The 54,035-nt window shown below is 57.0% G+C and carries 50 protein-coding genes; 30 read left to right on the top strand and 20 right to left on the bottom strand.

Annotated features, from left to right (window positions below; all coding sequences use genetic code 11):
- Positions 1–1,333: gluconate:H+ symporter (locus NNN71_RS05770; RefSeq protein WP_271458056.1), on the bottom strand; the 1,333-nt coding region annotated here is incomplete at its 3' end.
- Positions 1,334–1,625: 292 nt separating this feature from the next.
- Here NNN71_RS05770 and queE point away from each other — a divergent pair.
- On the top strand, positions 1,626–2,297 hold the full coding sequence (queE, locus tag NNN71_RS05765) for a 7-carboxy-7-deazaguanine synthase QueE (protein ID WP_163446354.1): 672 nt from the start codon (positions 1,626–1,628) through the stop codon (positions 2,295–2,297).
- 84 nt (positions 2,298–2,381) lie between these two features.
- On the opposite strand, the gene agp is transcribed toward queE, so the two are convergent.
- Positions 2,382–3,623, bottom strand: a complete 1,242-nt coding sequence (gene agp, locus NNN71_RS05760) for a bifunctional glucose-1-phosphatase/inositol phosphatase (RefSeq protein ID WP_163446302.1) — start codon at positions 3,621–3,623, stop codon at positions 2,382–2,384.
- A 165-nt stretch (positions 3,624–3,788) separates the two neighbouring features.
- Positions 3,789–4,154 (bottom strand): 6-carboxytetrahydropterin synthase QueD, encoded by a 366-nt coding sequence (gene queD / locus NNN71_RS05755; protein WP_163446301.1) that lies wholly within the window; start codon positions 4,152–4,154, stop codon positions 3,789–3,791.
- A 304-nt stretch (positions 4,155–4,458) separates the two neighbouring features.
- On the opposite strand from queD, the gene cysJ reads away from it, so the two are divergent.
- The 3 genes from cysJ (at position 4,459) to cysH (ending at position 8,825) form a co-directional block, all read left to right on the top strand.
- Positions 4,459–6,261: an NADPH-dependent assimilatory sulfite reductase flavoprotein subunit gene (gene cysJ, locus NNN71_RS05750; protein ID WP_271458055.1), complete on the top strand. Its 1,803-nt coding sequence runs from the start codon at positions 4,459–4,461 to the stop codon at positions 6,259–6,261.
- A complete protein-coding gene (gene cysI / locus NNN71_RS05745; RefSeq protein WP_042310692.1) occupies positions 6,261–7,973 on the top strand; it encodes an assimilatory sulfite reductase (NADPH) hemoprotein subunit in 1,713 nt (570 codons plus the stop codon). The genes cysJ and cysI overlap by 1 nt, the downstream gene beginning before the upstream one ends.
- Before the next feature lie 117 nt (positions 7,974–8,090).
- Positions 8,091–8,825 carry a phosphoadenosine phosphosulfate reductase gene (cysH, locus tag NNN71_RS05740; RefSeq protein ID WP_106926053.1) on the top strand — a complete coding sequence of 245 codons (735 nt, stop codon included), beginning with the start codon at positions 8,091–8,093 and terminating at the stop codon, positions 8,823–8,825.
- 37 nt (positions 8,826–8,862) lie between these two features.
- On the opposite strand, the gene NNN71_RS05735 is transcribed toward cysH, so the two are convergent.
- The gene (locus NNN71_RS05735) at positions 8,863–9,765 is read right to left on the bottom strand and encodes a LysR family transcriptional regulator (RefSeq protein ID WP_271458054.1); all 903 of its coding nucleotides are present in this window, start codon (positions 9,763–9,765) and stop codon (positions 8,863–8,865) included.
- Between the two features lie 102 nt (positions 9,766–9,867).
- On the opposite strand from NNN71_RS05735, the gene NNN71_RS05730 reads away from it, so the two are divergent.
- Positions 9,868–10,200 carry a nuclear transport factor 2 family protein gene (locus NNN71_RS05730; protein WP_163446297.1) on the top strand — a complete coding sequence of 111 codons (333 nt, stop codon included), beginning with the start codon at positions 9,868–9,870 and terminating at the stop codon, positions 10,198–10,200.
- Entirely contained in the window at positions 10,178–10,957 is a 780-nt protein-coding gene (locus tag NNN71_RS05725) for an SDR family oxidoreductase (RefSeq protein WP_163446296.1), read from the top strand. Before NNN71_RS05730 ends, NNN71_RS05725 begins: the two co-directional genes overlap by 23 nt.
- A 39-nt stretch (positions 10,958–10,996) precedes the next feature.
- Here NNN71_RS05725 and NNN71_RS05720 read toward each other — a convergent pair whose 3' ends face one another.
- Positions 10,997–12,043, bottom strand: coding sequence for an aminopeptidase (locus NNN71_RS05720; protein WP_271458053.1), 1,047 nt, complete (start codon positions 12,041–12,043; stop codon positions 10,997–10,999).
- Positions 12,044–12,369: 326 nt separating this feature from the next.
- Here NNN71_RS05720 and cysD point away from each other — a divergent pair, with 326 nt between their 5' ends.
- The 12 genes from cysD to rpoS all read left to right on the top strand — a co-directional run bounded on the left by cysD (position 12,370) and on the right by rpoS (position 22,157).
- A complete protein-coding gene (gene cysD, locus NNN71_RS05715) occupies positions 12,370–13,278 on the top strand; it encodes a sulfate adenylyltransferase subunit CysD (RefSeq protein WP_064543103.1) in 909 nt (302 codons plus the stop codon).
- A 9-nt stretch (positions 13,279–13,287) separates the two neighbouring features.
- Entirely contained in the window at positions 13,288–14,715 is a 1,428-nt protein-coding gene (gene cysN, locus NNN71_RS05710; protein WP_223803937.1) for a sulfate adenylyltransferase subunit CysN, read from the top strand.
- Positions 14,715–15,320, top strand: a complete 606-nt coding sequence (cysC, locus tag NNN71_RS05705) for an adenylyl-sulfate kinase (protein ID WP_271458052.1) — start codon at positions 14,715–14,717, stop codon at positions 15,318–15,320. The genes cysN and cysC overlap by 1 nt, the downstream gene beginning before the upstream one ends.
- A gap of 43 nt (positions 15,321–15,363) precedes the next feature.
- Positions 15,364–15,690 carry a DUF3561 family protein gene (locus NNN71_RS05700; RefSeq protein ID WP_163446292.1) on the top strand — a complete coding sequence of 109 codons (327 nt, stop codon included), beginning with the start codon at positions 15,364–15,366 and terminating at the stop codon, positions 15,688–15,690.
- A 151-nt stretch (positions 15,691–15,841) separates the two neighbouring features.
- The gene (gene ftsB / locus NNN71_RS05695) at positions 15,842–16,159 is read left to right on the top strand and encodes a cell division protein FtsB (protein WP_163446291.1); all 318 of its coding nucleotides are present in this window, start codon (positions 15,842–15,844) and stop codon (positions 16,157–16,159) included.
- A gap of 19 nt (positions 16,160–16,178) precedes the next feature.
- Positions 16,179–16,889 (top strand): 2-C-methyl-D-erythritol 4-phosphate cytidylyltransferase, encoded by a 711-nt coding sequence (gene ispD, locus NNN71_RS05690; protein WP_167575142.1) that lies wholly within the window; start codon positions 16,179–16,181, stop codon positions 16,887–16,889.
- Positions 16,889–17,368, top strand: a complete 480-nt coding sequence (gene ispF / locus NNN71_RS05685; RefSeq protein ID WP_064543116.1) for a 2-C-methyl-D-erythritol 2,4-cyclodiphosphate synthase — start codon at positions 16,889–16,891, stop codon at positions 17,366–17,368. Before ispD ends, ispF begins: the two co-directional genes overlap by 1 nt.
- Positions 17,365–18,414 (top strand): tRNA pseudouridine(13) synthase TruD, encoded by a 1,050-nt coding sequence (gene truD / locus NNN71_RS05680; protein ID WP_271458051.1) that lies wholly within the window; start codon positions 17,365–17,367, stop codon positions 18,412–18,414. The genes ispF and truD overlap by 4 nt, the downstream gene beginning before the upstream one ends.
- Positions 18,395–19,156, top strand: a complete 762-nt coding sequence (gene surE / locus NNN71_RS05675; protein WP_223803938.1) for a 5'/3'-nucleotidase SurE — start codon at positions 18,395–18,397, stop codon at positions 19,154–19,156. The genes truD and surE overlap by 20 nt, the downstream gene beginning before the upstream one ends.
- The gene (locus tag NNN71_RS05670) at positions 19,150–19,779 is read left to right on the top strand and encodes a protein-L-isoaspartate(D-aspartate) O-methyltransferase (RefSeq protein ID WP_065357922.1); all 630 of its coding nucleotides are present in this window, start codon (positions 19,150–19,152) and stop codon (positions 19,777–19,779) included. Before surE ends, NNN71_RS05670 begins: the two co-directional genes overlap by 7 nt.
- Before the next feature lie 122 nt (positions 19,780–19,901).
- A complete protein-coding gene (gene nlpD, locus NNN71_RS05665) occupies positions 19,902–21,047 on the top strand; it encodes a murein hydrolase activator NlpD (RefSeq protein ID WP_163446287.1) in 1,146 nt (381 codons plus the stop codon).
- A 117-nt stretch (positions 21,048–21,164) separates the two neighbouring features.
- Entirely contained in the window at positions 21,165–22,157 is a 993-nt protein-coding gene (rpoS, locus tag NNN71_RS05660; protein ID WP_106926080.1) for an RNA polymerase sigma factor RpoS, read from the top strand.
- A 61-nt stretch (positions 22,158–22,218) separates the two neighbouring features.
- Here the strand turns inward: rpoS and NNN71_RS05655 are convergent, their stop codons facing one another.
- Complete coding sequence (locus NNN71_RS05655) at positions 22,219–22,623, bottom strand: MarR family winged helix-turn-helix transcriptional regulator (protein ID WP_064543127.1); 405 nt, start codon at positions 22,621–22,623, stop codon at positions 22,219–22,221.
- Positions 22,624–22,774: 151 nt separating this feature from the next.
- On the opposite strand from NNN71_RS05655, the gene NNN71_RS05650 reads away from it, so the two are divergent.
- From NNN71_RS05650 to NNN71_RS05635, 4 genes are all read left to right on the top strand, one after another.
- Complete coding sequence (locus tag NNN71_RS05650) at positions 22,775–23,368, top strand: non-oxidative hydroxyarylic acid decarboxylases subunit B (protein WP_163446285.1); 594 nt, start codon at positions 22,775–22,777, stop codon at positions 23,366–23,368.
- Complete coding sequence (locus NNN71_RS05645; protein ID WP_064543132.1) at positions 23,368–24,795, top strand: non-oxidative hydroxyarylic acid decarboxylases subunit C; 1,428 nt, start codon at positions 23,368–23,370, stop codon at positions 24,793–24,795. The genes NNN71_RS05650 and NNN71_RS05645 overlap by 1 nt, the downstream gene beginning before the upstream one ends.
- Positions 24,796–24,805: 10 nt before the next feature.
- Positions 24,806–25,042 carry a non-oxidative hydroxyarylic acid decarboxylases subunit D gene (locus NNN71_RS05640; RefSeq protein ID WP_065357919.1) on the top strand — a complete coding sequence of 79 codons (237 nt, stop codon included), beginning with the start codon at positions 24,806–24,808 and terminating at the stop codon, positions 25,040–25,042.
- Positions 25,043–25,298: 256 nt separating this feature from the next.
- Positions 25,299–25,451 (top strand): Hok/Gef family protein, encoded by a 153-nt coding sequence (locus NNN71_RS05635; protein ID WP_167575144.1) that lies wholly within the window; start codon positions 25,299–25,301, stop codon positions 25,449–25,451.
- A gap of 111 nt (positions 25,452–25,562) precedes the next feature.
- Here the strand turns inward: NNN71_RS05635 and mutS are convergent, their stop codons facing one another.
- The 9 genes from mutS to NNN71_RS05595 all read right to left on the bottom strand — a co-directional run bounded on the left by mutS (position 25,563) and on the right by NNN71_RS05595 (position 37,650).
- On the bottom strand, positions 25,563–28,124 hold the full coding sequence (gene mutS, locus NNN71_RS05630; protein ID WP_271458050.1) for a DNA mismatch repair protein MutS: 2,562 nt from the start codon (positions 28,122–28,124) through the stop codon (positions 25,563–25,565).
- A gap of 200 nt (positions 28,125–28,324) precedes the next feature.
- Positions 28,325–29,572 (bottom strand): low affinity tryptophan permease TnaB, encoded by a 1,248-nt coding sequence (tnaB, locus tag NNN71_RS05625; RefSeq protein WP_167575146.1) that lies wholly within the window; start codon positions 29,570–29,572, stop codon positions 28,325–28,327.
- 114 nt (positions 29,573–29,686) lie between these two features.
- Positions 29,687–31,102 (bottom strand): tryptophanase, encoded by a 1,416-nt coding sequence (tnaA, locus tag NNN71_RS05620; protein WP_064543156.1) that lies wholly within the window; start codon positions 31,100–31,102, stop codon positions 29,687–29,689.
- A 254-nt stretch (positions 31,103–31,356) separates the two neighbouring features.
- Entirely contained in the window at positions 31,357–31,434 is a 78-nt protein-coding gene (gene tnaC, locus NNN71_RS25235; protein ID WP_074398737.1) for a tryptophanase leader peptide, read from the bottom strand.
- Between the two features lie 189 nt (positions 31,435–31,623).
- A complete protein-coding gene (locus NNN71_RS05615) occupies positions 31,624–32,403 on the bottom strand; it encodes a heme ABC transporter ATP-binding protein (RefSeq protein WP_271458049.1) in 780 nt (259 codons plus the stop codon).
- The gene (locus tag NNN71_RS05610) at positions 32,396–33,391 is read right to left on the bottom strand and encodes a FecCD family ABC transporter permease (protein ID WP_271458048.1); all 996 of its coding nucleotides are present in this window, start codon (positions 33,389–33,391) and stop codon (positions 32,396–32,398) included. Before NNN71_RS05610 ends, NNN71_RS05615 begins: the two co-directional genes overlap by 8 nt.
- The gene (locus tag NNN71_RS05605; protein WP_271458047.1) at positions 33,391–34,206 is read right to left on the bottom strand and encodes a heme/hemin ABC transporter substrate-binding protein; all 816 of its coding nucleotides are present in this window, start codon (positions 34,204–34,206) and stop codon (positions 33,391–33,393) included. Before NNN71_RS05605 ends, NNN71_RS05610 begins: the two co-directional genes overlap by 1 nt.
- On the bottom strand, positions 34,203–35,234 hold the full coding sequence (locus NNN71_RS05600; RefSeq protein ID WP_271458046.1) for a hemin-degrading factor: 1,032 nt from the start codon (positions 35,232–35,234) through the stop codon (positions 34,203–34,205). The genes NNN71_RS05605 and NNN71_RS05600 overlap by 4 nt, the downstream gene beginning before the upstream one ends.
- 61 nt (positions 35,235–35,295) lie before the next feature.
- Complete coding sequence (locus NNN71_RS05595; protein WP_271458045.1) at positions 35,296–37,650, bottom strand: TonB-dependent receptor domain-containing protein; 2,355 nt, start codon at positions 37,648–37,650, stop codon at positions 35,296–35,298.
- Between the two features lie 204 nt (positions 37,651–37,854).
- Between NNN71_RS05595 and NNN71_RS05590 the strand changes: the two genes are divergently transcribed.
- A complete protein-coding gene (locus NNN71_RS05590) occupies positions 37,855–38,142 on the top strand; it encodes a SelT/SelW/SelH family protein (protein WP_163446353.1) in 288 nt (95 codons plus the stop codon).
- 64 nt (positions 38,143–38,206) lie between these two features.
- On the top strand, positions 38,207–38,551 hold the full coding sequence (locus NNN71_RS05585; RefSeq protein ID WP_163446278.1) for a nitrous oxide-stimulated promoter family protein: 345 nt from the start codon (positions 38,207–38,209) through the stop codon (positions 38,549–38,551).
- 2 nt (positions 38,552–38,553) lie between these two features.
- On the opposite strand, the gene NNN71_RS05580 is transcribed toward NNN71_RS05585, so the two are convergent.
- Complete coding sequence (locus NNN71_RS05580; RefSeq protein ID WP_163446277.1) at positions 38,554–39,375, bottom strand: helix-turn-helix transcriptional regulator; 822 nt, start codon at positions 39,373–39,375, stop codon at positions 38,554–38,556.
- A gap of 159 nt (positions 39,376–39,534) precedes the next feature.
- Here NNN71_RS05580 and NNN71_RS05575 point away from each other — a divergent pair, with 159 nt between their 5' ends.
- The gene (locus NNN71_RS05575) at positions 39,535–40,302 is read left to right on the top strand and encodes a phytanoyl-CoA dioxygenase family protein (RefSeq protein WP_223803228.1); all 768 of its coding nucleotides are present in this window, start codon (positions 39,535–39,537) and stop codon (positions 40,300–40,302) included.
- Between the two features lie 660 nt (positions 40,303–40,962).
- Here the strand turns inward: NNN71_RS05575 and NNN71_RS05570 are convergent.
- Positions 40,963–42,387: a 6-phospho-beta-glucosidase gene (locus tag NNN71_RS05570; protein WP_271458044.1), complete on the bottom strand. Its 1,425-nt coding sequence runs from the start codon at positions 42,385–42,387 to the stop codon at positions 40,963–40,965.
- Between the two features lie 20 nt (positions 42,388–42,407).
- A complete protein-coding gene (gene ascF, locus NNN71_RS05565) occupies positions 42,408–43,865 on the bottom strand; it encodes a PTS cellobiose/arbutin/salicin transporter subunit IIBC (RefSeq protein ID WP_271458043.1) in 1,458 nt (485 codons plus the stop codon).
- Between the two features lie 262 nt (positions 43,866–44,127).
- Between ascF and NNN71_RS05560 the strand changes: the two genes are divergently transcribed.
- From NNN71_RS05560 to NNN71_RS05540, 5 genes are all read left to right on the top strand, one after another.
- A complete protein-coding gene (locus NNN71_RS05560) occupies positions 44,128–45,141 on the top strand; it encodes a LacI family DNA-binding transcriptional regulator (protein ID WP_163446273.1) in 1,014 nt (337 codons plus the stop codon).
- A 144-nt stretch (positions 45,142–45,285) separates the two neighbouring features.
- Complete coding sequence (hydN, locus tag NNN71_RS05555; RefSeq protein ID WP_064543184.1) at positions 45,286–45,831, top strand: electron transport protein HydN; 546 nt, start codon at positions 45,286–45,288, stop codon at positions 45,829–45,831.
- Between the two features lie 36 nt (positions 45,832–45,867).
- Positions 45,868–48,018 carry a formate dehydrogenase subunit alpha gene (gene fdhF, locus NNN71_RS05550; RefSeq protein WP_167575159.1) on the top strand — a complete coding sequence of 717 codons (2,151 nt, stop codon included), beginning with the start codon at positions 45,868–45,870 and terminating at the stop codon, positions 48,016–48,018.
- Between the two features lie 4 nt (positions 48,019–48,022).
- Positions 48,023–50,248: a carbamoyltransferase HypF gene (gene hypF, locus NNN71_RS05545; RefSeq protein ID WP_271458042.1), complete on the top strand. Its 2,226-nt coding sequence runs from the start codon at positions 48,023–48,025 to the stop codon at positions 50,246–50,248.
- An 11-nt stretch (positions 50,249–50,259) separates the two neighbouring features.
- Complete coding sequence (locus NNN71_RS05540; protein ID WP_163446269.1) at positions 50,260–51,276, top strand: HoxN/HupN/NixA family nickel/cobalt transporter; 1,017 nt, start codon at positions 50,260–50,262, stop codon at positions 51,274–51,276.
- Between the two features lie 118 nt (positions 51,277–51,394).
- Here NNN71_RS05540 and norW read toward each other — a convergent pair whose 3' ends face one another.
- Both norW and norV read right to left on the bottom strand, forming a co-directional pair.
- Positions 51,395–52,528 carry an NADH:flavorubredoxin reductase NorW gene (gene norW / locus NNN71_RS05535; RefSeq protein ID WP_271458041.1) on the bottom strand — a complete coding sequence of 378 codons (1,134 nt, stop codon included), beginning with the start codon at positions 52,526–52,528 and terminating at the stop codon, positions 51,395–51,397.
- Positions 52,525–53,973, bottom strand: a complete 1,449-nt coding sequence (gene norV / locus NNN71_RS05530) for an anaerobic nitric oxide reductase flavorubredoxin (RefSeq protein ID WP_163446267.1) — start codon at positions 53,971–53,973, stop codon at positions 52,525–52,527. The genes norW and norV overlap by 4 nt, the downstream gene beginning before the upstream one ends.
- Between the last annotated feature and the right edge of the window lie 62 nt (positions 53,974–54,035).

The raw sequence follows: 54,035 nt of genomic DNA, 5'->3' as shown, positions 1-54,035 counted from the left end.
TAATCAAATCGAGCAATAATACAATTAACAGACCGACAACGGAGTTAGTTAATTCTAAAAGTCCCCAGGTTTTGAAGGTGTCTTTAATCGACAGGCCAAAATACTCTTTGAATAACCAGAATGCGGCATCATTGACGTGGGTTAGCGTGTTGCTTCCCGAGGCGGTCGCCAGCACCATCAACGCCGGATCAACATTAAAAGTCGTAATCATTGGCCCCACAATACCCGCCGCGGTAATCGCTGAGACGGTACCTGCACCGGTAGCCAGACGCAGCAGCACGGTGATAAACCACGCCATAATCAACGGCGAGACGGAAGAGGTACGCATCATATCGGCGATGTAATCCCCCACGCCGGTATCCATAATGATCTGCTTAAAGGCGCCACCTGCACCTATGATAAAGACGACCAGCGCCACTTTCTCAATGGCGGTGGAGTAAGAGCTCATCACCTCGGTCATCGATTTACCGCGCGCGGTACCGAATGCATACAGCGCGACCAGTACGGCAATCAGCATGCTGACCTGCGCGCTACCGATAAAGTTAAGGAACGAGATAACGCTGGCTCCTGCCGGGATAAACAGCTTAATCACGGTCACGCCGGTGATGATGATTGCCGGAATGAGCGGCACCAGCAGGCTGGTGGCGAACGACGGCATTTCGTCATCGCGAAAAACCTTCTGTGATTCCAGCAGCTGTGGAATTGGGCGCTCCAGATTGCCCAGCAGTTTTGGCAGCAGAATGCCCGAGCAGATGACCGTTGGAATAGCGACGATAACGCCGTAGATGTAGACCATCCCCATATCGGCGTGGAAAGCGGCAACCAGCGCCGTTGGGCCTGGCTGCGGCGGAAACAGGCTATGCGCGGTTGTCGCGGCGGCGACCATCGTGATGCCGAGTTTCAGGAACGGAATTTTGGCTTCGCGAGCAATACTGATCACCAGCGGCGCGAGGATCAGGAAAGCAACCTCGTAAAACATCGCCAGGCCGAATATCAGGCCAATGACCATGATTGCCCACTGCACCTTTTTTGGCCCGAAGCTTTGCAGCAAAGTCGAGGAGACACGCTGGGCCGCACCGGAATCGACCATCAGCTTGCCGAGGATCGCACCGAACAGAATGATTAACGCCAGATGCCCCAGCGTGCTGCCCACGCCCGCTTCAATCGATTTCCCGATAGCCTCCAGCGGCAATCCTTCACAGACGCCAACAAAAATCGCCGCCAGCAGCAGCGCCAGCATCCCGTTGATCTTAAATTTCATATTGAGAATAAGTAGCAGTACAACGCCCAGGGCGACCCAGATCACCGGCAGGGCTTCAGCAAACGCGTTCATCCTTTTTCCTTGTCAAAATTTATAATTGGTATGATATGTAGCCGGTTTTGGATATTACTCACGAAAATGTGTCATACCAATTTGAATCACGCAGCAACATGTTAAACAGTGAAAGAGGGCGAATAACGATGTAATGAAAATGTTAATTTTCATCAAAAGGATTGGATACATCACAGAAAAGCCCCGTTAAGTGCGTCGGCAAAAAAGCAACGTGCGGTTGCGCAAGAAGTGCGAGGGATCGCTGGCGCGAAATATGCAATAATGACGGTTTACCACTACTGAAGAGCCGATGATGCAGTACCCGATTAACGAGATGTTTCAGACCCTGCAGGGTGAAGGTTATTTTACTGGCGTCCCCGCCATCTTTATTCGTTTACAGGGATGCCCGGTAGGCTGTGCCTGGTGTGACACCAAACATACCTGGGATAAGCTCGAGGATCGGGAAGTGTCTCTGTTCAGTATCCTGGCGAAAACCAAAGAGAGCGATAAATGGGGGGCGGCAAGCAGCGACGATCTGCTGGCGATTATTGGCCGTCAGGGCTGGACCGCACGTCACGTGGTGATTACCGGCGGTGAGCCGTGCATTCACGACTTAACTCCGCTTACCGCGCTGCTTGAGCAGAATGGCTTTAGCTGCCAGATTGAAACCAGCGGTACCCATGAAGTGCGCTGCACGCCGAACACCTGGGTGACCGTGTCGCCGAAGGTGAACATGCGCGGCGGCTACGATGTGCTGTCGCAGGCGCTGGAACGGGCCGATGAAATCAAGCATCCGGTAGGCCGCGTGCGCGATATTGAAGCGCTGGACGAACTGCTGGAGACGCTCTCTGACGAGAAGCCGCGGATTATTGCCTTGCAGCCGATTAGCCAGAAAGACGATGCTACCCGTCTGTGCATTGAAACCTGTATCGCGCGCAACTGGCGTCTGTCGATGCAGACGCACAAGTATCTGAATATTGCCTGATGATATTTGCCGCCCGGAGGAGGCGCATCGCGTCTCCTCCGGAAACATCCCGGCCTCGCTTCGCTCAGCCGGGGGCGTTAAGCTTTATTTCGCCGCGTCGTTCATAACTTTCGAGAAGGTGTCCATCGGGCAGAAACCGTTCGCATCAACCGGGCAACCTTTTAGCGACAGCGTGACGCGCTGCGGCGGTGTTTTCAGGGTTAATGCATCCGCGTTACGCAACTGCTCGGCGCTCTGATAAACATACTCAATCTTCATCAAATCCCGATTTGCTTGCGTATCATGCCAGCGCTGGAACACAATTTTCCCGCCGATTGGCGTGCGTTCGTACTGACCCGGCAACGTGTAGGCGTTGAAATCCAGCGCTGTCAGCAGCGAAGCAATGTTCGAGTCATGACCCACCAGAACAGTGATTTTCGGCGTTTTCGCCGCTTCGGTTACCAGCGCATTATCGATATATTTCACCAGCGGTTTTGCTACGTTGCGCGCGACTTCTGGCGAGGTGAACAGGCTGTCCTGATAGCCGTTTTTAAGTTTTGACAGCAGACGCCACTGCTGATCGGTTTTAATTTCCCCCCAGGCCACCTGGTCAAGCGGGAACCCTTCGTAATATTGCAGCGTGAACGCATCGACCAGCGAGTTACCGATTGCCAGCGGCCCTTTAACGCCCGGCTCCTTCTGGTAGTTGGCGCTAAAGCTGTCTTTGGCATCGCTCAGCGAACACTGTTGCTTCTCTTTGCAGGAAGGAGAATCCTGATAACGGGCAATCTGCGCCAGCAGCTTATAGCTCTCGTCGAGCTGTTGAGCCTGCCGCGCTTTCTCCATCGCCTGTACTGCCTTCTCACGGAATGAGGCAGAGTCGTCGGTGATCACCGGGTTAAAGGTTGGGTCCATGGTGCCCATTTTTTCCTGGTGGTGGACGACAACGTCGCAGCCGGGGAAGGCGCCGTTAATAAAGAACTGGGCGGTGGCAACGGTGCGTTGCAGGCTGTTGGCATAGGCGTATACCGTGTCCGGCGCCGGGCATTCGCCGCTGGTGACCATTCCCTGCTGCGCCAGCCATTCACGCATATAGTGGCCCATATAGACTTCGAGCACACCGCCTTTGGTGGTGAGCTGTCCGCCGGGAACGTCCCATTCCGGCCAGGCGTTTGGCGTCGACTGTTCGAGCACGCTACCGTTAGTCGCCAGCGGCGCGCGCAGGTTGTGACGGCTCATCACCAGCACCTGCTGAAGCTGATAGCCTTCGGGTGGCGTTTGCGCCTGGCTTAATCCTGAGAACAATAACAGTGCCGGCATTGCAGCGGCGAGAAGCGTTTTTTTCATCCCTTGTTCCTCACAATGTATTAACCAACCCAAAGAGTGTGACAGAACTTCGTCATATTTCCTGGGCGGATGCCGCATTCTGAAAGATTAGGGAAATGAATGTGATAGGAAACAACGGAAGGGGAACGGGGGAGGCGCGAACCGACTCCCCGCTTGCCGCCTGACTTACTCGCCGCGGTAGACGCAGCCAGCGGTACAGGTTTCTTTCACCATTACCGCGCTCAGCAGCGGCACAACCGGTTTAACCTGTTCCCAGATCCAGCGGGAAAGCACTTCGCTGGTCGGGTTTTCCAGACCCGGAATATCGTTCAGATAGTAGTGATCCAGACGATCGTAGGTCGGTTTGAACGCCGCTTTCAGTTCGGCAAAATCCATGATCCAACCGGTATGGGGATCAACTTCACCGGTAATCTCAAGACGCACCATAAACGAGTGGCCGTGCAGGCGACCGCACTTATGCCCTTCCGGCACATGTGGCAGATGATGGGCGGCTTCGAAGGTGAAATCTTTAAACAGTGTGGTGGACATCATGAACTCTCAGTCTTGCGGAAAAAAACGCCGCATAGTACCCGAATGCACATTTTTCTGCATTAACTAAAACCGCCAAATGGGCAAAGAGGACAATAATTGTGCACGATGATAATTATTATCCATTTATATCAATAGGTTATTTAACCTGTTTTATTGCTATTAACTACCAGGAAAAGAGGTTAGTCCATTTGGTTATTTGATATTTCTATCCCTTCTTTAATTGTTATTATCCACGTCGTTAACCTTACATTCAGTTTTGTTTTTTCTGATTAGAAACAGCTTTGCTACTGGAACATAACAACGCATGACAACACAGTCTCCCCCTTCAGCTTTGCTCCCGCTTAATCCGGAGCAGTTAGCGCGCCTTCAGGCGGCCACTACTGATTTATCACCCACCCAGCTTGCCTGGGTTTCCGGCTATTTTTGGGGCGTGCTTAATCAGCAGCCTGGCGCTGCGACCGTTTCTGCCGCACCGGCTGCCGTCGAAGTCCCGGCCATTACGCTGATTTCCGCCTCGCAGACCGGCAATGCCCGCCGCGTTGCGGAAGCGCTGCGTGACGATCTGCTGGCCGCCAAACTGAACGTGAACCTGGTGAACGCCGGGGATTATAAATTCAAACAAATCGCGTCGGAAAAGCTGCTGGTTGTTGTGACCTCTACGCAGGGTGAAGGGGAAACGCCGGAAGAAGCGGTAGCGCTGCATAAATTCTTGTTCTCGAAAAAAGCGCCGAAACTGACCGATACCGCCTTTGCGGTGCTGGGTCTTGGCGATACCTCTTACGAATTCTTCTGCCAGGCCGGTAAAGACTTCGACAGCAAGCTGGCCGAGCTTGGCGGTGAGCGCCTGCTCGACCGCGTCGATGCCGACGTAGAATACCAGGCCGCTGCCGCCGAATGGCGCGCGCGTCTGGTCGATGTGCTGAAAGCGCGTGCGCCTGCTGCCCCGTCTGTACAAGTTGCAGCGAGCGGTGCGGTAAATGAAGTACATACCAGCCCCTACACCAAAGAGGCGCCGCTGTCGGCGTCCTTGTCGGTGAACCAGAAAATCACCGGCCGCGATTCTGAAAAAGATGTCCGCCATATTGAAATTGACCTCGGCGATTCTGGCCTGCGCTATCAGCCAGGCGACGCGCTGGGCGTGTGGTATCAGAATGATCCCGCGCTGGTGCAAGAGCTGGTGGAGCTGCTGTGGCTGAAAGGTGACGAGCCCGTTACCGTCAACGGCAAAACCCTGCCGCTGGCCGAAGCGCTGCAGTGGCACTTCGAACTGACGGTCAACACCGCAAATATCGTGGAGAACTACGCTACGCTGACGCGCAGCGAGTCTCTGCTGCCGCTGGTGGGCGATAAAACGCAGTTGCAGCAATATGCAGCCACCACGCCAATCGTCGATATGGTGCGTTTCTCCCCGGCTCAGCTCGACGCTGAAGCATTAATCGGCCTGCTGCGTCCGCTGACGCCGCGTTTGTACTCCATTGCCTCCGCGCAGGCGGAAGTTGAAAGCGAAGTCCACGTGACCGTCGGCGTTGTGCGTTACGAGATCGAAGGCCGTGCCCGCGCTGGCGGAGCTTCCAGCTTCCTCGCCGACCGCGTGGAAGAGGAAGGGGAAGTGCGCGTGTTCATCGAGCACAATGACAACTTCCGCCTGCCGGCTAACCCGCAGACCCCGGTGATTATGATTGGTCCGGGCACCGGTATCGCGCCGTTCCGCGCCTTTATGCAGCAGCGCGCCGCCGACGGTGCGGAAGGCAAGAACTGGCTGTTCTTCGGTAACCCGCACTTCACCGAAGATTTCCTTTATCAGGTCGAGTGGCAGCGCTACGTAAAAGAAGGCGTGCTGAGCCGTATCGATCTGGCCTGGTCTCGCGATCAAAAAGAAAAAATCTACGTACAAGACAAACTGCGCGAACAGGGCGCAGAGCTGTGGCGCTGGATCAATGACGGTGCCCACATTTATGTCTGCGGCGACGCCAATCGCATGGCGAAAGACGTTGAGCAGGCGTTGCTGGAAGTGATTGCTGAGTTCGGTGCAATGGACATCGAAGCGGCGGATGAATTTTTAAGTGAGCTGCGCGTCGAGCGCCGTTATCAGCGAGATGTCTACTAATGAGCGAAAAACACCCAGGGCCTTTAGTGGTCGAAGGCAAACTGACTGACGCCGAGCGCATGAAGCGTGAAAGTAATTTCCTGCGCGGCACCATCGCGGAAGACCTGAATGACGGCCTGACCGGCGGCTTCCACGGCGATAACTTCCTGCTGATCCGTTTCCACGGTATGTACCAGCAGGATGACCGTGACATTCGCGCCGAGCGCGCCGAGCAGAAGCTGGAGCCGCGTCACGCGATGCTGCTGCGCTGCCGTCTGCCGGGCGGAGTGATCACCACCACCCAGTGGAAGGCGATCGACAAATTCGCCGCTGACAACACGATTTACGGCAGCATCCGTCTGACCAACCGTCAGACCTTCCAGTTCCACGGTATTCTGAAGAAGAATGTCAAACCGGTGCATCAGATGCTGCATTCGGTGGGGCTGGATGCGCTGGCGACCGCCAACGACATGAACCGTAACGTGCTGTGCACCTCCAACCCGTATGAGTCGCAGCTGCACGCGGAAGCCTACGAGTGGGCGAAAAAGATCTCTGAACATCTGCTGCCGCGTACCCGCGCTTATGCGGAGATCTGGCTCGATCAGGAGAAGGTCGCGACCACTGACGAAGAACCGATCCTCGGCGCAACCTATCTGCCGCGTAAATTTAAAACCACGGTGGTGATCCCGCCGCAGAACGATATCGATCTGCACGCCAACGACATGAACTTCGTGGCGATTGCCGAAAACGGCAAGCTGGTGGGCTTTAACCTGCTGGTTGGCGGCGGTCTGTCTATTGAGCACGGTAATAAGAAAACTTACGCGCGTACGGCCAGCGAGTTCGGCTTTCTGCCGCTTGAGCATACCCTGGCGGTAGCGGAAGCGGTGGTGACGACCCAGCGTGACTGGGGTAACCGTACCGACCGTAAAAATGCGAAAACCAAATACACGCTTGAGCGCGTCGGTGTCGACACGTTCAAAGAAGAAGTTGAGCGTCGCGCGGGGATCAAATTCGAGCCGATCCGCCCGTATGAGTTCACCGGTCGCGGCGATCGCATTGGTTGGGTGAAAGGGATCGACAACAACTGGCACCTGACGCTGTTTATCGAAAATGGTCGTATCCTGGATTACCCGGGACGTCCGCTGAAAACCGGCCTGCTGGAGATCGCGAAGATCCACAAAGGCGATTTCCGCATCACCGCTAACCAGAACCTGATCATCGCCAGCGTGCCGGAAAGCCAGAAAGCGAAGATCGAGAAGCTGGCGCGCGACCACGGGTTGATGAATGCGGTGAAACCGCAGCGCGAAAACTCGATGGCCTGCGTGTCGTTCCCGACCTGCCCGCTGGCGATGGCCGAGGCCGAGCGTTTCCTGCCGTCGTTCACGGACAAAGTGGAAGCGATTCTGGAAAAACACGGTATCCCGGACGAGCACATCGTGATGCGCGTGACCGGCTGCCCGAACGGCTGCGGCCGCGCGATGCTGGCGGAGCTGGGGCTGGTGGGCAAAGCGCCGGGTCGCTACAACGTGCATCTGGGCGGCAACCGCATGGGGACGCGTATTCCGCGTATGTATCGCGAAAATATTACGGAATCAGAAATTCTCGATTCCGTTGACGAACTGGTTGGGCGCTGGGCGAAAGAGCGTGAAGCGGGTGAAGGCTTCGGCGACTTTACGGTGCGTGCGGGCATCATTCGCCCGGTGCTCGATCCAGCGCGTGATTTCTGGGAATAACACCGTCCCCCCTCACCCTAACCCTCTCCCCGCAGGGGAGAGGGGACCGCTCGGTTTTCTCCCTCGCCCCTTTGGGGAGAGGGCCGGGGTGAGGGGAAACACATAAACGAGGTCCATATGTCCAAACTCGATCTAAACGCCCTAAACGACCTGCCAAAAGTCGATCGCGTACTGGCGCTGGCCGAAACCAACGCCGAACTGGAAAAACTGAGCGCTGAGGAGCGCGTGGCCTGGGCGCTGGAAAACCTGCCCGGCGAATACGTGCTCTCCTCAAGCTTTGGTATCCAGGCGGCGGTGAGTCTGCATTTGGTGAATCAGATTCGCCCGGATATCCCGGTGATCCTCACCGATACCGGCTACCTGTTCCCGGAAACCTACCAGTTTATTGATGAGTTAACGGACAAACTCAAACTTAATCTCCAGGTCTATCGCGCCAAAGAGAGCGCTGCCTGGCAGGAAGCGCGCTACGGCAAGCTGTGGGAGCAGGGCGTTGAAGGCATTGAGAAATACAATGACATCAACAAGGTCGAGCCGATGAACCGGGCGCTCAAGGAGTTAAACGCGCAGACCTGGTTTGCCGGCCTGCGCCGCGAACAGTCTGGTAGCCGTGCTACGCTGCCGGTGCTGGCGATTCAGCGCGGCGTGTTTAAAGTGCTGCCGATTATCGACTGGGATAACCGTACCGTTTACCAGTATCTGCAAAAGCACGGACTGAAGTACCATCCGCTGTGGGATCAGGGCTATCTGTCGGTTGGCGATACGCACACCACCCGCAAATGGGAGCCGGGCATGGCGGAAGAAGAGACACGGTTCTTCGGGCTGAAGCGCGAGTGCGGGCTGCACGAAGGGTAATAAATTTATCGCGCAGCGGGCCCTCTGTTGCGCGATATTAAGCCTGCTGGCGACCTAATTCCCTCGCCATTTCCAGAAAGGCGGTAAGCCCGGCGGACGGGTTGCGACGCCCGGGGTAGTAAATACACAGGCCGGGGAAGGGCGGTGTCCAGTCGCTGAGCAGGCGAACCAAACGGCCTACGGCAATATCCTCCACCACATCCTGCTCCAGAAAACAGCCAATCCCGGCGCCTTCCAGCACGGCAATCCGCGCTAAAGAGGCCTCATCAAGCGTAAGTCGCCCTTGAACATCCACCTGCACAACCTCTCCGGCGTTTTCCAGGTGCCAGCGGTAAATCGTACCGTCGGGCAGTCTGACGCGAATGCAGGCGTGATGGAGAAGATCGAGCGGCGTTTCAGGGCTGCCCTGTTCTTTAAGATACTGAGGCGAAGCGACGATCGCATGACGCTGCGGCTGGCCTAATGAAATAGCAATCATGTCATTGGGGATAAGCTTTGCTACGCGGACGCCCATATCAAAGCCTTCCGCCACGATATCAATCAGGCGACCATCGGTGACAATATCGACCTGCATTTCGGGATAACGCTGCAGAAACTTCAGCACCAGCGAAGAGAGAATGGTGCGCGCGGCAAAGGGCGGAGTATTAATTCGCAGCAGCCCCGATGGCGTTTCGCGGCGGGCGCGAACGACCTCCAGGGCATCATAAACCCCCTGAAGCGAAGGGCCGACGTTATCAATAAACAGGCGACCGGCATCGGTCAGGCTGACGCTACGGGTGGTGCGGTTAAACAGCCGGACGCCAAGCCCGGACTCAAATTTGGCAATCGTGTGGCTCAGCGCCGTGGTGGAAACACCCAAATCGACCGCCGCCGCGCGGAAAGTTCCACGACGGGCAATCGCCATGACGGCTTCTAAATCGGTGAGCGCAACGCGCGACATTATCCCGTTTCCTTCATCACTTCATCAACATTTGTCCTGATTGTTTAAACTATAGCGGATCCTTACAGTAAACCCGTAACGTTTATTGAAAGGAGCGGCAGCATGAATATGCCAACGGCAATACAGCATTTCTTTAATGAAGAAAGTCTCGACACGGCGATGAGTGCCTTTGCGGAATATGCGGTGGTCAAAGATGAGGGGAATACCTATACCGGCCGCACGGCTATTCGCGCATGGCGGGTCGCTTCCAGAGAACAGTATGATTTTGTCTCTGAACCGTTCGACATGTTTGCACGGGGCGACATCGTGACGATTCGTGCCAATGTTAGCGGCAACTTCCCGGGTAGCCCTGTTGTGCTGGACTACGATTTCCGTCTGCTAAAAGACCGTATTGTTGAACTGGAGATTGGTTATGCCGAGCTTTCTGGGTCTTGAAGGAAAACGTGTGCTGGTCACGTCGGGGACCAAAGGCGCAGGCGCGGCGACGGTGGCGCTATTTTTAGCGCAGGGCGCGCGGGTGATGACCTGTGCCAGACATCAACCGGAAGCCCATAGCGATGCGCTTTTTGTCGCCGTTGACCTCACAACCGCGGAGGGCTGTGTGGCGTTGGCCGATGCTGTACAGACGAAGCTTGGCGGCGTTGATATTGTCGTCCATATGCTTGGCGGCTCGTCGTCACCGGCCGGAGGCTACGCCGTGCTCAGCGATGATATCTGGCAACAGGAGCTGGCGTTGAATCTCTATCCTGCCGTCCGTCTGGATCGCCTGCTGCTGCCTGCGATGGTGGCTAACGGGCAGGGTGTGGTCGTTCACGTCTCGTCTATCCAGCGTACCTTGCCTTTACCGGAGTCCACTACGGCCTACGCAGCAGCGAAAGCTGCGCTATCCACCTACAGCAAAAGCCTCTCCAAAGAAGTGTCGCCAAAAGGCGTTCGTGTCTTGACGGTAGCGCCTGGATGGATTGAAACCGAGGCCGCCGTACGCTTTGCCGAGCGGCTGGCTGCTGAGAAAGGAATCGATTACGAGGGCAGTAAAAAGATCATTATGGATTCGCTGGGCGGTATTGCGCTCGGTCGTCCGTCAGCGCCGGAAGAGGTGGCGAACCTGATTGCTTTCCTGGCGTCTGAGCGAGCCGGTTCGATTACCGGCAGTGAGTACGTTATTGATGGCGGAACGATCCCCACGGTGTAATGCGGTAAAGGTCAGGCGGGCTGCCTGACCTTGAGGGTATCAGCCGTGCGTTTTCGCCTTCGCCAGCTCTCGCATCAGCGGCATCATCACTCTGACCACTTCACGGCTACGGCGCTCAATACGCCCCGGCAGCGCTTTATCAATATATTGCTGGTTGTCGAGTTGCGCGTTATGCCAGCTGGTGCCGTCCGGGAAGCTGGCGCTTTTCGCGCGCTGCTGGTAGCCGTCCTTTTTGCCAAGCGACCAGTTGGTGGCTTCGACAGAGAGTACCGGGATACCCGCCTGGTCGAAGACTTCGGCATCGTTGCAGCAACCAGTACCCTGCGGATATTGCGGATTGAGGCCTGGGTTGGTGGCGGCAGCAATGCCGCGGCTGTGGGCCAGGGTCAGCGCCCGGTCGCGGGTTAACTTGCGCACCGAGGCCGGGGTTTTGACGCCGCTGTTAAAATAGAGTTTGTCGCCGACGACCAGGTTATCGAGGTTAATGACCAGCAGCGTATTTTTCTTTTCCGCGCTGCTCATGCGCTTAAGTAAATTCTCAGCGCCGAGTTTTCCCTCTTCTTCACCGCTGGTAGCGATAAAACGGATGCCATACTCTGAGGGAATATTTTTAAAACGCTCCGCCAGCTCCAGCATCACGCCGAGGCCCAGTGCGTTATCGTCGATGCCCTGAAGCGTCAGACCGCCGAGATTCTGTTCGACGTCGCTGTCGCTGTGCGGCGCGTAGGTGTCGAGATGCGCCATGATAATAATCTGCTGGCTGGATTTCCCTTCATGCGCCGCGATAACCGTACTGCCGACCACGTTATGCCAGTTTTTTCGGTTATCTTTGCTGGTGTAGATATAGCGGCTGTTAAAGGTACGGATATCGCTCTGGTAACCCATTTGCGCAAACTGCTGACGAATATAGTCGGCGGAGAGCATTTCAGCGGGCGTGCCGGTAATGCGTCCGGGGAAATAGGTGGCAATATAGCGAGCCTGCGTATTGGCGATGGTGCCCAGTGACGAAGCGGCGGCCTGTGCCGGGAGGGAGAAGCATACGCCGAGCGCCAGGGCTGCCATGCAGTGGCGCAATGCGGAGAACATAGGGAGTCCTTACAACAGAGCAAAAAAATAGACGCGCTTAGTATGAAACTGTGGTTTTCATTACACAATTTCAAAAGCTCTTAAATGCCCGAAAAATAGCATGTTAAGCACTTTTTGATATTTGCTTTTCCAGCGCGTTATTCCTTTGAGTAACTACTCATTCCTTTTCGTAATTTCATTTGGTCTAAACCTACCCCTATAGTCCCTCTATTGCTGATTGTTAGCGAGTTGTAGCACGACCCCGCAGCAACAACCCAATAAGCGCCAACGACAAGATCGGCCCTCAACACAACAGACGTGCAATGAATCAGGCTTAAGGAACGGTTATGGACCAAAAACGACTTACTCACCTGCGGCAACTGGAGGCGGAAAGCATCCATATCATCCGTGAGGTGGCCGCCGAATTCTCTAATCCGGTGATGATGTACTCCATCGGCAAAGATTCCAGCGTAATGCTGCATCTGGCGCGCAAGGCGTTTTATCCGGGTACGCTGCCGTTCCCGCTGCTGCACGTTGACACTGGCTGGAAGTTCCGCGAAATGTACGAGTTCCGCGACCGTACCGCGAAAGCCTATGGCTGCGAACTGCTGGTGCATAAAAACCCGGAAGGGGTGGCGATGGGGATCAACCCGTTTGTCCACGGTAGCGCCAAGCACACCGACATTATGAAAACTGAAGGGCTGAAGCAGGCGCTGAACAAATACGGTTTTGATGCCGCGTTCGGCGGCGCGCGCCGCGATGAAGAGAAATCCCGCGCCAAAGAGCGTATTTACTCCTTCCGCGACCGCTTCCACCGCTGGGATCCGAAAAACCAGCGTCCGGAGCTGTGGCACAACTACAACGGGCAGATCAACAAGGGTGAAAGCATCCGCGTCTTCCCGCTCTCTAACTGGACCGAGCTGGATATCTGGCAGTATATCTACCTGGAAAACATCGAAATTGTTCCGCTGTACCTGGCCGCTGAGCGCCCGGTGCTGGAACGTGACGGCATGCTGATGATGATCGATGACGATCGCATTGATTTGCAGCCGGGTGAAGTGATCAAAAAACGCATGGTGCGTTTCCGTACCCTGGGATGCTGGCCGCTGACCGGCGCGGTAGAGTCCGACGCGCAAACGCTGCCGGAAATTATCGAAGAGATGCTGGTCTCGACCACCAGTGAACGCCAGGGCCGCGTGATTGACCGCGACCAGGCTGGCTCCATGGAGCTTAAAAAACGTCAGGGTTATTTCTAAGGAGCCGCCATGAACACCACTATTGCACAACAAATTGCCGATGAAGGCGGCGTTGAAGCGTATCTGCACGCTCAGCAGCACAAAAGCCTGCTGCGTTTTCTGACCTGCGGCAGCGTGGATGACGGCAAAAGTACGTTGATTGGCCGCCTGCTGCACGATACTCGTCAGATTTACGAGGACCAGCTGTCGTCGCTGCACAATGACAGCAAGCGTCACGGCACCCAGGGCGAGAAGCTCGATCTGGCGTTACTGGTGGACGGCCTGCAGGCCGAGCGCGAGCAGGGCATCACCATCGACGTGGCGTACCGCTATTTCTCCACCGAGAAGCGTAAATTTATTATTGCCGACACCCCGGGGCACGAGCAGTACACCCGTAACATGGCCACCGGCGCGTCGACCTGCGACCTGGCGATTTTGCTGATCGACGCGCGTAAAGGCGTACTGGATCAGACCCGTCGTCACAGCTTTATTTCCACACTGCTGGGCATCAAGCATCTGGTGGTGGCTGTCAATAAAATGGATCTCGTCGGCTACAGCGAAGAGACCTTTAACCGCATTCGCGAAGAGTATCTGACCTTTGCCGAGCAGCTGCCGGGCAACCTCGATATTCGCTTCGTCCCGCTGTCCGCGCTGGAAGGCGATAACGTTGCCAGCAACAGCGAAAAGCTGCCGTGGTACAGCGGCCCGACGCTGCTGGAAGTGCTGGAGACGGTGGAAATCCGTCGTACGGTGGATACCCAACCGATGCGTTTCCCGGTTCAGTACGTGAACCGCCCGAACCTCGATTTCCGCGGTTTCTCCGGCACGCTGGCTTCCGGCACCGTGAAGGTCGGCCAGCGCATTAAGGTGCTGCCGTCAGGCGTAGAGTCTACCGTGGCGCGCATCGTGACCTTTGACGGCGATCTGCAGGAAGCGGCGGCAGGCGAAGCCATCACGCTGGTGCTGAAAGATGAAATCGACATCAGCCGTGGCGACCTGCTGCTTGACGCACAGGACGCGCTGCCGACGGTGCAACGCGCTGCCGTTGACGTGGTGTGGATGGCCGAGCAGCCGCTGGCGGCAGGGCAAAGCTATGATATTAAAGTCGCCGGCAAGAAAACCCGCGCCCGCGTCGATGGCATTCAGTATCAGGTTGATATCAATAACCTCACCCAGCGCGAAGTGGACGCGCTGCCGTTGAACGGTATCGGCCTGGTGGACCTGACCTTTGATGAGCCGCTGGTGCTCGATAAATATCAGGAAAACCCGGTCACCGGCGGTCTGATCTTCATTGACCGCTTAAGCAACGTGACCGTCGGTGCGGGCATGGTGCGTGAACCGAATACCGAGGATGCGGTGGTGAATTCAGAGTTCAGCGCTTTTGAACTTGAGCTGAATGCGTTGGTGCGCAAACACTTCCCGCATTGGGGCGCGCGCGATTTGCTGGGAGGCAAGTAATGGCGGCACATGACGAAAACGTCGTCTGGCATGTCCATCCCGTCACCGCGCAGCAGCGTGAACAACTCCACGGTCACCGTGGGGTTGTGCTGTGGTTTACCGGGCTTTCGGGCTCGGGTAAATCCACCGTGGCCGGGGCGCTGGAAGAGGCGCTGCATGAGCTTGGTGTAAGCACCTATTTGCTTGATGGCGATAATGTGCGCCACGGGCTGTGCAGCGATCTCGGCTTCACCGATGCAGACCGTAAAGAAAATATTCGCCGCGTCGGCGAAGTGGCGAAACTGATGGTGGATGCCGGGCTGGTGGTATTGACCGCATTTATCTCGCCTCATCGCGCCGAACGGCAGATGGTGCGTGAACGCGTAGGGGACGATCGCTTCTTTGAAGTCTTTGTCGATACGCCGCTGGCAACTTGCGAAGCCCGCGATCCGAAAGGGCTGTATAAAAAAGCGCGCGCCGGAGAGTTGCGTAATTTCACCGGAATTGATTCATCGTATGAATCACCCGAGCAGCCTGCGATCCACCTGGACGGTGAACAATTAGTAACAAATTTGGTTGCGCAATTATTAGATCTACTGAGGCAGAGCGATATTATCAGATCCTGAAAACGTGTCGGAGTTTGCCTGCTCCGACCTAACAGGATTATTTATGCGTAACACTCAGAACATCAACGTGGCCCAGCCCGAGTCACTAGCCTCTGCTTATGATGAAACCACCTGGTCTTTGTCAGGGGCTTTTGTCGGCTTTGTGGCGTGGTTGATGGCGCTGGGTATCCCCTATCTGCATTACGGCAATAACACGCTGTTCTTTTTCCTCTACACCTGGCCTTTTTTCCTTGCCCTGATGCCCGTCGCGGTGGTGGTTGGCGTTGCGTTTCACTCGCTGGTGAAAGGCAAGTTAGGTTACACCATTGTTGCAACGCTACTGACTGTCGCCCTCCTGTGTGGTTTGCTATTCATGTGGATTATGAGTTAATTCCTTCGTATGAGGATTCAGCGGCGGCGGATTGCACGCCAACAGGCAAAGGAAATGTGGTACATTTCCGGCGATATGCGGTATCGCCTGCGGCCGGAGTGGAGTATGACGGCAAGTTATGGGATGATAGAGCCGTTTTTCAGGGGGCAGGATGGGTAAATTAACGCTGCTATTACTGGCTTTGCTGGTCTGGCTACAATATTCGCTGTGGTTCGGAAAGAACGGTCTGCATGACTTCAGCCGAGTCCGTGATGATGTATCCGTACAACAAACAACCAACGCAAAATTAAAAGCGCGCAACGATCAGCTTTTCGCCGAAATTGATGACCTTAATGGCGGCCAGGAAGCGATTGAGGAACGCGCACGTAATGAACTCAGCATGACCCGTCCGGGCGAAACGTTCTATCGTCTGGTTCCGGATGCGTCTAAACGCACGCAGGGCGCGGGGCAAACGCAAACTAATCGATAATCAGTCCCAGGATGACGACATGGCCGTGACTTTTCCGGGCGTATGCGCCGTGGTGCCGGCAGCCGGATTTGGCCGCCGCATGCAAACGGACTGCCCAAAACAATATCTCTCAATCGGTAACAAAACGATTCTTGAACACTCGGTGGATGCGCTGCTGGCTAACGCCCGCGTCCAGCGGGTGATTATCGCCGTCTCTGCCGGAGACGAACGCTTCGCGCAGCTGCCTCTTGCGCAACATCCCCAGATTACCGTCGTTGAAGGCGGCGCCGAGCGCGCGGATTCCGTGCTGGCGGGCCTGCGTGCGATTGATGATGCGCAATGGGTGCTGGTACACGACGCGGCCCGTCCGTGTCTGCATCAGGACGATCTGGCGCGTCTGCTCAGCTTAAGCGAAACCAGCCGGGTCGGCGGTATTCTGGCCGCGCCGGTGCGCGATACCATGAAGCGCGCCGAGCCGGGGAAAGCTGCGATTGCGCACACTGTCGATCGTAACGATCTGTGGCATGCGCTGACGCCGCAGTTTTTCCCGCGCGAACTGTTACTGGATTGCTTGACCCGCGCGCTGAACGAAGGCGCGTCGATTACCGACGAAGCGTCGGCATTAGAATATTGCGGCTTTCATCCCGAGTTGATTGCCGGACGTGCTGATAATATTAAGGTGACCCGCCCGGAAGATCTGGCGCTCGCTGAATTTTACCTCACCCGCTCGGGTAACCCGGAGAATGCATAATGCGAATTGGACACGGTTTTGACGTACACGCCTTTGGCGGCGAAGGCCCGATTATCATTGGCGGCGTGCGCATCCCGTACGAAAAAGGGCTGCTGGCGCACTCCGATGGCGACGTTGCGCTGCACGCGTTGACCGACGCCCTGCTGGGCGCGGCGGCGCTGGGCGATATCGGCAAACTGTTCCCGGACACCGATCCCGCCTTTAAAGGCGCGGACAGCCGCGCCCTGCTGCGCGAAGCGTGGAAACGCGTGCAGGCCAAAGGCTACACGCTTGGCAATGTTGATGTCACGATCATTGCCCAGGCGCCAAAAATGCTGCCGCACATCCCACAAATGCGCGTGTTTATTGCCGAAGACCTCGGCTGCCATATGGATGACGTTAACGTAAAAGCGACCACCACCGAGAAGCTGGGTTTTACCGGGCGCGGTGAAGGCATTGCCTGTGAAGCGGTCGCACTGCTGCAAAAGGCGACGTCATGATTCCGTTTGATGCACTGACCTACCTGCACGGCAAGCCGCAGGGAACGGGGCAGCTAAAAGCCAGCCCGGAAGATTTCCTGGTGGTTGAAGATTTAGGTTTTGAGCCGGACGGCGAAGGCGAGCACATTCTCGTGCGCATCCTGAAAAACGGCTGCAATACCCGCTTTGTTGCCGACGCGCTGGCTAAATTCCTTAAAATTCATGCTCGCGAAGTGAGCTTTGCCGGACAGAAAGATAAGCATGCGGTCACCGAACAGTGGCTGTGCGCGCGCGTGCCGGGCAACACGATGCCGGATTTAAGCCAGTTTCAGCTGGAAGGCTGTCAGGTGCTGGAATACGCGCGTCATAAGCGTAAGCTGCGTTTAGGCGCGCTAAAAGGCAACCAGTTTACACTGGTGCTGCGTGAGGTGAGCGGCCGTGATGACGTCGAGACGCGATTACAGGCGATTGCCGAACGCGGCGTGCCGAACTACTTCGGCGCTCAGCGTTTTGGCATTGGCGGCAGCAACCTGCTGGGCGCACTGCGCTGGGCAGAAAGCGGCGCGCCGGTGCGGGATCGTAATAAACGCAGTTTTTGGTTGTCGGCGGCCCGCAGCGCGTTGTTTAATCAGATAGTGAGCGAACGCCTAAAAAAACCGGACTTTAATCAAGTTGTTGACGGCGATGCGCTACAATTAGCGGGACGCGGCAGTTGGTTTGTTGCCACCGATGAAGAGCAGGCCGTACTGCAGGCTCGCGTCGACGCGCGTGAATTAATGATTACCGCAGCGCTGCCTGGGAGTGGCGACTGGGGAACACAGCGTACCGCCCTGGAATTTGAACAGACCGTGCTGGCTGAAGAGACGGCGCTGCAGTCGCTGCTGCAGCGTGAAAAAGTCGAAGCCGCGCGCCGCGCCATGCTGCTCTATCCGCAGCAGCTGAGCTGGAACTGGTGGGACGACGTCACCGTCGAACTGCGCTTTTGGCTGCCGGCGGGCAGTTTCGCGACCAGCGTGGTAAGGGAACTTATCAATACAACAGGTGATTATGCGAATATTGCTGAGTAACGATGACGGGATCCATGCGCCAGGCATTCAGACGCTGGCCAGAGCCTTGCGGGAATTTGCCGAGGTTCAGGTAGTTGCACCCGATCGTAACCGCAGCGGCGCGTCGAACTCGTTGACGCTGGAATCCTCGCTTCGTACCTTCACTTTCGATAACGGCGACATTGCCGTGCAGATGGGCACGCCAACCGACTGCGTCTATCTGGGCGTCAATGCGCTGATGCGTCCGCGTCCGGATATCGTGGTTTCAGGCATTAATGCCGGCCCCAATCTGGGCGATGACGTGATCTACTCTGGCACGGTTGCCGCCGCCATGGAGGGCCGCCATTTAGGCTTTCCCGCCCTCGCGGTGTCGCTAAACGGTCATCAGCACTATGAGACCGCTGCGGCGGTGACCTGCTCGCTGCTGCGTGCGCTCGCCCGTGAACCGCTGCGCACCGGGCGCATCCTCAACGTCAACGTGCCCGACCTGCCGCTCGACCAAATCAAAGGCATTCGCGTGACCCGCTGCGGCAGCCGCCATCCGGCGGATAAAGTGATTCCACAGCAGGATCCGCGCGGTAATACTCTCTACTGGATTGGGCCGCCGGGCGATAAATGCGACGCCGGGCCGGACACCGATTTTGCCGCGGTGGATGCGGGTTACGTATCGGTGACGCCGCTGCATGTGGATCTCACCGCGCACAGCGCGCATGAGGTGGTCACCGGCTGGTTGGAGCAGGCGAGGGTTGATGTGCAATGGTAGTCAGTAAACGTATCCAGAGTCTGCTCAACCAACTTCGTCAACTGGGCATCCGCGATGAGCGGGTGCTTGATGCGATGGCGCAGGTTCCGCGCGATAAATTTATTGATGAAGCGTTTGAACATAGCGCGTGGGAAAACGTGGCGTTACCGATAGGCCAGGGCCAGACGATTTCGCAGCCCTATATGGTGGCGCGCATGACCGAGCTGCTGGAGCTGACGCCGGAGTCCCGGGTGCTGGAGATTGGCACCGGGTCGGGTTATCAGACGGCGATTCTGGCGCATCTGGTGCATCATGTCTGCTCCGTTGAGCGGATAAAAAGTCTGCAATGGCACGCCCGGCGTCGCCTGAAGCAGCTTGATTTACATAATGTATCGACCCGCCACGGCGATGGCTGGCAGGGGTGGCAGGCACGCGCCCCGTTTGACGCTATCATCGTTACGGCGGCACCGCTGGAGATTCCGGTTGCGTTAATGTCGCAGCTGGACGAAGGCGGTATCCTTGTTTTACCCGTGGGCGACGATCGCCAGTACCTCAAGCGCGTTCATCGGCGGGGAGACGAATTTATTATTGATACCGTTGAGGCTGTTCGCTTCGTTCCCCTGGTAAAAGGGGAGCTGGCCTGAGTCCCGGATTTTTCTGAGGGTATTCAGCGAAATTCAGCGTATGGTGAACACGTTTTCCAGTGTTCATTGCCTGCGTTGCACGGTATTAAGTCACTGGCAGTTAACCTATTCCTGGGGGATAAATGAGCGCGGGAAGCCCTAAATTTACCGTCAATCGTGTTGTGGCATTATCACTGGTTTCACTTTGGTTGGCCGGTTGTACTTCTTCGAATAATACACCAGCGCCAGTCAGCTCCGTGAACAGCGGAGGCTCCAGCAGCACGAACTCCGGCATGCTGATTACGCCGCCGCCAAAAATGGGCAGCACGGCGCAGTCAACGCCTCAGATTCAACCGGTACAGCCGGTTCAGACCCAGCCGGTGCAGGCGCAGCCGCAAGTCGCGCAGCCTGTTGCTGAACAACCGGTGCAGATGCAGAACGGTCATATCGTCTATAACCGTAAATATGGCGACATTCCTAAAGGTAGCTATACCGGCGGCAGCACCTACACGGTGAAGCACGGCGATACCCTGTTCTACATCGCGTGGGTGACCGGGAATGATTTCCGTGACCTGGCCCAGCGCAACAACGTCGCGGCGCCGTACGCCCTGAATGTCGGCCAGGTTCTGCAGGTGGGTAACGCTTCAGGCCAACCGATTACCGGCAATAACCCTGTCGCCATGGCCAGCGCACAGGCCAGCAGCGGAAATTCCGGATTAGTCTCAAAACCTGCACAAAATTCAACCGCGGTTGTTGCGTCGACTCCGACAATTACGTATTCTGAGGATTCAGGTGAACAAAGTGCTAACAAAATGTTGCCTAACAACAAGCCTGCGACGACAGTCACAGCGCCTGTAACGGCACCAACTGCGAGCACAACCGTACCGACTGCCAGCAGTACTTCAACCAGTTCGCCGATCTCTTCATGGCGCTGGCCAACTGACGGCAAGGTAATCGAGAACTTTAGCGGCACCGATGGTGGCAACAAAGGTATCGATATTGCAGGCAGTAAAGGACAGGCAATCGTCGCAACCGCCGATGGGCGCGTCGTCTATGCCGGTAACGCACTGCGCGGTTACGGTAATCTTATTATCATCAAACACAACGATGATTACCTGAGTGCCTACGCTCATAACGATACAATGCTGGTCCGGGAACAACAGGACGTCAAGGCGGGGCAGAAAATCGCTACCATGGGTAGCACCGGAACCAGTTCAACACGTTTGCATTTTGAAATTCGTTACAAGGGGAAATCCGTCAACCCGCTGCAGTATTTACCGCAGCGATAAGTCGGCAAAGTACTTCACATGAACGCTTTCAGGTGACGTCGGCGACCGCAGAGGTCGCCTGAAAAGTGACATGATAAGGTGCATTGCCTGGGGATCACGGGTAGGAGCCACCTTAAAATGAGTCAGAATACGCTGAAAGTTCATGATTTAAATGAAGACGCGGAATTTGATGAGAATGGAGTAGAGGCTTTCGATGAGAAGGCCTTAAATGAAGAGGAACCCAGTGACAACGAACTCGCGGAAGAAGAGCTCTTATCGCAAGGTGCCACTCAACGTGTACTCGATGCGACTCAGCTTTACTTAGGCGAGATCGGCTATTCTCCGTTATTGACCGCTGAAGAAGAAGTTTATTTTGCACGTCGTGCCCTGCGTGGCGACGTTGCCTCACGCCGTCGGATGATTGAAAGCAACCTTCGTCTGGTGGTGAAAATTGCCCGCCGTTACGGCAATCGTGGTCTGGCACTGCTGGATCTGATTGAAGAGGGCAACCTGGGGCTGATTCGTGCCGTAGAGAAGTTCGACCCGGAGCGTGGGTTCCGTTTTTCAACCTATGCCACCTGGTGGATCCGTCAGACCATTGAACGGGCGATCATGAACCAAACCCGTACCATTCGTCTGCCGATCCATATTGTTAAAGAACTGAACGTCTATCTACGTACCGCGCGTGAACTGTCCCATAAGCTGGACCATGAACCGAGCGCGGAAGAGATAGCTGAACAGCTGGATAAGCCGGTTGATGACGTAAGCCGTATGCTGCGTCTCAATGAACGCATCACTTCAGTTGATACGCCGCTGGGCGGAGATTCTGAGAAAGCGCTGCTGGATATCCTGGCCGATGAAAATGAAAACGGCCCGGAAGACACCACGCAAGACGATGACATGAAGCAAAGCATCGTGAAATGGCTGTTCGAACTGAACGCCAAACAACGAGAAGTGCTGGCACGTCGTTTTGGCCTGTTGGGGTATGAAGCAGCTACGCTGGAAGATGTCGGCCGCGAGATTGGCCTGACCCGCGAGCGCGTGCGTCAGATTCAGGTTGAAGGTCTGCGTCGTCTGCGTGAAATTCTGCAGACACAGGGGCTGAATATCGAAGCGCTGTTCCGCGAATAAGCCTGTTTTATTCAAAGAGGTCAGTCGTCAGACTGGCCTTTTTCTTTGCTTTTTTTCCGCGTTATTCCATCATCTTACGAATTAAATGTGTAAATTGCTCCCGCTCCTGCGGCGTCAAACGCTGCAAAAACTCATCATCCACGCGATTTCCCACCGGCTGGCTCGCCGCCAGTAGCGCTTCCCCGTCCGGGGTTAAAAAAACAAAACGCCGACGCTTATCATCCGGGTCATGCTCGCGTTTGACCCACCCACGAGCCTCCATTCGGCTCAGCATTTCAGCGAGGGTCGCCTTGGTGCTAACCGCCACGCTGGTCAACGCCACTTGTTCAATGCCTGGGCATTCGGCGATGGAGCGCATGACCGCATACTGCGGCTTGGTGAGTTCCGGCAACTCGTGCTGCCAGCGTGACGTATGCTGTTGAAAAAGATGGCGGAGCAGGTGAAACGCTTCGTTTTTGATCTCCATGATCGCTCTCCGGCAATGTATCTGCGCTTATGATAGCCGCTCCCGACCCATTGAACAAAAAATGCGAGCTTCGCTGAACACCCTTGCCAGACTCGTCCAACAGGAGTAGCTTAACCATATTGTTCGTACACGAACGAAAATGAGGTGAGAGATGAGACTGATTATTGGCATGACGGGAGCAACCGGCGCGCCGTTGGGGGTTGCGCTGCTGCAAGCGCTGCAAGGCATGCCGGAGGTGGAAACGCACCTGGTGATGTCGAAATGGGCCAAAACCACCATCGAACTGGAAACTCCGTGGAGCGCACGCGAAGTTGCCGCCATGGCCGACTTCAGCCACAGCCCGGCCGATCAGGCTGCGACCATCTCTTCCGGCTCTTTTCAGACCGACGGCATGATTGTTATCCCGTGCAGTATGAAGACGCTGGCCGGTATTCGCGCTGGTTATGCGGATGGTTTGGTGGGGCGTGCTGCTGACGTGGTGCTGAAAGAGGGACGCAAGCTGGTGTTGGTACCCCGCGAAATGCCGCTGAGCACTATCCATCTGGAAAACATGCTGGCGCTCTCCCGCATGGGCGTTGCCATGGTGCCGCCCATGCCCGCGTTTTATAACCATCCGGAAACGGTGGACGACATCGTGCAGCACGTGGTGACCCGCGTGCTCGATCAGTTTGGCCTCAAACATGACAAGGCCCGTCGCTGGCAGGGTTTACCGGCGGCGAACCAATATTCACAGGAGAATGCATAATGGCTTTTGATGATTTACGTGGATTCTTGCAGGCGCTGGAAGACCAGGGACAACTACTGAAAATCAGTGAAGAGGTCAATGCCGAGCCCGATCTGGCCGCCGCGGCCAATGCCACAGGCCGCATTGGCGACGGCGCGCCCGCGTTGTGGTTTGATAATATTCGCGGTTTTACCGATGCTCGCGTGGTGATGAACACCATTGGTTCCTGGCAGAACCACGCTATCTCCATGGGCCTGCCAATCAACACGCCGGTGAAAAAACAGATTGATGAGTTTATTCGCCGCTGGGATAAATTCCCGATTGCGCCGGAGCGCCGCGCTAACCCGGCGTGGGCAGAAAACACCGTCGACGGCGAAGACATTAACCTGTTCGATATCCTGCCTCTGTTCCGCCTGAACGACGGCGACGGCGGTTTTTATCTCGATAAAGCGTGCGTCGTCTCACGCGACCCGCTGGATCCGGATAACTTCGGTAAACAGAACGTCGGCATTTACCGTATGGAAGTGAAGGGTAAGCGTAAGCTTGGCCTGCAGCCGGTACCGATGCACGACATCGCGCTACATCTGCATAAAGCGGAAGAGCGTGGCGAAGATCTGCCGATTGCGATTACCCTGGGCAACGACCCGATTATTACCCTGATGGGCGCTACGCCGCTGAAGTACGATCAGTCGGAATATGAAATGGCTGGCGCGCTGCGTGAAAGCCCGTATCCGATTGCCACCGCGCCGCTGACCGGTTTCGACGTGCCGTGGGGTTCTGAAGTGATCCTCGAAGGGGTGATTGAAGGCCGTAAGCGTGAAATTGAAGGTCCGTTCGGCGAGTTCACCGGACACTACTCCGGCGGTCGTAACATGACCGTGGTGCGCATCGATAAGGTTTCGTATCGCACAAAACCGATTTTTGAATCTCTTTACCTCGGCATGCCGTGGACCGAAATTGACTACCTGATGGGCCCGGCGACCTGTGTACCCCTGTACCAGCAACTGAAGGCGGAGTTCCCGGAAGTGCAGGCGGTGAACGCCATGTACACTCACGGTCTGCTGGCGATTATCTCCACCAAAAAACGCTACGGCGGTTTTGCCCGCGCGGTGGGGCTGCGTGCGATGACCACGCCGCACGGTCTGGGCTACGTGAAGATGGTCATTATGGTTGATGAAGATGTCGATCCGTTCAACCTGCCGCAGGTGATGTGGGCGCTATCGTCAAAAGTTAACCCAGCGGGTGACCTGGTGCAGTTGCCGAATATGTCGGTACTGGAACTGGATCCGGGCTCAAGCCCGGCGGGTATCACCGACAAACTGATTATCGACGCCACCACTCCGGTTGCGCCGGACAACCGCGGTCACTATAGCCAGCCCGTACAAGACCTGCCGGAAACCAAGGCCTGGGCTGAAAAACTGACCGCTATGCTGGCTAACCGTAAGTAAGGAGGAAAAGATGATTTGTCCACGTTGCGCCGATGAGCATATTGAAGTGATGGCGAAATCGCCGGTGAAAGGTGTCTGGACCGTATACCAGTGCCAGCACTGCCTGTACACCTGGCGTGATACTGAGCCGCTACGCCGCACCAGCCGCGAGCATTATCCGGAAGCGTTCCGCATGACGCAAAAGGATATCGACGACGCGCCAATGGTGCCGAGCATTCCGCCGCTGCTGGCGGAAGATAAGCGCTGATCTTGCTGCTTTTCTGTGTAGCCCGGTTAATCCGGGCTTTTTTATTTTGCGAGCAGGCTCGTAGCAACGGACGGCGTTTATTTGCTAAGCGGCAGGCAGGAATAGAATAGCGGCGGGTGCTTGAGGCTTTCTGGGCTTTGAGCATTTTCAGGGTTCCAGAAAGGTGAAAGCCCCAGGCGATATTTCTATCAACCTGAGGCTAGCATCAAACCCAAACAGTTCAGATGTTAGTCTCTTCTTTGCAGGGAGGCAAGATATGCTGACAAAGTACGCCCTGGTGGCGATCGTTGTGCTGTGTATAACAGCATTAGGATTCACGTTAATGGTGCGCGATTCGCTGTGTGAATTGAGCATCCGTGAGCGTGGTATGGAGTTTAAAGCTATTCTCGCTTACGAACCGAAGAAGTAGTGACGACGAGGGGGAAACCCCGCGTATTGGCTGTCCGGATTTGTCCTCCAGCACCCATTTTTCACCTGCCGGGCTACCTGTGTAGCCCGGCGTCGCGACGCCAGGAACGGTTTACACCATGCCTTTCAGACGATAAATCCACTCCAGCGCCTGACGTGGCGTTAACGAGTCCGGATCCAGACCTTCCAGTGCCTCCACCGCCGGTGATACCTCTTCGGGTGCAGACAGCAGCGACATTTGTGTGCCGTCTATCTGCGTGGCCGCCGCATTCGGCGAAAGGCTCTCCAGCTCGCGCAGCTTCTGGCGCGCGCGCTTAATCACTTCTTTCGGCACGCCCGCCAACTGGGCCACCGCCAGGCCGTAGCTCTTGCTCGCCGCGCCATCCTGCACGCTGTGCATAAAGGCGATAGTCTCGCCGTGCTCCAGCGCGTCCAGATGCACGTTGGCGACGCCTTCCATTTTCTCCGGCAACTGGGTCAGCTCGAAGTAGTGGGTGGCGAATAGGGTTAACGCTTTGATCTTATTCGCCAGATTTTCCGCGCAGGCCCACGCCAGCGACAGACCGTCGTAGGTGGAGGTGCCGCGACCGATTTCATCCATCAGCACCAGGCTGTGTTCGGTGGCGTTGTGCAGAATGTTGGCCGTTTCGGTCATCTCTACCATAAAGGTGGAGCGGCCGGAGGCCAGGTCGTCCGCCGCGCCGACGCGGGTGAAGATACGGTCAATAGGACCAATCTCGACGCTTTGCGCCGGAACGTAGCTGCCAATGTAGGCCAGCAGCGCAATCAACGCCGTCTGACGCATATAGGTACTTTTACCGCCCATGTTCGGGCCGGTAATGATTAACATCCGGCGCTGCGGCGACAGGTTCAGCGGGTTGGCGATAAACGGTTCGTTGAGTACCTGCTCCACCACCGGATGGCGGCCTTCGGTAATCCGAATGCCGGGCTTATCGGTAAAGGTCGGGCAGGTGTAGTTCAGCGTATAGGCGCGTTCCGCCAGGTTAACCAGCACATCCAGCTCAGCCAATGCGCTGGCGCTTTGCTGAAGGTCGGCCAGGTGCGGCAGCAGCAGTTCAAACAACTCGTCGTACAGCTGTTTTTCCAGTGCCAGGGCCTTGCCTTTCGAGGTCAGAACTTTGTCCTCGTACTCTTTCAGCTCGGGAATGATGTAGCGCTCGGCGTTTTTCAGCGTTTGACGGCGCACGTAGTTAATCGGTGCCAGATGGCTTTGCCCACGGCTGATTTGGATGTAATAACCGTGAACCGCGTTATAGCCGACTTTCAGGGTATCCAGCCCGGTACGCTCGCGTTCGCGGATCTCCAGGCGGTCGAGGTAGTCGGTCGCGCCATCGGCCAGCGCGCGCCATTCGTCCAGCTCTTCGTTATAACCCGGGGCGATTACGCCGCCGTCACGAACCAGCACCGGCGGCGCATCGATGATGGCACGCTCCAGCAGCTCGCGCAGTTCGGTAAATTCACCCATTTTCTCGCGCAGCATCTGTACCGGCGCGCTGTCGACGCTGGCCAACTGAGCACGCAGTTCCGGCAACTGCTGGAAAGCATGACGCATGCGGGCAAGGTCACGCGGACGGGCGGTACGCAGCGCCAGACGTGCGAGAATACGTTCCAGATCGCCGACCTGGCGCAGCACCGGCTGTAGTTCGGCGGTGGTATCCTGCAACGCGCCAATGGTCTGCTGGCGCTCGGTGAGAATTTTTGTGTCGCGCACCGGCATATGCAGCCAGCGTTTGAGCATGCGGCTACCCATCGGCGTGACCGTGCAATCGAGCACCGACGCGAGGGTATTTTCAAAGCCGCCGGCCAGGTTCTGGGTGATCTCCAGATTGCGACGGGTCGCAGCGTCCATGATGATGCTGTCCTGCTGACGATCCATGGTAATGGAGCGAATATGCGGCAGCGAGGTGCGCTGGGTGTCTTTGACATACTGCAGCAGGCAACCCGCGGCGCACAGGCCGCGCGGCGCACTTTCAACGCCGAAGCCGACGAGATCGCGAGTGCCGAACTGCAAATTCAGCTGCTGGCGCGCGGTATCAATTTCAAATTCCCAGAGCGGGCGACGACGCAGCCCGCGGCGGCCCTCAATGAGCGACATCTCGGCAAAATCTTCGGCGTACAGCAGCTCGGCCGGGTTGGTACGCTGCAGCTCCGCCGCCATGGTTTCGCGGTCGGTCGGTTCGCTCAAGCGGAAGCGACCGGAGCTGATATCCAGCGTCGCATAGCCGTAGCCTTTGCTGTCCTGCCAGATGGCCGCCAGCAGGTTGTCCTGACGTTCCTGTAACAGGGCCTCATCGCTGATGGTACCCGGCGTGACGATGCGTACCACTTTACGCTCAACCGGGCCTTTGCTGGTGGCCGGGTCACCGATCTGTTCGCAGATGGCGACCGATTCGCCCTGATTAACCAGCTTGGCGAGATAGTTTTCCACCGCGTGATGCGGGATACCCGCCATAGGAATCGGTTCGCCGGCAGAAGCGCCGCGTTTGGTTAACGAGATGTCCAGCAGCTGCGACGCGCGCTTCGCATCGTCGTAGAACATTTCGTAGAAGTCGCCCATGCGATAGAACAGCAGAATTTCCGGATGCTGTGCTTTTAGCTTCAGGTACTGCTGCATCATGGGGGTGTGAGCGTCGAGATTGTCGATTTTACTCATGGGGTGTAATCCAGGTCCCTGGTTAAAAGTGGAAAGCGAACTTTTTCATTTTCGTTTTTGTCGCAGTGGGTGGCTATGATAACGGAGATAGGTATTTCAGGGAAAGCGGTGAAGACGAAAGTGGGAGAGTTGTTCCACCAGGATGTTCGAGATCCGGCGGCAGGCTGAACCGGGCAATTCAGCCTGCCGCCGGAGCGGTGTTAACCGAACCTCGGCAGCAGGTTAAAGGTGCTGCCGAACCAGCACAGAATGACCATCACGCCAAACAGAATCACTACCGCGGGAATCGCTTTGCCGCCCCAGACGGTGAACATTTTGTCCGGGAAGCGCTCGCGCGATTTTAGCGCCAGGAATGCCGGTACGATGACAGCCCAGATGGTTGCGCAGAGCCCCGCGCCGCCGATGGCGTAGATAAACCCGTTAGGGAAAATCAGGTACAGGGCGGCGGGCGGTAAAAAGGTGAGTAGCAGCGTCTTAAATCGCCCGGACGGCGAATTATCCATTTTGAACAAATCCGCCAGATAGTCGAATAGCCCCAGCGTTACGCCAAAGAAGGAGCTTGCAACCGCCAGGTTGGAGAAGATCAGCAGGAAAAATTCAATGATGCCGTGCTGATTGGTACCTAAAAATGACTTCACCAGCGAGTCGACGTTGCCGCCTGAGGCGATGATCTCTTTAAAGTTGCTGCGATGGATATTGCCCATCGTGCAGTACAGCCAGAACAGATAAATGACCAGGGCCAGCAGCGAACCAAAGACGATGCTTTTAATCAACTTATCTTTGCGTTTGCCGTAGCAGATAATCAGGCTGGGAATATTGCCATGGAAACCGAACGAGGCCAGGCAAACCGGCACGGCCATCAGAATATAGGGGAGGTAGGTTTTATTGGCTTCCGGTGCGGCGAGATCGCGCAGGATCGTGTAGTCAACCTGGAAGAAAAACGATCCAAATACCACGATAAAGGCGATGATCTTGATACCAAGAAATAAAGAGGTAATGCGGCTGGCAGCCAGCGAACTGACCCACAGAATACACGCGACAAACACCGCGCTGCCGATACCGACGATTCGCGGATTAACGTGCGTTCCGGAATTGATCGCGATAGTTTCGCTGATAATGGCGCCGTTTGCCGAAATATAGGCATAGGTGAGAATATACAGTACGAATGCGACTGTGATTCCGCTTATTATATTCCACTTCGCGCCAATTAAATCTTTGGTAATGGTATTAAAACTGGAACCCACCGGATAGTTCAGATTGGCTTCCAGTAATAATAGCCCGGAGTGCAGCATGGAAAACCAGGCAATAATAAGAATAAAAGCGCCCCAAAAAAACCAGGCACCGGCAAGGTCAACCGGTAAAGCAAACATCCCGCCACCGATCACGGTGCCGGCAATCACCATAATTCCCCAAAATGAGGAATGTTTTGTATTTGAATCTTCTTCCATGGCTTTCCCTTATTGATAACGGCGAATGCGTTGTTGTTGTCAGGAATATCGTAATGCCAGGCATGAATAAGCCAGTGGCTATATCCGGGATATAACCACTGGCGCTTAGGTTAATTACACTTCAGTCAGTTTGGCGGTAAAGTGGCGCAGCACTTTAGGCTCGTAGGTAAAGGTTAATCCTTTAATATTGTGGGCATTCTCTTTGACATGTTCGAAGGCCTCAATAATAAAGTCCATATGCGTTTGGGTGTAGGTCGCGCGCGGAATGGTTAAGCGCAGCAACTCTGCCGGACACGGCAGCTGCTTGCCAGTTTTCGGGTCGCGGCCCAGCAGGAATGAACCAATCTCTACCGCGCGGATCCCCGCGACTTTATACAGCTCGCAGGCCAGCGCCTGAGCCGGGAACTGGTCAGCCGGAATATGCGGCAGCAGCTTACCGGCATCGACAAACGCTGCGTGTCCGCCAGCCTGCTGACAGGTCACGCCAATGGCTTCCAGCCCGTCGACCAGATACTGAATCTGGGTGATGCGGTAGGCTAACCAGTCCTGATTCATCCCGTCATACAGGCCCACGGCCAGACGCTCCATCGCGCCGCCTTCCAGCCCGCCATAGGTTGGAAAGCCTTCCTGCACGACGCAGAGGGTACGGCATTCGGTGTACACGTCGAAGAAGCTGTCGTCTTTGATGCACAGCAGGCCGCCCATGGGCACCATGGCATCTTTTTTCGCCGACATCGCGAGCATATCCGCGTACTTATAGGTTTCGCGGGTAATTTCTTCGATACTCCAGTCCTGATAGCCCGGTTCGCGTTGCTGAATAAAGTAAGCGTTTTCCGCAAAGCGCGCCGAATCCATCACCACCGGAATATCGTATTTCTTCGCAATGGCGTACATCGCCTTCAGGTTCGCCAGCGACACCGGTTGGCCGCCCGCCGAGTTACAGGTAATGGTTGCGACAATATACGGCACGTTATTCGGACCGACCGTTTCAATGCCGTGCTCTAAGCCCTGCAGGTCGAAATCACCTTTAAAGTCGTTACGCGCGGCAGTGTCGAACGCCTCTTTAATATAAACGTTGCGCACGGTACAACCGTTAATCTGGCTATGACCCTGGGTGGTGTCGAAGAAATAGTTGGAGAACGCCACCATTTTGCTGCGGTCGAGGCCTTTTTCCTGCTCGCGTTTTTTGATCAGCACCGGAATATAAATTTGCTCGGCGCCGCGCCCCTGGTGCGTCGGAATAGTGTGCTGATAGCCAAAAATATCTTTTACAGCATTGCACAGCGCATAGTAGCTACGGCTGCCGCTATAGGCTTCATCGCCACGCAGCATCGCCGCCTGCATATTTTGCGTGACCGCGCCGGTGCCGCTGTCGGTGAGCAGGTCAATAAACACGTCTTCGCTGTCGAGCAGGAAGGGGTTCATCCCGGCCTGAATAATGGCGTTTTCGCGGTGTTCGCGGGTGGTGCGTTTTACAGGCTCAATGACGCGAATACGGAACGGTTCTGGCAGATGTTTAAAGTTATTCATGGTGTCATCCTTAAATCTTTATTTTTAGCGCGCGGCTCCCCGCTGGTTATTCATGAAATATGAAAAACCACTTTTTGGCGCAATACGAATACCATCTCTGCTCTCGGTATATTACGGCATCAATCTACACGGCTCGTTAAAAAGGCGTGCAGCGTCGCTGTAATAAAACAGAAAGGCATAGATTTTTATTGGATATCAGAAATAGCGGTTACACCACTATTTACAATGATACAGGCGTGGAGTCGTTCGAGGAGTTAAGGACGGTGATTGACGATGACGTTGTCAATATTAAACCACTTCGAAATTTTATACGTTCTATTCAGGATGTTCATAATGTATGTTCTCCATCAGACACGCCCATACATTATGATAATTTATTTTTTTGTCTATTAACTGTGCATTCAATTGTGAATCTGGTCACGATTGATTATATCTACGCGCTAAAGCAGGGTTATGTTTCCTGAGCTTAATAAATGACAGAATAATCACCTACGCAATCATCCTGTCGCAAGGCCCCATCGCTAGGGGGCCAGATAGACCTGCGGTACCGCCGCGTCAGGGTGTTGGTTCATGCTGATATCGGCACCGTACCAGCGGTGAATCACTGACTGCTGAATCACCTCCTGTGGCGTGCCCTGGGCGACCAGCTTGCCCTGATGCAACAACAGAATAGTGTCGGCCCACAGGGCGGCGAGGTTGAGATCGTGCAGCACAATGCACACGTGCAGCTCGCCGCGGCGGGTCAGCTTCTTCAGCAGTCGCAGCAGGTGCTGCTGATAGAACAGGTCCAGCGCCGAGGTCGGTTCGTCAAGAAACAGCCAGCCCTGCGGACCATCGTCGCGCCACAGTTGCGCCAGACTGCGCGCCAGCTGCACGCGCTGCTGTTCGCCGCCGGAGAGCGCCGGATAGAGACGGCCCGCCAGGTGGGTACAGCCGGTTTCGGCCATCACCCGCTGGATAAGCGTTGGGTCCACTTCCGCTCCCCACGGCGTGCGCCCCATGGCGATCACCGTTTCCACCGGCCAACTGGCGTTCAGCTGCGTGCGTTGCAGCATCACCGCCCGGCGTCGGGAGAGGGCGGTGGCGGACCACTCGGCAAGCGGTTTGCCTTCAATGTGCAGCTCGCCACTGTCGGCGTTGAGAAAGCCGGTAAGCAGCCGCAGCAGGGTCGATTTTCCCGCGCCGTTGGGGCCAATCAGCGCGGTGACTTCGCCGCGCCGCAGCTCCAGCGACACGCCATCAATCACCTGACGTTTGCCCAGACGCAGCGACAGCGCGCGGGCAGAATAGTGTTTATCCATGGGGAGATCTCTCCTGACGGAAAATAAGCCACAGGAACCACGGCGCGCCGAGCAGGCTGGTCAGCAGCCCGACGGGCATTTCGGCCGGCGCGGCAACCGTGCGGGCGAGCGTGTCGGCAATCAACAGCAGAATGGCACCCGCGAGCAGTGAGCCAGGGATCAGTCCGCGGTGATCCGGCCCCAGCCACATACGCATCAGATGCGGGACGACCAGACCGATAAAGCCGATCACCCCGCTTATCGCCACCGATGCCGCCACCAGCACCGCGCTACACAGCAGCAGCACGCGCTGCAGCACCCGGACGTTAACGCCGAGATAGTGTGCCTCTTCATCGCCCAGTTGAAGCAGATTGAGGCGTGCGGCCATCCACCACACCACCAGCGATGATGGGATAATCAGCGTGGCGGAGACCAGTAGCGTCGGCCACTCTGCCTGCCCCAGGCTGCCCATCCCCCACAGCGACAGCTGGCGTAGCTGCGTATCGTTGCTGATCCACGACAGCATCCCCACCAGCGCTCCGCACAGGGCGTTAATCGCAATACCGACCAGCAGCAGGCGCGAGAGCGAACCGTCCCCAGCCTTACTGAGCACAAAAATTACCGCCATCACCGCCAGGCTGCCGATAAACGCCGCCAGCATCGGCGCGTACAGCGCCACCAGCACTGGTGCGGAAATCGGCAGTACCAGCCAGAATGCCACCGCCAGCGCCGCGCCGCTGCTGATACCGAGCAGCCCAGGGTCGGCCAGCGGATTGCGGAACAGCCCCTGCATTACGCAGCCGGAGAGCGCCAGCGCGCTACCCACCAGCAGCGCCAGCAGCACGCGCGGTAAGCGGATAGTGAGCCAGATATGGCGCAGTACCTCATCGCCCGACGGCCAGATACTCGCCAGCGGCAGGCGCATCGCGCCGAGCGTGGTGGCAAACAGCGTCAGGGCCACGAGCAGCAGCACCATCAGCCACAGCGGGCGTGAGGCGGTCGCGTTCATCAGTGCGTCTGCTCCGCTTTCTGACGCAGCGCCATCAGCGCCTGCGGCGTGCGCGGGCCAAAGCCGAGCAGCGCCATATCGTCAATCACCAACACCTGCTTATTGCGCCCAGCGGGCGTTTGCGCCAGACCTGGCAGCTTCCACAGCGAGGCGTCACCGCCCATGCCTTTCAGGCCGTCGGCGGAGATCACCACCAGATCCGGCTCACTGGCAATAACCCCTTCCTGCGACATGGTGCGATAGTGGTCAAAGCCCTGCATCGCGTTTTGCAAACCGGCGAGCTTAATCGCGCCGTCCGCCGCCGTCTGCTGCCCGGCCACCAGCGCCCCGGAGCCGCCGTGGCTGAGGATAAACAGCACGCGCTTGTTCAGCGGGCGCGCCGGGATTTTCGCCATATCGTCATGCAGCGTTTTACGCAGCGCCTCGCCCTGTGTCTGCTTGCCCAGCGCGTCGGCAATCACCTGGACTTTGTTGTCCATCGCCGCCGCATCGTAGCCCCCCGGCACATTCACCACCGTCACCTTGCTGCCTTCCACCTTTTGTAGCACCAGCGACGGCTGCGCCTGGCTGCTGGCTAGCACCAGCGTCGGGCGCAGGGAGAGAATACCTTCCGCATTGAGCTGGCGCAGATAGCCGACGTCCGGCAGCGATTGTGACGCCGCCGGCCAGGTGCTGGTGCTGTCGCGCGCCACCAGCTGCGACTGGGCATCCAGCGCATAGACGATTTCCGTCACGTCGCCGCCGAGGGTAATAATGCGCTCGGCGGCGTTAGCCAACAGCGGCAGCGCCGCCAGCAGAATCAGCAGCCGTTTCATACGGTCTGGCCTTCCGCCGTCAGGCTGTCGACCTGAGTGCGCCACTGTTGCTGCTCCGGATGGCCTTCGCTGCGCTGCCCGTACAGCTGGGCAATCTGGGTGCCGTCTTTGGCAAATAGCTCTACGCTGGTGACGTGACCGTCAACGGTCGGCTTACGCGTTACCCACACTTCGTCGATGGTCTCTTCGCGCAGGTGCAGGGTGAAGGCGCTGTTGAAAATGTTGATCCAGCCGCGCATCGGCGTCAGCTTCTCCAGCACGCCGGTGAAGATTTGCACGCAGCCGCGGTTGCCAACGAAAATCATAAATTCATTGCCGTCCTGTTGCAGGGTCTCCAGCAGGCGAGGCAGGGCATCTGTATTGATGCGACAGGCCAGGTCGTCGTTGACCAGGCGGAAAGCCTGCTGGCGCGAGAGGTTGTATTTGCGCAGCAGCGCGAAGAACTGGTGGACGTCGGTCATTGCGCGCCACTCTTTTTCCAGCGCCGCGCCGTCGGCCGTGTCGGCATAGCGCGCGTTTTCCACCGGACGAAGCGCCAGCGGCGCTGGCGTTGATTGGGTCTGTTCGGCAATCAGCGCTTGCCAGGCCGCGCTGTCCGTGTTGTCAGTGGTATAGACCTTCAGCACCGCGTCGCCGTGCGGGTCAAAGAACTGAATGCTCTCGCGCCCTCCATCGTTAACGTGAAACGCGCTGGCCCACTGGCTCAGGAACAGGCGCAGGTCGAGAGCACGCGGGTTGAGTATCAGGCCCGCGTGGCCGTCGAGGTGCTGGTGGGTGAACGCGCCAACCTGCTCATGCACCGCGTACTCATTGCGGCAGATGCATTTGGTTTCGCCGACCTTTTCCAGCGAAGCGAGGATCGCGCGCGCATTATCCTGCAGGCGCACGGCGTCGTGGCCAACGCGTGCTGCGGTCAGTTCCGCTTCGCTCACCCCCATTACGGCTGCGATATCGCGAGCGTATTTGGCGGCGCCGCTGGCTTTGACGTCCTGATAGCGCTGCCACAGTTCAGTTGATGCGTTTTGCATAACTCTCTTCCTTATCATTACCCCGGCCAGCGGCCGGAGGCAGGTTTTGTTGATGTTGTTATCAGAAATCGACGTTGACGCCCAGCTGCCAGGTACGGCCCGGCATCACCGCCAGCGACTTATCGTTGGCGTCCTGATTGGTGGACGTTTCAATGTTGCGGCTGCTCAGGTAGTCCCAGTATTTACGGTCGGTCAGGTTATACACGCCGCCGTTGATACGGACGTTCTTCGCGACGCGCCAGTAGGCCGTCCAGTCGAGCATGCCGTAGCCCGGTACGCGCATGTATTCGCTGGTGGAATCGGTAATCGCGCTGCCGGTGTTGGTGTAGCTCTCACGGTTGGTGGCAGTGGCGCGTTTGCCTTTCACGAAGGTGGCGGTCAGCGCGGTACCGTACACTTTCGACGGATCGTCCCACGCCACGCCGACGATCGCTTTCATCGGCGCTACGCTATCGAGGTCGACGTATTTGTCGCCGTAGTAGCTGGATTTTGACTTCCCTTCGCTGTAGCCGTAGGCCAGCGTTGCGCTCAGGCCGTCAACCTGCTCAAACCAGGTGCCAAAGTTGAACTTCGCGCTGATCTCACCGCCGTAGATATAGGCTTTATCACGGTTTTCCGCCTGATAAATGGTGTAGATGTTCGACGGTACGTTGGCGAACTGGGCTGGGTTGTTGGAACGGGTGTAGCGGGTATAGGCGATAAAGTCTTTATAGTTGTTGTAGAACAACGCGGTACGCATGGTGATCCCTTCGGTCACTTCGCCCTTCATGCCCCACTCGACGTTGTCGCTGGTTTCGGTTTTCAGATCGGTATTGCCAATCAGCGCGTACTGACCGCGGCCCGCGTAGCTGGATCCGAGGTTCCATGAACCGTACAGCTGGCTGGTGTTCGGGAACTCCGCGCCGCGTTTGTACTGCAGGTAGGTCATCAAGCGCGGCGTAATGTCGTACTGGAAGGTCAGCGATGGCAGCGCCTGGGTGTCCGAGTTTTTCCCGTACAGGGTCGACACCGAGGATTCGGTCAGTACCGTGCTGTTGGTGGTCAGGCTGGAAAGATTCTCCGGCTTCGTAGACTGATGCACCACGCGAACGCCCGGGATCACCGCAAAGTTATGCCCGTCGAGATCGAAGTTGATCTGATCCTGCAGGAAGCCGCCGATCGTGTACTCGCGGCTGTCCGCTTCCGGCTGCATGATCTCGCTGTAAACGCTTGGGATAGGTGACTGGCTGAACGGACGCTGGGTTTTGGTGGTGCTGGCGTTAAAGCCCGCGCTCAGGTCATGGCGGCCGAGGGTTTTGGCCAGCGCGGTCTGCATACCCCAGGTGTCGGTGTCATAGTTGGAGTACACCGTTTGCATCTTGCTGGTGAAGCTGTCCGGCATATAGGTCCGGTCGTGCGCTTCGGTATGCTGGTAGTAAACCTTGGTCGATGCGCTGTCGATGAAGTCGTTCATCGGCGTCCAGTCATCTTTGAGGCTCAGACCCCAGCGGCGAGTCTGGCTGGTCTGCTGCGCGTCGCCGATGGTTTTGCTACCGCTGTCGTTCCACACATCGTAGTGGGTGTGGTTGGTTTTATGGTAGTAGTCGAGGGTGCTGGTCAGTTTGTGCTGATCGTTAGGTTGCCAGATCCCAGAGGCCATAAACGCGTCGGAGTGCCAGTTCGCCGGGAACGCGTCCACGCTCGAACTGTTGGTGGTGGTCTCCTGGCCATCGCGGCGGCTGTAGACAAAAATGCCGCGCAGCGTTTCGTCGCCGCCCGCTGCCGTCAGACCATTGTGCCAGCTGCGGTCAGACGAGTCATACTCGCTGCGGTAGCTAAAGGCACTGGTTTTGCCCGGATGCAGATAGTCGTCCGCCGATTTCGGCTGGAAGGAGACGTTGCCGCCGATAGAGGTATTGGCGGTCTCGGTGTCGGTCGCGCCAGATTGAATATCCACGCTGCCGTACATGTACGGGTCGATATAGTCGCGGCCAATGCCGAAGGTGTTAAGCCCGGCGCGGCTGACGTAGCTGCGGCCGGTGGCGTTCGGCTGCGCAATGCCGTCGACGTCGATGCCGACGCGGTTGCTCTCAAGGCCACGAATGTTGTAGCCGGTGTAGCCGCCGCGGTCGAAGCCGCTTTTGCCGTTGCCGGATCCGCCGCTGGCACCGGTCGCGCCGATCAGCGGTTCATAACGCATAATGGAACCAAAATCGTTGGCCCCTTTGTCCTGAAGCTCCTGCGCGCTTATCGCGTGCTGACTGCCCGGTTTAAGTACCGGTGCGGGGGCGGTGACGGTCATCTGTTCCGCGCTGTCGACGGCGGTTTTGTCCTGTGTTTCAGCCGCGCCCGCAGAAGTCTGATAGATTGCTGCGAGCAAAGAGGTCACCAGTAGGCTTTTCTTGCACCACGCCTCTGATTGAATGGATTTGTACATAGTTGCCATGCCTTCATCGTTATTAGTATTGGCTCACGCGTAACTTCCAGAATCTGCTTTTCCTTAAGCATCTTGACGCCCTCCAATTTTATGCAATGCGAATGTTAATGATAAGTATTATCATTTGCAATAATATTTGCAAATAAATCTGCTTGCATGCAACAATTTGATTACAATTTTGTTTTTGACTCTCCCGAGATAGCGATGACCGAGAAAGCGGCAGTTACCATCACCTACTGTTCCCAATGCAACTGGATGCTGCGCGCCAGCTGGATGGCGCAGGAACTGCTACACACCTTCAGTACCGATATTGCCTGCGTAACGCTGATACCGGGTACCGGCGGGATTTTTACCATTACCGTCGGGGATGTACTGGTGTGGGAACGCAAGCGTGACGACGGCTTCCCGGACGCCGCAGAGCTCAAGCGTCGGGTGCGCGACGTTTGCTTCCCGGAAAAACCGCTGGGCCATGTGGATAAGCACGAAGGATAAAGCGGCTGCGAACGCGCCATTAAACGTGTATTATTAATGCATCTTTATTGGTGAGGGACCGGGTATGGCAGGCAAACGCATCGATCGTGAAAAACGGACAATCAGCAGCATGATTGCGCTCTATCAGCGCCGTTGTCCGCAGGCGTTGCACGATGCTGAGCATTACCAGGCACTGAACCATTATGCCGATAAGCGGCTGGATAAGTGTGTGTTTGGCGAACAAAAGCCGGCCTGCAAGCAGTGCCCGGTGCACTGCTACCAGCCCGCAAAGCGTGAAGAGATGAAACAGATTATGCGCTGGGCAGGTCCGCGGATGCTCTGGCGTCACCCGCTGCTCACGATCCTCCATTTGATTGATGACCGCCGTCCGGTTCCTGAGCTGCCGGAGAAATATCGGCGCAAAAAATAGCCTTACAGGGTGCGGCAGTGACGACGATACTCCGACGGCGAGCGGGCAGTATGCTTGCGGAAGATGCGGCAAAAGTAGTTGCTGTCCTCAAAGCCACAGTGGTGGGCAATCTCTTTAATTTTCAGCTCATAGCCGCGCAGTAATTTCTTTGCCAACTCCAGGCGCACGGCGGTGAGGTATTCGTTAAAGCCGACGGTGCTGGACTTCTGAAACAGGTGCGACAGGTAGTTTGGCGTGATGTGAAATTTCTTCGCCACCGTCTCACGGCTGAGCGCCTCGGCGGCGTGTTCGTCGATATATTCCTGAATCGCCAGAAACAATTCTCTGCTTTTGCTGACTGTATCCGCCAGATGGGTCAGTTGATCGATACAGTGGCTGAGCAGGCCGCTGAGGACTATCTGCGTGGTGGGCATCACCGGGCGAATCGCCAGCTCATTCATTGCCAGCAGTAGATACGATCCCACCCGCGGGCCGAGTCGCGCCACGTGCTGCTTGCGGATCTCAACGAATTTTTTACCGTCGAAGCGTTGAAGGCTGAAGCCCAGTTTTTGTTTGCTGAACAGAATGCTCAGCGACGTCGCCGGGCCGTGCCACTGCGGGGCATTCCAGCGCCCGCCGGGAATATACAGCGCCTGTAGCGGCCCAAGCGGTGCTTCCAGGCAGCCATCCGCCAGCTCGCCTTCCAGCACAATCTCAAGGCGGGGAAATGATACGCTCATCGCCAGCTCCGGCGCGGGCTGAGAGATTTGCGGAAAACGCACCACGAGCTCGTTCTGCCGGGTAAGCAGCTGTTTCAGCACGGGGACGAGGGTTGGTTCTGACATGCTCATGTCCTGTTGTAATTCTGGATTTTGAGTCTCATCACACTTTATTTTGCTGGACACAAAAATCCAGTGTTGTGTAGCTATCTCATACAGAATGGCGGCCACGCCTGCAGTAACTTTTCATACATGTTGTGAAATGGTTAACAAAAGAGAGGCAATATGGACAAGCAAGCGGCATTCTGGCTGGATGCACTGGGCGCCAACGGCGAACTGTCAGCCACGATGAAACATGAGCTGGATACCCAGGGCTATACGATCGTTCACGGCGTAGCGGATGCCGACTGGCTGGCCGCGATGCGCGAGCGAATTGATTGTTTGGTGGAACGCGAAGGTGAGAATCTGGCGGTGGAACATCACCAGGAAGAGACGGCGACGCGTGTTGCCAACCTGGTGAACAAGGGCGTGGTGTGGGAGAAAGTGTGGGCGCATCCGCTGATTCTGTCAGCGTGCCGCTATATTTTTGGGGGCGCGTTTAAAGTTTCCAGCCTCAACGCCCGTGAGGCGCTGTACAACGGCGGACACCAGCCGCTGCACGCCGACTGGAAAAAGCCGCGCCCGGACTTCCCGAAGGTGCATCTGGTGAACACGATCTGGGCAATTGACGATCTCTCCGCCGCGAACGGCGCACCGCGTATTATCCCCGCCACGCACCTGCGTCCTGAGCTGCCGGAGGAGGTGCTGGACGATGTGGAAGCGCCGCATCCGGATGAAGTGATTTTTGCAGCCCCGGCGGGTAGCGTGATGATTTACAACGCCCATGCCTGGCACGGCGGCACGACTAACCGCGAAGGTTCGCGTCGTCGCGTGCTACACGGCCTGTACATCGACCGGGCAGACGCCGCGCAACAGGATCAGCGCCGTTGGCTCACCCCGGAAACCGCCAGCCGCTTGACGCCCGCGCAGAAGTGGCTGCTGGATGTGGAGTAGTGTTTCGAGTAGTTCCGTCATCATTTGTGGGGCTGTCTCTTATACACAAATTCAAGAGACAAGACCTGATATCTGTTAGTAAGGTGCAAGGTTCCGTTCACTTTACGTTGGGTGGAATATGACGTTCTATCACCGGTGAACGGGTCAAGGGGGGCGGCCGCGCCCCCCTTGACAATCCCCGCGGCCCCGCGGGGAAATCGGTGCTTCGCACTACGCTCACCTACGAACTCCAGCCTGCGGCACGGCGAAACTCGACGTCCTGTCTCGGTTCGCCTCAGGACGCCATCCATGGCGTCCTGACCTTGTCTTCCATTCTCCGGTTCGCCGATTTCCAGCGGGGACTCATTGGTTTCAGTGGCTCTGGTTTTTGCTGTTAATTAAAAGACCGCACTGGTGTTGGTGGCGTCTAAATCGCCGAAGCGTTCCCTGAAGGCCGGGGCAGCCCACAGGGATGTAGGCTGAGGGGACCGCGAAGCGGCGACTGGCCGCCCCTTGCGCGCTCTCTGCGCCCGTACAATTTATGTGGCGAGAGCTGAAAAGGAGCGCAACGGAGTGATCAATCCAAATACATCTCCCTCCTAACTGATCACTGTCGCCGGGGAGCTGTGTATAAGAGACAATTGCGGGGGAGTGGCCGCTCGCGTCAACGCTCCGGGGCCATTACGCCAAATCTTCCCCGTTGCTGGCAATCACCTTCTTATACCACCAGAACGATTTTTTACGCGTCCGCGCCAGCGTCCCGTTGCCCGCGTCATCGCGGTCGACGTACACGAATCCGTAGCGCTTGCTCATCTCTCCCGTCGATGCCGCCACCAGATCAATGCAGCCCCAGGTGGTGTAGCCGATCAGCGGCACGCCATCTTCGATGGCATCGCCCATCGCGCGGATATGTTCGCGTAAATAGCTGATGCGGTAATCGTCGTCGATCTGTCCATCGGCGTTGACGACGTCCTTCGCGCCAAGACCGTTCTCCACCAGGAACAGCGGCTTCTGGTAGCGGTCGTACATCATGTTCATGGTGATACGCAGGCCGAGCGGGTCGATACCCCAGCCCCATTCGCTGGCCTCAATGTACGGGTTCTTCAGCGACTTCACGATGTTGGCTGCGTTGGTGTTGTTGGCATTCATGTCCGCCGATGCGCAGCGTGAGGCGTAGTAGCTGAACGACACAAAGTCGACCGTGTGCTTGAGCGCTTCATCGTCGCCAGCTTCTTTGGCGATGGTCACGCCTTTCTCGCGGAACACTCGAGCCGAATAGGCCGGGTAGCGGCCGCGCGCCTGCACATCGATAAAGAACAGGTTCTCGCGATCTTTCTCCAGCGCCGCCCACACGTCTTCCGGCTTGCAGGAGTAGGGGTAGAAGTTGCCGCCCGCCAGCATGCAGCCTACCTGGTTCTGTGGGTTGATCTCATGGGCGATTTTGGTGGCCAGCGCGCTGGCTACCAGCTCGTGGTGCGCGGCCTGGTACTTCACCTGATCCTGATTTTCGCCTTCTTCGAACACCAGCCCGGCCCCGGAGAACGGGCTGTGCAGCATGATGTTGATTTCATTGAAGGTCAGCCAGTATTTCACCAGCCCGTCGAATGCTTCAAAGCAGGTACGGGCGTAGCGGGTAAAGAACTCCACCATCTTGCGGTTACGCCACGAGCCGTACTCGGTCACCAGGTGCATCGGCACGTCGAAGTGGCACAGCGTCACCAGCGGTTCGATACCGTACTTTTTACATTCGCGGAACAGATCGCGATAGAAGGCGATACCTTCCTCATTCGGCGTCAGTTCATCGCCGTTCGGGTACAGACGGCTCCAGGCGATGGAGGTGCGGAATACGCCGAAGCCCATTTCCGCCATCAGCGCGATATCTTCTTTATAACGATGATAGAAGTCGATCGCCTGGTGGCTGGGATAGAACTCATCATCGCGCAGGGCGAAACGCTTCTCCTGGCCCAGTTTGACCGGCAGACGGTTGACGCCGTGCGGGATCATATCCACGGTGGTCAGCCCTTTACCGCCTTCAAGATAGGCGCCTTCTGCCTGGTTGGCGGCAATGGCGCCGCCCCAGAGGAATCCTTGCGGAAATGTCGACATGCGTTACCTCGCTAATAAATTTATGAAATCTGTGCGGCTGCGGCATTGACTGGTGCGCTAGCCTGACGTTTGCGTGCTTCGGCGGCGGCGTCTTCTACCGGAATGTCCTCAAAGCCGAGGATCAGCGTCAGTACGAACGACAGCACCACCGCCAGCGCCATCACGCCGAACACCCAGACGATGGTCATCGGGTTAGCCGGGTCGAAGAACTGCACGCTGGTAAACAGCCCCGGCGCGGCCATGGAGTGGCTGGCCAGCCCGGCGATACCAGCGACCGCGCCACAGATAAAGCCGCTAATCAGGCTGGCGATCAGCGGACGCTTCAGGCGTACGGCGACCCCGTACAGCGCCGGTTCCGAAATGCCAGCCAGAATGGCGGACGCGGCGGCGGCCAGCGCGGTCTGGCGTAGTTCCGGGTTTTTGGTTTTCCACGCGACCGCCAGCGACGAACCGCCGAGCGACAGGTTGGCGCCGATTTCCGATGGCATCACCATCCCTTCTTTGCCGGTTTCGGCGATGGTCTGAATAATGGTCGGCGTAAACACGCGGTGCATCCCGGTCATTACCAACAGCGGCCACAGCGCCCCCATAATGGCGACCGACAACCAACCCAGATAGCCGTGAATGGTGTACACCAGCGCGGAGATGGCGCTACCGATCCAGATCCCAATCGGGCCAATCAGCAGGATCGCCAGCGGCGCGGCGATCAGCACGATCAGCATGGGTTTGAGGAAGTTTTTGGTCACGGCGGGCGTAATCCTGTCGACCCAGCGTTCAATGTACGAGAGGCACCAGGTCATCACCAGCGCCGGAATCACCGTGTAGGTGTATTTCACCGCGGTCACAGGAATCCAGGCAAACTCGACGTGCTCACCCTGCGCGGCTTTCGCCATCAGTTCAATAAAGCTCGGGTGGACCAGTACCCCGGCGATAGCAATCGCCAGCGACATGTTGGTTTTGAATTTCACCGCCGCAGAGGCGGCGACCATCAGCGGCAGGAAGAAGAATGCGCCGTCGCCGATGACGGTCAGAATAGTAAGCGTCGGCGCGCCTTTTGGCAGCATGCCGGTCATTTCGAGGATCATCGCCAGCAGCTTAACCATCGATCCGCCGATAATCGCCGGGATCAGCGGCGACATGGTGCCGATCAGCGCATCGAGGATCCCGGCGCCAATGCGACGCAGGGTCAGCTTCGGTTTCCCGACCGGAGCGGCTGGCTGCATGTCGTTCGGCAGCAAGTTGACCACTTCACGGAAGGCCTGCGAGACGGTGTTGCCAATAATCACCTGGCACTGGCTGTCGGTGCGTACCACGCCCATCACACCGCTGATGCCTTTAAGCGTTGCGCTATCGACCAACGTGTCATCTTTCAGTACGAAGCGTAGACGGGTCATGCAGTGGGTGACGGCGGAGATATTCTCCACGCCGCCAAGCGCGCTCACCACAGATTGCGCCAGAGCCGCATAATTTTTAGCCATCGGAAAATCCTGTTTTATCAGTAAGGTACTTATGGTTCATCTCCTGAATGGTTCAAAAGATGAAACACTGCATAGGAAACCGGTTCCACATAATCATCATGTGTTTATTTTGTTGCTACAAGATCTAAATTTTGTTTTTGAGTGATTCGTGAAACCGATCACAGGAAATAACCCTGATGAAAGATTCACCCGTTTCACCATTGCTGAAAATCGCCAGGCGGTGAAGTACACTGCGGACAGATAATTTCTCAAAGGTATGAATATGACGACGATGCTAGAGGTGGCACGACGGGCGGGCGTATCGAAAGCCACCGTGTCCCGGGTGCTATCGGGCAACGGTTATGTCAGTCAGGAGACGAAAGACCGGGTGTTTTTGGCCATCGAAGAGAGCGGCTACCGGCCGAATCTTCTGGCGCGTAATCTGGCCACTAAAAAAACGCAGACGCTCGGCCTGGTGGTGACCAACACTCTCTACCACGGCGTGTACTTCAGCGAACTGCTGTATCACGCGGCGAGTATGACGGAAGATCAGGGGCGTCGTCTGGTACTCGCCGACGGCAAGCACAGTGCCGAAGAGGAACGTGAGGCGATTCAGTATCTGCTCGATTTGCGCTGTGATGGCATTATTATTTATCCACGTTTTTTAAGCGTCGACGAAATTGACGATATTATTCAGCAGCAGCAACAGCCGGTGATGGTCATTAATCGTCGTCTGCGCCGAAATAGCAGCCACTGCGTTTATTGCGATCAAAAATCCTCCAGCCAACAGGCGGTGGAAAAATTAATTACGCTCGGCCATCGCGATATTGCCTTTATTACCGGATCGCTGGATTCCCCGACCGGCGTTGAGCGTCTTTCCGGCTATAAGGATGCGCTGGCGAAACATGGCATTACGCTACGTAATGAGCTGATTGTGGAAGGAAAATGGACGCCCGCCACCGGCGCGGCAGGTGTCGATATTCTGCGTGAAAGGCAGGTGACATTCAGCGCGCTGGTGGCCAGTAACGATGATATGGCGGTGGGGGCAATCAAGCGGCTTCATGCTCACGGAATAGCGGTGCCGCAGCAGGTATCGGTGATTGGCTTTGACGATATTGCGTTAGCGCCGTATATGATTCCGTCCCTCTCGAGCGTGCGTATTCCGGTTACGGAAATGATTAAAGAGACGATTCACCGTCTTATTTTTATGCTCGACGGCGGCGATTTTAAATATCAACAAACCTTCCCCGGCGAATTGATCGAGCGCGAGTCCATCGTCGCCGGTCCACACCGTTAATGTCGTCAGCTGTCATCGTCATTAGTGACGATGACAGCCTGTTCCGGCAGACATTCTTTTAAATCCCCTTACGAATCAATAAAATAAAAGTTGGCTCGAATAATGCATTCTCCCGCGCAATCACTGTCATAGCTGGAGAAGTTGATGAACCGTTTCATCATCGCTGATGCGAGTAAATGTATTGGCTGCCGTACGTGCGAAGTCGCCTGCGTGGTTTCTCACCAGCAGGATCAGGACTGCGCCGCGCTGACGCCACAGTCTTTCCTGCCGCGTATTCACGTTATTAAGGGCGTAGATGTTTCTACGGCCACCGCCTGCCGCCAGTGCGAAGACGCGCCGTGCGCCAACGTCTGCCCGAACGGCGCGATTGTTCGCGACAAAGGGTTTATCCACGTGATGCAGGAGCGCTGCATTGGCTGCAAAACCTGCGTGGTGGCCTGCCCGTACGGCGCCATGGAAGTGGTGGTGCGTCCGGTTGTGCGCGACAGCGGCGCGGGTCTGAAGGTGCGTGCGGAAAAAGCGGAAGCCAACAAGTGCGACCTTTGCTTCCACCGTGAAGAAGGCCCTGCCTGTATGGAAGCGTGCCCGACCCACGCATTGTTCTGCGTAGACCGCAACAAGCTGGAACAGCTTAGCGCGGAAAAACGCCGTCGCGCCGCGCTGGAAAGCGCTGCGTCTATCTCTCTTTAATCATCCTTTATTTCTCTTTTAACAGGTCTGTTACTGATGAAAAAAATCACGAGTGTATGCCCTTATTGCGGTGCTGGTTGCAAACTGAAGCTGGTCGTCGACCACGGTAAAATTATTCGCGCCGAGGCGGCTGACGGGCAAACGAACCAGAATGAGCTGTGCCTGAAAGGCTACTACGGTTGGGATTTTCTGAACGATACCCAACTGCTGACGCCGCGTCTGACGCAGCCGATGATCCGCTATGAAAAAGGGGGCAAATTCACCCCCGTGAGCTGGGATGAGGCCATTCGCTACACCGCGAAACGGCTGAGTGAGATCAAAGCCAAATACGGGCCGCGCGCCATTATGACTACCGGGTCATCGCGCGGTACCGGTAATGAAACCAACTATGTGATGCAGAAATTCGCCCGCGGCGTGCTGCACACCAATAACGTCGATTGCTGCGCCCGCGTGTGCCACGGCCCATCGGTTGCCGGGTTGCAGGAAGTGCTGGGTAACGGCGCGATGAGCAACAGCATCGGTGATATTGAAAACTCCCGTTGCCTGCTGGTCTTTGGCTACAACTGCGCGGATTCGCACCCGATCGTGGCGCGACGCGTGATTAAAGCCAAAGATAAAGGGGCAAAAATTATCGTCTGCGACCCGCGCAAAATTGAAACCGCGCGCATCGCCGACCAGCACCTACAAATGCGTAACGGTAGCAATATGGCGCTGGTGAATGCCTTTGCCCATGTGCTGCTGGAAGAAGAGCTGTACGACAAAGAGTATGTTGCGCGCTATACCACCGGGCTGGATGAAATGCGTGAAGTCGTTAAAGACTACGCGCCCGAAGCGGTGGAAGAACTGACCGGTATTCCTGCCGCACAGGTTCGTCAGGCGATGCGCACTTATGCGGCGGCGCCGTCGGCGACCATCATGTGGGGCATGGGCGTCACCCAGTTCGGCCAGGCCGTTGACGTGGTGAAAGGGCTGGCAAGCCTGGCGCTGCTGACCGGTAACCTTGGGCGCGAAGCCGTCGGCGTTGGCCCGGTGCGTGGGCAGAATAACGTGCAAGGCGCGTGTGACATGGGCGTGCTGCCAAATCAGTTCCCTGGCTATCAGGACGTGACGGACCCGCAGGTGCGTGAAAAATTCGCCAATGCCTGGGGGATTGATGCCAGCCTGATGGACGACAAAGTCGGAGTGCGCATTACCGAAGTGCCGCATCTGGCGATGGAAGGCAAGATCAAAGCCTACTACATCATGGGCGAAGATCCGCTGCAAACCGAGGCGGATTTAGGGCTGGTACGCAAAGGCTTCGAAGCGCTCGATTTCGTGGTGGTGCAGGATATTTTCATGACCAAAACCGCCGAACAGGCGGACGTGCTGCTGCCCGCCACTTCCTGGGGCGAGCACGGCGGTGTCTTTACCTGCGCTGACCGAGGCTTCCAGCGCTTCGATAAAGCCATCGACGCGAAGTACAACGTCAAGCGCGACTGGGAGATTATCAGCCTGATTGCCAGCGAAATGGGCTATCCGATGCACTACGACGACAACCAGCAAATCTGGGACGAAATGCGCGAGCTGTGCCCACTGTTCTACGGCGTGACCTACGAAAAAATGGGTGACATGGGCCATGTGCAGTGGCCTTGCCCAACGCTCGATCATCCCGGCACACCGTACCTGTATGAAGGTAATCAGTTTGCTACGCCGGACGGCAAAGGCCATCTGTTCGCCGCACCGTGGCGCGCGCCGGCGGAAACCCCGGATGCCGACTTCCCACTGGTGCTGTGCACCGTGCGCGAAGTGGGGCACTACTCCTGTCGCTCGATGACCGGTAACTGCGCGGCGCTGCAATCGCTTGCCGATGAACCCGGCTTTGTGCAGATGAACCCGCAGGATGCCAGACTGCTTGGTATCCATGATAAGCAGCTGGTGTGGGTTGCCTCGCGTCGCGGCAAGGTAATTAGCCGCGCCTGCGTGAGCGAACGTATCAACCGCGGCAGCGTGTATATGACTTATCAGTGGTGGATCGGTGCGTGCAACGAACTCACGCAGGATAATCTTGATCCTATCTCGAAAACACCGGAAACCAAGTACTGTGCGGTCAAGGTTGAGCCGATTGAAGATCAGAACTGGGCGGAAACCTTTGCGCTGGACAGCTATCAGTCGATGAAAACGCGGCTGAAAGCGGCAATTAACGGGTAATCAGATGAGTGCAAACGGCGTGCAGATCCGCATCTGCGGAAAAGTACAGGGGGTGGGTTTCCGCCCCTTCGTCTGGCAGCTGGCGCAGCAGCGCGGCTGTCTGGGCGATGTCTGTAATGACAGCGCCGGGGTTCTGCTGCGCCTGTACGGCGATGAAGCGGACTTCATCGCCGCGCTGTACCAGTACTGCCCGCCGCTTGCACGCATCGACAGTACCCAGATTGAGCCGTTTGACTGGCCGACCATCCCAACCGACTTTACTATCCGCCAGAGCGGGAGTGGGGCGATGAGCACGCAAATTGTTCCCGATGCGGCGACCTGCCCGGCCTGTCTGGCGGAAATGAACGACCCGCAGGAGCGGCGCTACCGCTACCCGTTTATCAACTGCACCCACTGTGGGCCACGTTTTACCATTATTCACGCTATGCCGTATGACCGGCCTTTCACCGTGATGGCGGCATTCCCACTTTGCCCCCAGTGCGAGGCGGAGTATCGCAACCCGTATGATCGACGCTTTCACGCCCAGCCGGTGGCCTGCGGCGAATGCGGCCCGTGGCTGACGTGGCTTAGCGGTAGCCAATGCGCGCAGAAAGAGGACGCGCTTCAGGCCGCCGTCGCGCTGCTGAACGCTGGCGGCATCGTCGCCGTGAAAGGGATTGGCGGTTTTCATCTGGCCTGCGACGCCAGCAACGAAAGGGCTGTTGAACGGCTGCGTGCCCGTAAGCATCGCCCGGCGAAACCGCTGGCGGTGATGCTGCCGAATAGCGATGCGCTGCCAATCGACGCAAGATCGCTGTTGAACACGCCCGCCGCGCCGATTGTGCTGGTGGATAAAGCGAGTGTGACGGGGCTTTGTGACCTCATCGCGCCGGATTTGGCTGAGGTGGGCGTGATGCTGCCCGCCAACCCGCTCCAGCATTTGCTGATGCAGGCGCTGGGTCGCCCGCTGGTGATGACCTCCGGCAATTTGAGCGGCAAACCGCCCGCCCTCAGCAATGACCAGGCGCTGGCGGATCTCGCCGCCATCGCCGACGGTTTTTTGCTGCATAACCGCGATATCGTCCAGCGCATGGACGACTCGGTGGTGCGCCAGAGCGGAGAAATGTTGCGCCGTTCACGCGGTTTTGTGCCGGATGCGCTGCCGCTGCCGCCGGGCTTTCATCACGTGCCGCCCATGCTGTGTCTTGGTGCTGATATGAAAAACACCTTCTGCCTGGTCCGTGGTGATCAGGCGGTCGTCAGCCAGCATTTTGGCGATCTGACCGACGACGGTGTTGAAAGCCAGTGGCAGCAGGCGCTGGGATTAATGCAGGCGATATACGATTTTACGCCGCAGGCCGTCGTCGCCGACGCGCACCGTGGCTACCGTTCCTCACATTGGGCAGATGCTAGCGCATTACCACAGCAACGCGTGCTGCACCACCATGCGCATATCGCCGCCTGTCTGGCCGAGCACGACTGGCCGCTCGACGGGGGCGAGGTTATTGCGATGGCGCTGGACGGTATCGGAATGGGCGAGAACGGCGCGCTGTGGGGCGGCGAGTGCCTGCGCGTGACCTACCGGGAATGCGAGCATCTTGGCGGCCTGCCGCCGGTGGCGCTGCCGGGCGGTGACCTGGCGGCGAAGCAGCCGTGGCGCAATCTGCTGGCCCACTGCCTGGCGTTCGTTCCCGACTGGCAGAGCTTCGCTGAAACCCAACCGCTGCAACAACAAAACTGGCCGTTGCTGAAGCAGGCGATCGCGCGCGGGTTGAACAGCCCACAGGCCTCCTCCTGCGGCCGCTTGTTTGATGCGGTAGCCTGCGCGCTGGGCTGCGCGCCGCAGATGCTGAGCTATGAAGGCGAGGCGGCGTGTCGGCTGGAGGCGCTGGCGACCACCTGCCCGGGCGTCGCCCATCCGGTGACGATGCCGGTGCGTGAAGGCCAGCTAGACCTCGCCACCTTTTGGCAAACGTGGCTGAGTTGGCAGGCGACACCCGCGCAAAAAGCCTGGGCGTTTCATGATGCGCTGGCGTGCGGTGTGGCGGCCTTAATGCGTCAACATGCTGAACCAGCGGCAATTTCCACGCTGGCGTTTGGCGGCGGCGTGCTGCACAACGCGCTGCTGCGAGCGCGGTTAATGCATTATTTACACGATTTCACTTTGCTCTTTCCGAAGCGCTTACCCGCGGGTGATGGGGCGATTTCATACGGGCAGGCCGTGATTGCGGCAGCTCGTCATCAGCTTTAAAGGAGTTATTCATGTTGTGGAATGTTCTTCGTCAACAGCCGCGGGCATCGCTGCTGGTGTTGGTTCTGGTGTTAGCGAACCTACTGGCCTGGGGCTGGGCGTGGCAGTCATTTGGCCATAATGGCGCGCTGATGGCCGCCAGCCTGCTGGCGTGGGGCTACGGTCTGCGCCATGCGGTGGACGCTGACCATATCGCGGCGATTGATAACGTCACCCGCAAAATGATGCAGCAGGGCAAGCGCCCGTTTGGTGTGGGGGCCTGGTTCTCGCTCGGCCACTCTTCCATCGTGGTACTGGCGTCGGTGGCGATTGCCGCCACGGCGACCGCCTTCCAGCATAAGATGAGCTGGTTCCACGAAACCGGCAGCATTATCGGCACCACGGTTTCTGCCGTGTTCCTGCTGGCGATGGCGCTGGTAAACCTGGTTATCTTACGTGGCGTATGGCGCAGCTTCCAGGCGCTGAAAAAAGGGGAATCGGTTTCTGCTGACGTCCCGGTGACCGGTGGGTTGATGAATGCGCTGTTCAGCCGTACTTTCCGCCTGATCGGCAAAAGCTGGCATATGTATCTGGTCGGCTTCCTGTTCGGCCTCGGCTTTGATACGGCAACCGAAATCGGTGTGCTCGGCATCTCTGCCGCCAGCGCTTCCAGCGGCATGTCGATGTGGTCGATTATGGTTTTCCCGGCGCTGTTCGCGAGCGGTATGGCGCTGGTGGATACACTGGATAACATCCTGATGGTCGGCGCCTACGGCTGGGCCTTCAACAAGCCGCAGCGCAAACTGTATTACAACATGACCATTACCGGAGCTTCCGTGGTCGTTGCGCTGTTTATCGGTGGCCTGGAAGCGTTGGGGCTGATTATCGATAAATTTGACCTGACGGGCGGTATCTGGAGCGGCGTATCGATGCTGAGCGACAACCTCGGCAACGCGGGCTTTGTGGTGATTGGCCTGTTTGCGCTGTGCTGGCTGGTGTCGATGGTGAACTACCGCTGGCGCAATTATGACGCGCTGGTGGTGCGCTAAGCGCAGAGAAGCCTCAACCGCAAAACAAAAAAAGCCCCGGGGCACCGGGGCAAAATCAGACTTCCATACTTCCTTGTGCTTGAGGGTTAAGTAAAACAGTGGACAGAGCGCTGACTTCTTAACTGGTGAGCGACTTCAACAAACTAAATGCTTCTTTCATTCTTTCCTCGCTGACCACGAACGCCCGTAACTGCTGGCTTTCGTCGTAGCCCTGCGCCAGCATGCCGTCGGCGCGGGTTTCAATGGTCCAGTTCAGATCCTGACGGCGGGTTTCTCCGGCCAGATGCAGCGGCAGATCCGGCGTCTTCACCTTCACCAGCATATTGGGCAGTTTCAGCTCGCCGGGCTGGCCGAGAATGTTTTTCGCCAGACACATGGCGCTGAGCAGAATCGGTTGCAGGAACGGCATCACCGTACCGTTAATTTCCGCACAGTCGCCCAGCGCGTAGATATCCGGGTGGCTGGTGCGCAGGGTGCTGTCGACCTTCACGCCGCGGTTAATCTCAAGACCAGCCATCCGCGCCAGCGCCGTTTCCGGACGCAGGCCGGTGGCGGCCACTACCGCATCAACCTCAACGTGGCGGTCGCGGTCAAAGCTGGCGCGAATGCCGGTGGCGGTCTGTTCAAGCGACTGGAGCTGCGTTTTCAGCAACAGATGGATACCCATGTCGGTCAGGCGATGCTGCAGGCGACTGCTGACTTCCGGCGGCATCAGTGAGGCCAGTACGCTGGCCGAATTGTCGACCACGGTGACGGCTTTGCCGGCGCGACAGAAGTCCATCGCCAGCTCGCTGCCGATCAGCCCGCCGCCGATAATCAGCACCCGTTGGGCATCGCGCAGCGTACTTTGTGCCGCGCCAAATTCCTGCTGACTGTTGAGGGTTAACATCAACTCTTTGCCCGGCACCGGCGGAACGATTGCCGCCGCGCCGGTGGCAAGGACCAGTTTGTCGTACTGCCATTCATGATGCTGGCTTTTGACTACGTGCGCCTCGGCGTCGATGTGGGTGACCCAGGTTTGCGGAAACAGGTTCAGATTGTACTGTTCGGCAAACTCACCGGCGGTTTGCAGGGTGAGGTCAGCGGCGGTTTGCCCCCGGCTCACCACGTGGCTCAAGTCTGGTTTGTTGTATTCGTCAATGCTGTCGGCGGCGATGAGCGTCAGTTTGACGCTCGCATCCTGTTTACGGATGTTTTTCACCAGTTGGCGGGCCGCGAAGCCCGATCCAACGATCACAATGCCATGATTCATTTTGCCTCCGTTGCCAGCACGTCGAAGACGTCTTTGCCTAATGAGCATTCCGGGCACAGGAAGTTGTCCGGAACGTCGCTCCACGGGGTACCTGGCTGGACGTCCTGGTTCGGTTCGCCTTTCGCTGGGTCGTAGATCCACTGGCATACGCTGCACTGCATGCTTGGGCCGAGGTCTGCCGCCGCTGCTGCGGCACAGGCGCACGCTTCTTTCGCTGTGGCTGACGCGGTGTTCATTTCCGGCAGCGGCGCCAGCGCCCACTGACGGGCGATTTCACGACCGTGCTGACGGCACAGTTCCAGTGCATCCAGATCCGGACGCCATTTGGCTTTCAGGCTCAGAGACATTTCGAAACCGGCATCCTGTAAGCGGGTAGACAGACGGTCAACCGCGCCGCCACTCCAGCCGTGAGAGCCGAAGGCGCTGGCGCGTTTGTTGCGAAAGCGCAGGCCGGTCATCTCTTCCACCAGGCCGGCGATTTTCGGCATCATGACGTTGTTCATGGTCGAGGTGCCGACCAGCACGCCTTTGGAACGGAAGACGTTGGTCAGGATTTCGTTTTTATCACTGCGGGCGACGTTAAAGATTTTCACCGCCACGTTCGGGTCAACTTCGTTGATACCCTGGGCAATGGCGTCCGCCATCATGCGGGTGTTGTTGGACATGGTGTCGTAGAAGATAGTGATGCGATCTTCCTGATAGTCAGCGGCCCATTTCAGGTACAGCTCAACGATCTGCGTTGGGTTGTCGCGCCATACCACGCCGTGAGAGGTGGCAATCATGTCAACCGGCAGGTTGAAGCCGAGGATTTCGGTAATTTTCGGCGTCACCAGGCGGCTGAACGGCGTCAGAATGTTGGCGTAGTAGCGCTGGCACTGTTCGAACAGTTCGGTCTGGTCGACTTCGTCGTTGAACAGGCGTTCGTCGCAGTAGTGTTGGCCGAAGGCGTCGTTACTGAACAGCACCGCGTCGCCGGTCATGTAGGTCATCATGCTGTCAGGCCAGTGCAGCATTGGCGTTTCCACGAAGATCAGCTGTTTGCCGTTGCCGATGTCCAGCGAATCACCGGTTTTCACCACGTTGAAATTCCACTCCGGGTGATGGTGGTGGCCGGTGATGGAGTCAATGGCGTTGGCAGTGCAGTAAATTGGCGTATCGGGAATCTGAGTCATCAGTTCGGTCAGCGCGCCGGCATGGTCTTCTTCCGCGTGGTTAATGATGATGTAGTCGATATCGGCAAGGTCGATTTCGCTGCGCAGGTTCTGGACGAATTCACGACTGAATTTATGGTCAACGGTATCAATCAGGACGTTTTTGCCTTCGCGAATCAGGTAGCTGTTGTAGCTGCTGCCGCGCAGGGTTTTGTATTCAGTCCCGTGGAAATCACGTACTTCCCAGTCACGTTGGCCAACCCAATGAATGTTATTTTTAACCAGAATAGACATAGCAACCTCAATTAATTCAGCGTTTTCAAAAAAGATGTATTGCTTATTGCAGGTTGCATGCC

The organism is Kluyvera sp. Awk 3, from assembly GCF_028069715.1.
In the GTDB taxonomy this organism is placed as follows: domain Bacteria; phylum Pseudomonadota; class Gammaproteobacteria; order Enterobacterales; family Enterobacteriaceae; genus Kluyvera; species Kluyvera georgiana_A.
Note: the sequence above shows the minus strand (reverse complement) of the source record. Positions and strands in the feature narration are given on the sequence as shown.

Bases quoted from the DNA above. Each gene is read 5' to 3' on its own strand.
- queE (WP_163446354.1), top strand. From the start codon at position 1,626: ATGCAGTACCCGATTAACGAGATGTTTCAGACCCTGCAGGGTGAAGGT.
- agp (WP_163446302.1), bottom strand. From the start codon at position 3,623: ATGAAAAAAACGCTTCTCGCCGCTGCAATGCCGGCACTGTTATTGTTC.
- queD (WP_163446301.1), bottom strand. From the start codon at position 4,154: ATGATGTCCACCACACTGTTTAAAGATTTCACCTTCGAAGCCGCCCAT.
- cysJ (WP_271458055.1), top strand. From the start codon at position 4,459: ATGACAACACAGTCTCCCCCTTCAGCTTTGCTCCCGCTTAATCCGGAG.
- cysI (WP_042310692.1), top strand. From the start codon at position 6,261: ATGAGCGAAAAACACCCAGGGCCTTTAGTGGTCGAAGGCAAACTGACT.
- cysH (WP_106926053.1), top strand. From the start codon at position 8,091: ATGTCCAAACTCGATCTAAACGCCCTAAACGACCTGCCAAAAGTCGAT.
- NNN71_RS05735 (WP_271458054.1), bottom strand. From the start codon at position 9,765: ATGTCGCGCGTTGCGCTCACCGATTTAGAAGCCGTCATGGCGATTGCC.
- NNN71_RS05730 (WP_163446297.1), top strand. From the start codon at position 9,868: ATGAATATGCCAACGGCAATACAGCATTTCTTTAATGAAGAAAGTCTC.
- NNN71_RS05725 (WP_163446296.1), top strand. From the start codon at position 10,178: ATGCCGAGCTTTCTGGGTCTTGAAGGAAAACGTGTGCTGGTCACGTCG.
- NNN71_RS05720 (WP_271458053.1), bottom strand. From the start codon at position 12,043: ATGTTCTCCGCATTGCGCCACTGCATGGCAGCCCTGGCGCTCGGCGTA.
- cysD (WP_064543103.1), top strand. From the start codon at position 12,370: ATGGACCAAAAACGACTTACTCACCTGCGGCAACTGGAGGCGGAAAGC.
- cysN (WP_223803937.1), top strand. From the start codon at position 13,288: ATGAACACCACTATTGCACAACAAATTGCCGATGAAGGCGGCGTTGAA.
- cysC (WP_271458052.1), top strand. From the start codon at position 14,715: ATGGCGGCACATGACGAAAACGTCGTCTGGCATGTCCATCCCGTCACC.
- NNN71_RS05700 (WP_163446292.1), top strand. From the start codon at position 15,364: ATGCGTAACACTCAGAACATCAACGTGGCCCAGCCCGAGTCACTAGCC.
- ftsB (WP_163446291.1), top strand. From the start codon at position 15,842: ATGGGTAAATTAACGCTGCTATTACTGGCTTTGCTGGTCTGGCTACAA.
- ispD (WP_167575142.1), top strand. From the start codon at position 16,179: ATGGCCGTGACTTTTCCGGGCGTATGCGCCGTGGTGCCGGCAGCCGGA.
- ispF (WP_064543116.1), top strand. From the start codon at position 16,889: ATGCGAATTGGACACGGTTTTGACGTACACGCCTTTGGCGGCGAAGGC.
- truD (WP_271458051.1), top strand. From the start codon at position 17,365: ATGATTCCGTTTGATGCACTGACCTACCTGCACGGCAAGCCGCAGGGA.
- surE (WP_223803938.1), top strand. From the start codon at position 18,395: ATGCGAATATTGCTGAGTAACGATGACGGGATCCATGCGCCAGGCATT.
- NNN71_RS05670 (WP_065357922.1), top strand. From the start codon at position 19,150: ATGGTAGTCAGTAAACGTATCCAGAGTCTGCTCAACCAACTTCGTCAA.
- nlpD (WP_163446287.1), top strand. From the start codon at position 19,902: ATGAGCGCGGGAAGCCCTAAATTTACCGTCAATCGTGTTGTGGCATTA.
- rpoS (WP_106926080.1), top strand. From the start codon at position 21,165: ATGAGTCAGAATACGCTGAAAGTTCATGATTTAAATGAAGACGCGGAA.
- NNN71_RS05655 (WP_064543127.1), bottom strand. From the start codon at position 22,623: ATGGAGATCAAAAACGAAGCGTTTCACCTGCTCCGCCATCTTTTTCAA.
- NNN71_RS05650 (WP_163446285.1), top strand. From the start codon at position 22,775: ATGAGACTGATTATTGGCATGACGGGAGCAACCGGCGCGCCGTTGGGG.
- NNN71_RS05645 (WP_064543132.1), top strand. From the start codon at position 23,368: ATGGCTTTTGATGATTTACGTGGATTCTTGCAGGCGCTGGAAGACCAG.
- NNN71_RS05640 (WP_065357919.1), top strand. From the start codon at position 24,806: ATGATTTGTCCACGTTGCGCCGATGAGCATATTGAAGTGATGGCGAAA.
- NNN71_RS05635 (WP_167575144.1), top strand. From the start codon at position 25,299: ATGCTGACAAAGTACGCCCTGGTGGCGATCGTTGTGCTGTGTATAACA.
- mutS (WP_271458050.1), bottom strand. From the start codon at position 28,124: ATGAGTAAAATCGACAATCTCGACGCTCACACCCCCATGATGCAGCAG.
- tnaB (WP_167575146.1), bottom strand. From the start codon at position 29,572: ATGGAAGAAGATTCAAATACAAAACATTCCTCATTTTGGGGAATTATG.
- tnaA (WP_064543156.1), bottom strand. From the start codon at position 31,102: ATGAATAACTTTAAACATCTGCCAGAACCGTTCCGTATTCGCGTCATT.
- tnaC (WP_074398737.1), bottom strand. From the start codon at position 31,434: ATGAACATCCTGAATAGAACGTATAAAATTTCGAAGTGGTTTAATATT.
- NNN71_RS05615 (WP_271458049.1), bottom strand. From the start codon at position 32,403: ATGGATAAACACTATTCTGCCCGCGCGCTGTCGCTGCGTCTGGGCAAA.
- NNN71_RS05610 (WP_271458048.1), bottom strand. From the start codon at position 33,391: ATGAACGCGACCGCCTCACGCCCGCTGTGGCTGATGGTGCTGCTGCTC.
- NNN71_RS05605 (WP_271458047.1), bottom strand. From the start codon at position 34,206: ATGAAACGGCTGCTGATTCTGCTGGCGGCGCTGCCGCTGTTGGCTAAC.
- NNN71_RS05600 (WP_271458046.1), bottom strand. From the start codon at position 35,234: ATGCAAAACGCATCAACTGAACTGTGGCAGCGCTATCAGGACGTCAAA.
- NNN71_RS05595 (WP_271458045.1), bottom strand. From the start codon at position 37,650: ATGTACAAATCCATTCAATCAGAGGCGTGGTGCAAGAAAAGCCTACTG.
- NNN71_RS05590 (WP_163446353.1), top strand. From the start codon at position 37,855: ATGACCGAGAAAGCGGCAGTTACCATCACCTACTGTTCCCAATGCAAC.
- NNN71_RS05585 (WP_163446278.1), top strand. From the start codon at position 38,207: ATGGCAGGCAAACGCATCGATCGTGAAAAACGGACAATCAGCAGCATG.
- NNN71_RS05580 (WP_163446277.1), bottom strand. From the start codon at position 39,375: ATGTCAGAACCAACCCTCGTCCCCGTGCTGAAACAGCTGCTTACCCGG.
- NNN71_RS05575 (WP_223803228.1), top strand. From the start codon at position 39,535: ATGGACAAGCAAGCGGCATTCTGGCTGGATGCACTGGGCGCCAACGGC.
- NNN71_RS05570 (WP_271458044.1), bottom strand. From the start codon at position 42,387: ATGTCGACATTTCCGCAAGGATTCCTCTGGGGCGGCGCCATTGCCGCC.
- ascF (WP_271458043.1), bottom strand. From the start codon at position 43,865: ATGGCTAAAAATTATGCGGCTCTGGCGCAATCTGTGGTGAGCGCGCTT.
- NNN71_RS05560 (WP_163446273.1), top strand. From the start codon at position 44,128: ATGACGACGATGCTAGAGGTGGCACGACGGGCGGGCGTATCGAAAGCC.
- hydN (WP_064543184.1), top strand. From the start codon at position 45,286: ATGAACCGTTTCATCATCGCTGATGCGAGTAAATGTATTGGCTGCCGT.
- fdhF (WP_167575159.1), top strand. From the start codon at position 45,868: ATGAAAAAAATCACGAGTGTATGCCCTTATTGCGGTGCTGGTTGCAAA.
- hypF (WP_271458042.1), top strand. From the start codon at position 48,023: ATGAGTGCAAACGGCGTGCAGATCCGCATCTGCGGAAAAGTACAGGGG.
- NNN71_RS05540 (WP_163446269.1), top strand. From the start codon at position 50,260: ATGTTGTGGAATGTTCTTCGTCAACAGCCGCGGGCATCGCTGCTGGTG.
- norW (WP_271458041.1), bottom strand. From the start codon at position 52,528: ATGAATCATGGCATTGTGATCGTTGGATCGGGCTTCGCGGCCCGCCAA.
- norV (WP_163446267.1), bottom strand. From the start codon at position 53,973: ATGTCTATTCTGGTTAAAAATAACATTCATTGGGTTGGCCAACGTGAC.